Below are 57671 nucleotides of genomic sequence, written 5' to 3'. Positions count from 1 at the left end.
ATGACAAGAAACTCTACGACTTCTTTGCCAGCCTCGCCGCCAGTCATCCGGCCTACTCCTACGTGTCCTACGGTCTGAGCGATGGCGGTTACGCGTTCTGGCCGGGCGATGCGAAAATGGCCAACTACGACCCGCGCCAGCGCCCCTGGTACCAGGCGGCCATGGCCACCCCGGGCAAGACCCTGCGCACCGACGCCTATTACTGGGCCGGCGATGACGCCGTGCTGGTGAGCACCGTGCGCGCCGTGGCCAACCAGCTCGGCAACCCCGGCGGCGTGGTCAATATCGACGTCTCGCTCAAGCAGCTGACCGAGATCGTCAAGCAGATCAAGCTCGGTGAAAGCGGCTACCTGATGCTGCTCGAAGACAACGGCAACGTGCTGGTCGACCCACGCGATCCGGGGCACAACTTCAAGCAGCTGGGCAGCCTCGGCGAGGGTTACGCGCAACTGGCCAAGGCCGGCAAGGGCCTGGTCGAAGTCGAGCTGGACGGCGAACGCTACATGGCCAACGTCTGGCCTTCGGAGCAACTGGGCTGGAATTTCATCGGCCTGATCCGCCATGACGAAGTGATGCACACCGCCACCCAGCTGACCTGGCTGGTCGCCGCTATCGCCATCGTGCTGACGGCGGTGTTCGCCCTGGTCGGTGCGACTTTTGCCAAGCTCATCGTGCGCCCGATCCACAGCGTCACCAGCGGCCTGGAAGGCATCGCCCAGGGTGAAGGCGACCTGACCCGCAGCCTGGAGGTGCGCGGGCGCGACGAAACCGCGCAACTGGCCAACTGGTTCAACCAGTTCCTGGCCGCGATCCGCAACCTGATCCAGAGCATCGGCCAGGCGGCGAACAAAATCCTCGCCACCTCCAGCAGCTCGACCCAGGTTTCCCATGACATGGCCGAAGCCGCCGGGCGCCAGCGCGAAGCGGTGGACATGGTCTCGACCGCCTTCCACGAAATGGTCGCCACCGCCAACGAAGTCGCCCGCTCCTGCAGCCAGGCCGCCGATTCCGCCGACAGCGGCCAGCAGCAGGCCCGCGAAGGCCAACAGCAGATCGACGCGGCAGTGCAAAGCGTTGATCGCCTGAGTCAGGAGATCGAACAGTCGGCGCAGTCGATGCAGCAACTGGAGCGCGACAGCAATGCCATTCAGTCGATCCTCGGCACCATCCGCTCGATTGCCGAGCAAACCAACCTGCTGGCCCTTAACGCCGCCATCGAAGCTGCGCGCGCCGGTGAACAGGGCCGCGGCTTTGCCGTGGTCGCCGACGAAGTGCGGGCGCTGGCCAAGCGCACCGCCGACTCCACGGCCGAGATCGACCACCTGCTCGGCAACCTGGCCAACCGCACCAGTGAAGTGGCCCAGCAGATGCACGCCAGCCTGGAAGTGTCGCAACAGTCGGTCAGCCGTATCGGCCAGGCGCGCAACAGCTTCGGGCAGATCCGCGAGTCGGTGGACATCATCCGCGACATGAACACGCAGATCGCCACCGCCGCCGAAGAGCAGCACCAGGTGGCTGAGGACATCAACCGCCATATCAGCCAGATCCATGGTGATGCACAGCTGGTGGCGGAGCTGGCCAATTCGGCGCGCCAGGACTCGCAGAGCCTGGCCGGCTTGTCCAACGAACTGGATGCGCTGGTACGGCGCTTTCGCACCTGAGGGCTACAGGCGCAGCTCGCCCGGGGTAAAGCCGAACAGGCCCTTGAAGGCGGCGATGTAGGCCGAAGTGGAGTCGTAACCGCAGCCCAGCGCGGCCTCGGTGACGCTCTGCCCGGCCTCCAGCGCAGTCAGCGATGACAACAGGCGCATGCGCTGGCGCCAGCCGCGAAAGCTCAGGCCGGTTTCGCGCTGGAACAGGCGCGTCAGGGTTTTTTCCGAGGTGTTCAGGCGCTGCGCCCACTGCGCGAGCGTCTGGCCCTGCTCGGGCTGTTCGAGCAGTTCGTTACACAGCTCGAGCAAGCGCGGGTGCTGCGGCAATGGCAGCGAAAAGCCCACCTCCGGCAGCGCCCGCAACTGGTCGAGCAACACCGCGACCAGCCGCGCCTCGGCGCTGTCGCCCTCGGCATAGTCCACCGGCAACAGGCAGAACTGCTTGATCAGCTCGCGGGCCAGCGGTGTCACCTCCAGCACCCGGCACTGCCCCGGGGCCCAGCTGGCTTCTTCGCGGCGAACATACAGGCTGCGCATCTCGGCCTGCATCGAGGTCAGCACCTCATGCTCGACTCCGGCCGGAATCCATACCCCCCACTGCGGTGGAGCAAAGTAGCTGCCATCGGCGGTATAGACCCCGAGCACGCCGCTGATCGCATACGAGAACTGCACCCAGTCATGCCGGTGGCGTGGCGTCCACGAGCCGGCACCGAGGCTTTCAGCGCGGGCGTACAGGGGCCGGGGCAAGCACTGCAGTTGGGGAATCGCCCGAGCGTTGAGTTTTTGTCCGTTACTCGGCATCAGTTGGCCTTATGTCGCAAGACGGTAAGCACTGCCGAGCGTAGCCTCTGGGCTCAATGAATACAAAATGATTCGCAGGCCCGCCTATGCAAGCGCTCAAACACCTCAAACGCGTAGTAACCGACTGGTTCCTCTGCGGCATGTTCCTCGCCACCTTCCTCGCCTGGCTGTTCCCGCAGTTCGGCCGTAGCGGCGGAGCGCTGCATGCCGAGGTGGTGATCAATGTCGGCGTGTTCCTGGTGTTCTTCCTGCACGGCATCAACCTGTCCAGTGAACAGATCCGCCACGGCCTGAAGAACTGGCGCCTGCACCTGATGGTCCAGGGCTTTACCTTCCTGGTCTTCCCGCTGCTGTGGTGGCTGGGCAATAAAGTGCTCGGCAGCCAGTTGCCGGCGCTGCTGATGCTGGGTTTCTTCTATCTGTGTGCCCTGCCCTCAACCATTTCCTCGTCGGTGGCACTGACCGGCAGTGCCGGCGGCAACGTGCCGGCGGCGATCCTCAATGCCAGCCTGTCTAGCGTGCTAGGCATCTTCCTCACCCCCTGGCTGGTGAGCCTGGTGCTCGGCAGCGGCAGCGACGGCATTGATCTGGGCGCAACCCTGCTCGACCTGTGCGCACTCCTGTTGCTGCCGCTGCTGCTCGGCCAGTTGCTGCGGCCCTGGTTCGGGCGCTTTTTCGCCCGGCACAAGCGCTACACCAATGTCATGGACAAGCTGGTGATCCTGCTGCTGGTGTATGCGGCGTTCTGCAACTCGATGGTTTCGGGCATGTGGCAGCAGCAAGGCGCCTCGGTAATCGCCATGGCCCTGGTGGGCAGCGCCGTGCTGCTGGGGTTGATTCTGCTGCTGACCACCCGCACCGCGCGGGCCCTGAACTTCAGCCCGGCGGACGAGATTGCGGCGGTATTCTGTGCCAGCAAAAAATCCCTCGCTGCTGGCGCACCGATGGCCGCGCTGATTTTCGCCGGGCACCCGGGGCTGGGGCTGATCCTGTTGCCGATCATGATCTACCACCCGTTGCAGTTGATCGTCTGCTCGATCATGGCCGAGCACTACGCCAGTCGCCCGGCCCGGCAAGCCAGCCCGGCGGCGCTGGTCAACGCTCGATGATCGCCGTTACCCCCTGACCGCCGGCGGCGCAGATCGAGATCAGGCCACGGCCCTTGCCGGCATTGGCCAGCAGCTTGGCCATGTTGGCCAGAATGCGCCCGCCGGTGGCGGCGAAGGGATGCCCGGCAGCCAGCGAACTGCCCTTGACGTTGAGCTTGCTGCGGTCGATTGAGCCCAGTGCGGCATCCAGGCCCAGACGGGTCTTGCAGTACTCGGGGTCTTCCCAGGCCTTGAGGGTGCACAGCACCTGCGCGGCAAAGGCTTCGTGGATTTCGTAGTAGTCGAAATCCTGCAGGCTCAGGCCGTTGCGCGCCAGCAAGCGGGGCACGGCATAGGCCGGGGCCATCAGCAGCCCTTCATGGCCTTTGACGAAATCCACTGCGGCGGTTTCGCCATCGACCAGATAGGCCAGCACCGGCAAGCCGCGCTCGCGGGCCCAGTCTTCACTGCCCAGCAGCACCACCGAGGCGCCGTCGGTCAGCGGTGTGGCGTTGCCGGGTGTCAGCGTGCCCTTGTCGCTGCGCTCGAACACCGGCTTGAGGCTGGCGAGTTTCTCCAGGGTCAGGTCCGGGCGCAGGTTGTTGTCGCGGGTCAGGCCCAGGAACGGGGTCAGCAGGTCGTCGTGCCAGCCTTCGGCAAACGACGCGGCCAGGTTGTGGTGGCTGCGCAGGGCCAGTTCGTCCTGATCCTGGCGGGGGATGTGCCAGGTCTGCGCCATCAGCTCGCAGTGCTGGCCCATGGACAGGCCGGTGCGCGCTTCGCCATTGCGCGGTAACTCGGGCTTCAGATGCCCGGGGCGCAGGTGCAAGAAGGCCTTGAGCTTGTCGGCGGTGCTGCGCGCGCGGTTGGCTTGCAGCAGTATCTGGCGCAGCCCTTCATTGACCGCGATCGGTGCATCGGAGGTGGTGTCGACGCCACCGGCAATGGCGCTGTCGATCTGCCCCAGGGCAATCTTGTTGGCCACCAGCAGCGCCGTTTCCAGCCCCGTGCCACAGGCCAGTTGCACGTCGTAGGCCGGGGTCTGCGGCGATAGCCGCGAGCCGAGCACGCTTTCGCGGCTGATGTTCATGTCACGCGAATGCTTGAGCACCGCGCCGCCCACCACCTCGCCCAAACGCAGGCCATGCAGGCTGTAGCGCTCGATCAGCCCTTCGAGGGCAGCGGTGAACATTGCCTGGTTGCTGGCCTTGGCATAAGGGCCGTTGGAGCGGGAGAACGGAATTCGATTGCCGCCAATGATCGCGACCCGGCGCAATGAGCGCATACGTAACATCCTCTTTTACGAAACGGTCCGCTACAGCGTAGGTGTTTTTTGCCCAGTCGAACGACCAATGGCCAATCATGGTCCACACTTTGAAGCTATTTCAGGGAGAACCGCACATGAGCGACCGCTATATCGACTTCGCCAACTCCGACCTTGGCCGCCGTCTGGTAGGTGCCGTCGGCCTGCCCAGCCCGGCGCGCCTGGAACGTTGGCAAGCCGGCCGCCTGCGGCCGATCGAGGGCGCCCTGCTGCTCGGTGGCGGGTCGCTGGCGAAGACCGTCGAAACCTTCGCCAAGCGCCTGACCGATGAGTTGTACAGCTTTGCCAGCCCCGACCTTGAGGCCAGCGAATGGGTGGCGGGCTTGGGGCCCAAGCTCAAGGCGGTGGTGTTCGATGCCAGCGAACTGGACGATATCGACCAGCTCAAGCAATTGCGCGAATTCTTCCAGCCGCTGCTGCGCAGCCTGGCGCCCAGCGCCCATATCGTCATTCTCGGCCGCGCCCCGGAACAACTCGATGACCCGCTGGCGCAGGTTGCCCAGCGTGCCCTCGAAGGCTTCAGCCGCTCGCTGGCCAAGGAACTGCGCGCCGGCGGCATCCTGCAACTGTTGTATGTGAACGAAGCGGCCGAAGATCAACTCGAAGGCGCCCTGCGATTCTTTCTTTCGCCCAAAAGCGCGTTCATCTCTGGCCAGGTCCTGCGCCTGGAGGCCTGCGGCACAGCGGTCCAGGACTGGAGCCGGCCGCTGGCCGGGCGCAAGGCGCTGATCACCGGCGCCGCCCGTGGCATCGGTGCGGCGATTGCCGAAACCCTGGCCCGCGATGGCGCCGAAGTGATCCTGCTCGATGTACCGCCGGCCAAGGCCGATCTCGAGGCCCTGGCCGCGCGCCTGGGCGGGCGTAGCCTGGCCCTGGACATCTGCGCGACGGACGCCCCGGCACAATTGCTTGAAGGACTGCCCGACGGCATCGACATCGTCGTGCACAACGCCGGCATTACCCGCGACAAGACCCTGGCCAACATGACCCCGGAATTCTGGGACTCAGTGCTGGCGGTCAACCTCAAGGCCCCGCAACTGCTGACCCAGGCGCTGTTCGACAGCGGCGCCCTGCACGACAACGCACGTATCGTGCTGCTCGCTTCAATCAGCGGCATCGCCGGCAACCGTGGCCAGGCCAATTACGCCGCCAGCAAAGCCGGGCTGATCGGCCTGGCCCAGGCCTGGGCACCGAAGCTGGCCGAGCGCGGCGCAAGCATCAACGCCGTGGCCCCCGGGTTTATCGAAACACGCATGACCGCGGCAATTCCCTTCGCCCTGCGCGAAGCGGGGCGACGCATGAGTTCGCTGGGCCAGGGCGGCCTGCCCGAGGATGTCGCCGAAGCGGTGGCGTGGCTGGCGCAACCGGGCAGCGGCGCGGTCAATGGCCAGGTGCTGCGGGTTTGCGGCCAAGCCGTGATGGGGGCCTGAACATGAGCCGCACATGGATCGAGTTGGGCAGCACGGCGGCGCTTTCCGGGCTGTACCTGCGCGCCGCGCGCAAGCGCAAGATCAGCGGCGACCGCCTGCCCGGCACTGGCTTGCGCTGCCACTTGAGCGTCGACCCGCAGCAGCTTGAGGCTTACCGCAAACTCTGCCATTTCAGCGACGACGGGCGCCTGCCGCCGACCTTCCCGCATGTCATGGCCTTCGCCCTGCAGATGCAGTTGCTGAGCGCAAAGGACTTTCCCTTGCCGCTGCTGGGGCTGGTGCACCTGCACAACAGCATTCGTGTGCTGCGCCCGCTGGGCGGCATCAGTCGCCTGCGTTTTAGCGTGCATGTAGAGAACCTGCAGCCCCATGAAAAAGGCGCCACCTGCGACCTGATCACCGAAGCCGAAGACGGCCTCGGCCTGATCTGGTCCGAAACCAGCCGCATGCTCTGCCGAGGGCTGAAACTGAGCGGCGACGCGCCTGCGGTAGACGAGCCCGAAACCCTGCCCTTGAGCGAACTGACCCGCTGGTACGCCGACAGCGATATCGGCCGGCGTTACGCCAGGGTCTGCGGCGACTACAACCCGATCCACCTCAGTGCCGCCAGCGCCAGGCTGTTCGGCTTTCCTACCGCCATTGCCCATGGCATGTGGAGCAAGGCCATGGCCCTGGCCGCCTTGCGCGGGCACCTGCCGGTCAGTGGCTATGAGATAGGGGTGGGCTTCGTTAAACCGGTGCGCCTGCCCAGCGAGGTGATCCTCAATGCCAGCCCGGCCGCGGCCGAGGGCCAGTTGCAGCTCGACGGCCATGGCGAGCTGGTGCACATGCGCGGCGCCTGGCAGCCACTGAGCTGACAGCGCCCTCTTGCGTTGCGACGGCGCCCGCCTGAAGCTATGCCGCTTGAGGAGAGCCCCGATGAATTTGCAAGAACTGACCGAACGCCTGCACCGCATCCGCGACAACAACGACTGGCGCGGCTTTCACAGCCCGAAGAACCTGGCCATGGCCGCCAGCGTCGAGATGGCCGAGCTGGTGGAAGTTTTCCAGTGGCTGACTGAAGACCAGTCGCGCCAGTTACCGCCCGAGCAGCTGGAACACGCCGGCCAGGAAGTCGGCGATATCGTCCTCTACCTGTTGCTGCTGTGCAGCGAGCTGGGCCTGGACATGGAGCAGGTGGTCAGAAGCAAACTGGCCGACAGCGAAAGGCGTTTTGCCAAATGAACGACCGTCACTTCGATGAGCTGGCGACCCGTTTTGCCGAAAAAATCTATGGCGGTGCCAAAGGCGCGATCCGCCTGGCAGTACTCCAGGCGGACCTCGCCGAAGCGCTCCCTGATCGCCCGCTGCGGGTACTGGATATCGGCGCGGGCCTGGGTCATATGTCGCTGTGGCTGGCCCAGCGCGGGCACCAGGTGACTCTGGCCGAACCCGCCGCGCCGATGCTCGACGGCGCCCGAGAGCGCTTTGCCGAAGCCGGCCAGCAAGCCACCTTCATCCAGGCACCGTGGCAGGACCTGCTCGGCCAGTTGACCGAGCCCTATGACCTGGTGCTGTGCCACGCGGTACTGGAATGGCTGGCCGAACCTGAGGCCATCCTGCCGGTGCTGCATCAATTGACCCGCACCGATGGCCTGCTGTCGTTGGCGTTCTACAACCGCGACGCGCTGGTGTACCGCAACCTGCTCAAGGGCCATTTCCGCAAGTTGCGCAGCAACGAGCTGGCCGGTGAAAAGCAGAGCCTGACCCCGCAAAAACCACTTGATCCACGCACGCTCAAGGCGCAACTTGAAGACTTGTGGCAGGTCGAAATTGAAAGTGGCGTGCGGGTTTTCCACGACTACATGCCCCGCGATTTCCAGGCCAAAGCCGAGCTGCTCGACCTGCTGGAAATGGAACTGGCGCATCGTCGTCACCCGGCCTTCGCCGGCCTGGGCCGCTACCTGCACTGGATCTGCCGACCGCGCTGAAGCGCACCCACCGGGAGGGTGACATGCCGTACCGTTTGACCCTGGGCCTGCTGTGCCTGGCCCTGGCCGCCTGCCAGGGCAGCAACCCGTATGTGGCCAGCTCCCGCCCGTTGCCCCCGGCCCCCGCACAGGCCGCCACGACCTTCGATGCCAGCGCCTACCCGGCCGCGCCGCGCGACTACGCCCGCTACCGCAGCTGGGCATGGCTCAACGGCCAGTTGCCGGCGGGCAGCACCTATGCAGAGCCTGCACAGCTGGCCGATGCGGTCAGCAACGCCCTCGACCAGCGCGGCCTGCGCCCGGCGCGCAATGGCCAGGCAGGCGACCTGCTGGTGAGCGCCGACCTGCGCCTGGAACGGCGCCTGCGCCAGGTGCGCGAAGACTACTACCCCTACGACAACTACCCCTATGGTGGTTACGGCGGCTACGGCAGTTTTGGCCGCTATCACAATGGCTACGGGGCCTACGCCAGCGTGCCGCTGGTGCGCACATACGAGGTCGAAGTGATGGTGGTGCACGTCGAGCTGTATGACGCCCGCGACGGCCAGCCAGTCTGGAGCGCCAGTGCCGAAACCGCCAGCCAGGACTCCCAGGGCAAGCGCGCGGACGCGGTGCGCGAATCGGTGCAAAAGGCCCTGGCCAGCTATCCTCCCAGTTAAAGGTAATCGGAGAACCATCATGTTGCGCCGTCTCGCTTTACTCTCGCTCGCGCTGCTGCTCGGCGCCTGCCAGAGCAACAATGTCACCCAGGATTTCGACGCCAGCCGCGACTTCGCCGCTTACCGCAGCTGGGCCTGGCAGGAGCCGGGGCTGCAATACCGCCCGGATGACCCGCGGATCAAGAGCGACCTCACCGAACAACGCATCCGCCAGGCGGTGGCCGGCCAGCTTGACCAGCGTGGCCTGCGCCCGGCCCAGGGCAACAGCCGCCCGGACCTCAAGGTGCAGTCTTACCTGATCGTCGAGAACCGCCAGCAACAAGTCACGACCAATTATGGCGGCGCCTGGGGTGGCTACTGGGGCGGCTACTGGGGTGGGCCGATGTACAACGAAACCCGCAGCGTCGACTACAAGGTGGCAACCATCCAGGTCGACCTGTTCGACGCCCGCGACGGCAAGCTGGTGTGGCGCGGCAGTGCCGAGCAGATCATGAACAACTACCCGCCAAGCCCGCAAGAGCGCAACTCGGCCATCCAGAACACCGTCGCCAAGCTGATGGGCAACTACCCGCCACGCTGAACCCCACCCGCCAGTCGCCATGCAGGCGACTGGCCATTATCTTGTCTACACTCCTTTGCACTGCTGCTGCCCCGCGCGGCCTTGGGCCGGCAAAGGAGTGCTCGTGTCTACTCGCTTTCCAGCACGGCAACGTGGTGCCATCGGCTTGATCGCCGCCCTGACCCTGGGCATGGCCTTATTGTTCGGGCTGTTGGTGGTCGACAGCGGGCGGCTCTACCTGGAGCAGCGCAAGTTGCAGCGGGTGGTCGATATGGCGGCACTGGAGGCAGCCGGGCAAAGCGCCGTGTGCAGCGGCCCCGGGCCCCAGGCCGCGGCCCTGGCCCAAACCAGCGCCAGCCGCAATGGTTTTACCCTGGCCGAAGGGCGAACCCTGGCCACCGCTTGCGGCACCCTGCAGACCGGCGTCGACAGCCTGCGCCGTTTTACCGTCAACCCCGCACGCAACGATGCGATCAGGGTCATCGCCCAGAACAGCGTGCCCACCAGCATCGCCGCCGGGGTGCAGGCGCTGGTTCGCGGCAATACCCTGCCTACCACCACCAACCTCACGGCCCAGGCCGTGGCGGCGACGCCGAAGCCACCCTTGGCCGTATTGCGCATCCGTACAACCCTGGCCGACATCGACTCACGCAAGTCGGCATTGCTCAATGCCCTGCTCGATCCGTTGGGTGGGCGGGTGCAACTGGATGCCCTGGGCTGGCAAGGCCTGGCCAACACGGATATCAACCTGCTCAAGTACCTGGACCAACTGGCAATTAACGTCAGTGTACAAGCCGGCAACTACGACGAGCTGCTGGGTAAGCAGCTGTCGGCCACGCAACTGATCCAGGCGGCAATCGACGTATTCAAACAAGGCAGCAACACTGCCATCGACGTCGCCACCAACCTGGGCAAGCTCACCGTCGCCACCGATGACAACCGCGTGCTCAAGCTCAACGAAATCCTCGATATCCAGGCCGGCACCGCCAAGGCCGGGCTGGACACCAGCCTGCAATTGCTGCAACTGGTGCAAGGGGTGATCCTGCTGGCCGACAAGTACAATGCCGCTTCGGTCGAGTTGCCCTTCAATGCCCTGGGGCTGGTCAGCGGCAAGGTGCAGATCAAGGTCATCGAGCCGCCGCGAATTTCCGCCATCGGCAATCCGCAGACCGACGACATCAGCGTGCAGACTGCACAGATCCGCACCCTGGTGTCGCTGAATACGCCGGTAGTCGATACCCTCGGCGGCATCGTCACGGAAGTGCTGAAGCTGGCCACACCGCTGACCAATATCCTTAACAACCTGCTGCACCTGAACCTGCTGGGCACCGTACAGTCCCTGACCTGCGCACTCGGCGTGCCGTGCAAGGTCAGTGACATCGAAGCCCTGAGCAAAGCTGCACGCATTGATATCAGCATCGACACGGTCAAGGCGACCAGCCGTGTCAGCGCCTACCGCTGCAGCCCCGACAAGCAATTGACTGCGTCAACCGACAGCGCGGCAGCCACGGTCACCATCGGCAAGATCGACAACCCGGCGACCTTCTTCAGCACCGGTAGCGGCACGGTCACCCCGATCCCGCTGATCGATATCGGTACCAACATCTGCACCAGTGTGCTCGGGCTGTTTCCCAAATGCGCAACCCGGGTGCCCTGGGTAGGCGGGGGCGTGGGCATCAAGCCGGATCCGCTGCAGGTACTGTCACGCCACGAGAACCTGCTGTTCAGTGGCGCCAACCTGCCGGAGATCGGCAAGCCTGCGCCTTACCTGAGCATGCAACCGATCAACGTGGTGCAAAGCCTGAGCACCACCATCGATACCCTTCCTTTGCAGGTCTACAAACCACAGAACGGTGATGTGCTGGGCGAGATCCTCAGTGTTGCCAGCAGCGTGCTGACCGGGGTGACGAATATCCTCAAACCGATGATCAAGAACCTGCTCAGCCCGCTGGTCGATCCCCTGCTCAACGCCTTGCTCAAGGTTCTCGGCATCGACCTGAACACGGTCGAGGTCAGTGCCAACCTGACCTGCTCCAGCTCCCGCGCTCAACTGGTGCTGTAGACCGGCAACTCGATACAGAACCGCGCCCCCAACTCGGCGTTCTCGACACTCAGGCTGCCGCCCATGGTGTCGATGATGCCGTAGCTCACCGACAGCCCCAGGCCAGTGCCAACGCCCACCGGCTTGGTGGTGAAGAACGGCTCGAAGATGCGTTCGAGCAAACGCGGCTCGATGCCGCCGCCGTTGTCCTCGACCAGCAACCGCACCTGCCGGGCATCCTGCTCCAGCCTCACGGCAATCCACGGCTGCAGCTCGCGGTGCTGCTCGCGTCGGGCCAACAGGGCATCGCGGGCGTTGACCAGCAGGTTGATCAGCACCTGTTCCAGCTGATCCTGATGACCACTGACCTGCACCTGCTGCCCAGGTGCCTGCACATGCAATTCCACGCCCTTGCCGCGCAAGCCGTCGGCCAGCAACGACAGGGCGCCCTCCACAGCCTGCCAGGGCACGAACGGTTGCTGCTCAAGCTCCGAACGCCGACCGAACACGCGCATGTGGTCGACTACTTTGGAGGCGCGCAGCACCTGGGCATCGATACGTTTTAGTTTGTCTTGCAGGTAGTCGACCTCGGCATTGCCGTTTTCCAGACGCTTGAGCGCGTTGACCACGGCCATGCGCATGACGTTGAGCGGCTGGTTGATCTCATGGGCAAGGCCGGTGGCCATTTCGCCGAGGGTGGCCATTTTCGCGCTTTGCAGCAGTTGCTGCTGGGTGCGCCGCACTTGCGTGTTGTCGCGGCCCACCGCCTGGATTTCTTGCAACTGGCCGTGCTCGTCGAATAACCCACGATCAGACCACAACCACCAGGCATGCTCGCGCCCTGGCAGTTGCAGGCAGATCTCGGCGCTGCTCACCGGCTGCTCCGGGGTCAAGCCCGCCAGGCGTTCGACAAAGGCCTGGCGCTGGGTCGCGGACAGCCACTGGCCGAGGTTCACGCCGGCCAGTTGCGCGGGCGGGCATTCCAGGTAATCAGCCAAAGGCTGATTGCCGAATACCAGGCTCAGGTCCGGCCGGTAGCGGCAGATCATCGCCGGTGAATCCTCGACCAGCACCCGATAGCGCTCCTCGCTCTGGCGCATTTTTTCCGTAGCCTCGGTGGCCTCGCTGACGTCCAGCCAGATGCCCACCACCTCCACCGGCAAACCGAGGTCATCGCGCAGCAGGCGCGCTTCATCCAGTACCCAGTGATAACCGCCATGCTGATCACGCAGGCGATAGCGGCTGCGGCTCTGGCCGTGCTGCAAGAGCATCCGCGTGCGCTCCAGCCACAGCAGCTGATCATCGGCGTGCAGCCACTGCCCCGGTTGCAGGGGCTCGCCGGCCAGCGGCTGCCAGCCGAGCATCGGCGTCAGGCTGGCGCTGCAGAACTCGGTGAGCAATGCGCCCTCGGCGTAGCGCTGGATGTAGATCACCGCTGGCGAGCTGGCGATCAGGTTTTCCAGGCGCGCCTGGGCAGCGCTGGCCTGCATCTGTTGCGCCTTGATGTCGCTGATGTCGAGCATAAAACCCTGCACCCGGCGATTGCCGCCGCTGCCGTGCACCTGGCCGCACAAGCGATACCAGCGCGGCTGCGCCTGGGTGCTGTGGTCGAGCAGGCGCAGGCTCAGTTGCAAGGCGCAACCCTGGCGCTGCAGCTCGGCAAACGCCAGCTGGACCGCCTCGCGGTCTGCCGGGTGCACGCGGCTCAGCCATTGGTTAAGGGTAAGCGCCGCCGGTACGCCCAGGCTCTGGGCCAGTGCCGGGTCCAGATGCAACTGCGGCTCGTCCAGACGCCATTGCCACCAGCCGGCCCCCAACTGCAGCTGCAGGCTGTCCAGGCGCTCGCTCTGCTGGTGCAACTGGTGCGCAGCCAGGCGAGCGAGCAGCGGTTCGACAAAGGCGGCGGCGACCAGCAGGGCATCCTCGGCCTGCAGCACCTCTTGCGGCTCGATGCAGATCAGCCAGGCCTGATTGACCTGGCCCTGGGCAAACGCCAACAGGTAAGTCGCCAGCCCTGGAAACAGGGCCTGTAGCGCGGGCTCACTGGCACTGCTGAGCATGCTCGCCGGCAACTGCCGATCGAGCAACGGCGCAAGCTGTTCGTCACGCAGCCAGTGCAGCGCATCGCCACTGCAGGCGTAGATCTGCCAGCCCTGCTCGGTTTGCACCAGCACTCCCGCGCCACGGGCCCGCCAGTGGCGTACCAGCCAGTTGAGCTGTTCTTCGGCCACCGCTTGCAGGCGTTCGATGCTGCAGGCGCGCAAGGCGCAGGCCAGGTGCGCAGACAGGTGTTGCTGGCGCTCGGCAGCCAGGGCTTGCTGGCGGTGCAGCAACAGGTCGCCGATATCGAATAGTTGCAACAACCAGCCATCGCCCTGGGCTTGCAACCAGCCGCGGGTGTGCAAGGTGTGGCCACCGGCCGCCTTGAAGTCCAGTTCCAGAAGCTGCCCCTGCCAGTCTGCCGGCTCGCCTTCGAGCACCAGCAGGCTGTAGGGCTGCACGTAGTCGTGCAGACGTACCCCGGCCTGGGTCGGCAGCGCCAGCGCCGCGCGCAGCGGGCCGGCCTGGCGCAACACCCTGGCCGCGCCATCGAGCCACAGTTGCAGGCCCACCGCCGGCACCTCGGGGGCTTGCGCCACGGGCTCTTCGACCGGCGCCGCGCGCCCGCGCCAGCGCTCGAACAGGCTTTGCCCGCCACTCACAGTTGCAGGCTCGCTTCGGCCTTGAGGCTGTCGGGCAGGCGCGGCACCTCACCGATGCCCGGCAGTTTCAGTACCGGCAATACCGCGGTCAGTTTGCTCTTGGCGTAGTTGATCTTCACCGTCAGCAGCTTGCCCGGGGTAAGGACAACCTTGGCATCGCTGCTGAACTGGAAAGCCAACGGCGCTGGCATCCACGCCAGTTGCTCGCCGAGCACGCGCTTGGCCAGCGCCTCGACATCAGCGCCGTAAGTGGCGCTGGCAGGATCCAGCGCCACACAGCGGCGTACCGCTTCACTGCTGGCCTGGTTGAACGATTGCAGCATCAGCATCGGCAGACCGTAGCTGACCACCCCGTAGAAGACCGCGAAGAAGATCACGAATACCGCGACAAACTCGAGGGCTGCCGCGCCTTTTTGCCGCTTGCACAGGCTTGCTTGCATGATCGCGTCTACCCTGACAGTGACACCTGAAAGACAGCATAGAATCATTCACCACAAAGGGATGGCCTTTCGCCAATGCAAAGCATTGTTCTGCTGCTGTGGCTTGCCTTGTGCTCTGAACAAGATCTGCGCGAACGCCAGATCGCCAATACCCTGACCCTCGGCGCCGCCGCCTGCGCCCTGGGCTATCTGTTCGTTACCGGACACACCTGGATTGGCGCCGACGCCAGTGAAGGCGGCCTGGCGCTGGCCATCGTCATGCTGCTGACCCTGCCCGGCTACATGCTTGGCCGCCTCGGCGCCGGCGATGTGAAATTGCTCGGTGCCCTGGCCCTGGCCACTGATCGCATGCACCTGTTGGGCACCTTTATCGGCGCCGGCGTCGCGGTGCTGGCCTGGCTGCTCAGCCGCCGTTGGCTGTGGTCCCTTTTAAGTCAGAAGGTTAAGAACCGTCTGAAGCAATTGAGCGAAGAATCGTCAAAAAAACAGCCGTTCGCGCCATTCCTGCTGGTCGGTTTTCTACTGGCGGCGGTCTGGATCAATTAGCCGAATACCGCACGCAAAAGGATGTACAAACCTTGTACATAGTCAAAAAGTGCGACTACTTTCTAGTGTGTGCCAGGAATGGATCCAGGCTCGACCTGGCCGCGGGAACACCAAGGCGAATAGCGCAGGGAGTTGCATGTGAGCAAGCCAGTCAGTGAGTTGAAGGTGCTGGTCGTGGACGACCAGCCACTGATAGTCGAAGAGTTGTGCGAATTTCTCCAGGGCAGCGGCTACCGTTGCCTGCCCTGTCATTCCAGTACCCAGGCCATCGAGCAGTTCAGTGTCGATCAGGAGATTGCCCTGGTGGTGTGCGACCTGCACATGCCCGACTGCGATGGCCTCGAACTGATGCGCGCGCTCAAGGCCATTGCCGGGCCGCAGCGTCAGTTCGAAGCGATCATGCTCACCGGGCGCGCGGCCAAGCAGGACGTGATCAAGGCGCTGCGCGAAGGCTTTGCCGACTACTATCAAAAACCGGTCGACCTCAACGAGCTGCTTGAAGGGGTACAACGCCAGGAGGCCGCCGTGCTGGAGCGGCGCCGCAGCTACCAGCACCTGGGTGACCTGAACCAGAAACTGCAGTTTCTCGCCGAGTCGATCGACGATCTCTACCAGGACCTGGACAAGGCCCGCGGGCTCGGTGCGCACCGGCGCGCCAGCGATATCGAGCCGGAAGCTGAAAGCGACAACCTGCCAGCGCTGTTCGACAAGTTGTCACCGCGCCAGCTGGACGTGGCCAAACTGGTCAGCAAGGGCAAGACCAACTACCAGATCGCCTGCGAACTGGGCATCACCGAGAACACCGTGAAACTCTACGTGTCGCAGGTGCTGCGCCTGACCCACATGCACAACCGCACCCAGCTGGCGCTGGCGTTGTCACCCGGCTCCTCGCCCCTGCATCAGCGAGTCACGGCGCACTGAGTGCGCTTTGGCGGCTGAGTCACTTGTCGGACGCACCGGTACTTTCCCAGCGGTAGAAGTCCGGGATCACATATTTGTAGCTGTCCAGCCAGCGCTGCATGCTCTGGTCGCGCTCCTTGGGCGTGGCCGTCTGCGGGATCTTCGAGGCTTCAAGGTTGCGTGCCTGTAGCTGCAGCCAGGCTTCGGTGGTTTGCTGGGCCTTGGACGAAGGCCCGCCCTCCAGCGCCAGGGCGGCCAGGGGCAGTACGCTGAGGGCAAGCAGGAGCAATGACCTGTTCATCACGACCTCACTGTTGGGTGACGCTTGAGGCTTCTGGGGTAACCACCGCGACCTGGTCGGTCCGCGCCGCGGGTTTCTTCAGTTGCTCGGCGCGCGCCCGGGCTTCACTGAATTGCGCCGGCGTCAGGTGCAGGCGACTGACCAGGTCGGCGGCCTGCTGGAACTTGTCCTGGTACAGCAGCAGGCTCACCAGGTTGACCGCCGCCAGGGCGTTGTTGTCCTTGAGCTCGATGGCGGTGAGAAACTCAAAACGCGCCTGCTCGACATTACCCAGGTTCAGGTAAACCACGCCGAGGTCGTTGCGCACCTTTTCGTCGGTCGGCGCCAGGCGCACCGCGCGCAACAGGTGGCGCTGGGCCTGGAGGTTGTCGCCACGGGCCGAGGCCAGTTGCCCCAGGCCATGCTCGCCTTCTGCTGCCAGGCAGCCACCGAGCAGGCTGCGGTACAACGGTTCGGCTTCGCTGCGCCCGAGCAGGCGCGACACCCGGGCCTTGCGCAATCGCACCTGGGCCATGTCCGCCGGCAACGCCTCCAGGTGCGCCAGGCTGGCATGCGGGCGGCCCTCGGCGAGCATCTCGTCGGCCATGCTCAAGGCCAGCTCCTGGGCCGAATCCGGCTTGCTGCAACTGACCGGCATACCCGGCAAGGCCAGCCACTGTGCGCCGTCCTGAGTGGTACAGCCAGCGAGCAGCGCCAGGCTCATGATCACCATGACTGCTTTCATGCACATCCCTCCGCTCATGAACCCAAGGCCTTGGCCAACGCCGTAAAACCGGGCCCGGCCAACACAATCAGCAAGGCCGGAAACAGGAACACCATCATCACTATCGACATCTTCCCGGACATCTTTGAAATTCGCTCCTGCATGCGCGTCAGGCGCCGGTCATCGAGCAGTTGCTTGAGTGCCAGCAACGACTTCATCGCCCCGCCGCCCTGGCTCAGCAGTTGCTGGAGGATCACGCAGCTGTCGCTGAACTCATCGACGCTGAGCAATTGCGCGGTTTTTTCCAGCTCCGGGGCCAGGGCCAGGCCGGAGTCGACCCGCAGCAGAATCACTCGCAGTTCCTCACTCAGCACCGGCAACAGTTGCCGTGATTCCTGGCTCAGCACGCGCAAGGCCTGCTCCACTGCCAGGCCCGACTCGAACAAGATCCGCAGCAGCGGAATAAAGGTCGACACCTCCCGGGCCACCTGCTGCTGACGGCGCGCCGCCGCCCAGGCCAGCAAGCGCTTGGGCAACAGGTAACCGGCGCCCATGGCGCACAGCGGCAGTACCAGCCACGGGGTCTGGCTGGTGTGGTACAGGGTTTCCTGCGCGATTACTCCCAGGCCCAGCGCCAGAAGCGGCGCCCCCACCTGGCAGGCAGCGAACAGCGCCCGTTGCCGGCTACGCCGCCAGCCGATGCGATCAAGCAGCAAACGTGTCTCGCCGTCCAGACTCAACGAACGCTGGCCCAGGCGGCTGGCGCCGAGCTGCTGCAGCCAGTTGCCCAAGCGGTTGTCCGCGCCCAGCTGGCCCTGCAAGCGCTGGGCGACCAGGCGCTGACGATGCCGCTGGCGCAGGAACTGAGCCAGCAGCAAGGCAAAGGCGGCAAACAGCATCAGGGCACTGAGCAACAGGGCCATTTCAGATACTCCGCAACATGCGCCACAGCGCCAGGCAGCCCAAGGCCTGCAGGAGGAAGGCCCCGAGCAAGAGGAACTGGCCGTTGCTGTCGCGCCACATGGTCAGCAGATAGTTGGGATTGCTGATCAGGAAGTAACCGGCCATGCCCACCGGCAACAGGCCCAGGACCATGGCTGTCATGCGCGTTTCGCCGGTCATGGCGCGCAACTGCCGCGCGCCCTGCTCGCGTTCGCGAATCAGTTTGATCAGGTTCTCCAGCAGCTCGCTGGCGTTGCCGCCATAGCGATGGTTGATACGCAGGCCCAGGGCAAACAGGCGCAGTTCGTCCTGGTCATACAACTCGGCCAGTTCAGCCATGGCATCGTCGAGGCTGACGCCCATCTGCACATTGCGCCGCACCCGTTGCAAGGCGCCGTGCAACGGCTCGCGGGAAGCATCGATGGCACCGAGCACGGCATCGCTGAGGGTGCGCCCGGCCTTGAGGCTGCGCACGCTGTGATCGAGCAGCACCGGCAGTTGCTCGATCATCCGTTGCAGCCGCTGCCGATAGCGCCAGCCCAGGTACAACCAGGCCAGCAGCGGGCCGATGAGCAACAGGCCAAGGCCTGCCACCCAGCCCACGACCCGCCCGGTCAACAGCGCGGCCAGCAGCCAGAGGGCCAGCCACAGCCACAACAGCTCGTTACGCCGCTCGATACCGGCACGCTGCAGCAGGCGGTCCAGCCAGTCGTGCCCGACCGGCGCCAGCGCAGCGGCTTGCTCGACCTGACCCAGACGCCGGAGGATGCGCTCCTGGGCAGACTTGCGCATGCCGCGGTAGAACAGGTGCACCGACAAGCCGAGCAAGGCCAGGCAAATCAGCCCGAGGAGCGCGGCGATCACGGCTGGAGCTCCGAGTAATCGCGGCGCAGCTTGTCGCCGGCCGGGTTCGGCGCTTCGCGCAAAAAGCCTTCGCCCGTGCGCCGATCGAGCCGGAACAGGGTATTGGTGACGTACACGTCATCACGCACCCCGACCACCTCCAGCACCTCGCTGACGCAGCGGCGGCCATCGGCCAGGCGGGTCAGCTGGATGACCACATCGAGCGCCGCGCAGATCATCTGCCGCAGGGTTTTCTCGGCCACCTGGCGACCGGTCAGGCCGACCAGGGTTTCCAGGCGCAGCAAGGCATCCTGGGCAGTGTTGGCATGCACGGTACTCATCGAACCATCGTGGCCGGTATTCATCGCCGTCAGCACATCGAGCACTTCGACGCCGCGAATCTCGCCAAGCAGAATACGGTCGGGGCGCATCCGCAGGGCGTTGCGAATCAGCTCGCTGGCCTTGATCTCGCCATGCCCTTCGGCATTCGGCGGACGGGTTTCCAGGCGCACCACGTGCGGATGATCAAGCTGCAGTTCGGCCACGTCCTCGATGGTCACCAGGCGTTCGTGGGGGCTGATCAACTGACTGAGGATATTGAGCAGGGTGGTCTTGCCGGTGCCGGTACCGCCGCTGACCAGGATGTTGCAGCGCCGCGCCACCGCCAGCTGGATGAAGTCGAGCATGCCCTGGTCGATGGTGCGGGTGGCCAGCAGGTCGGCGCTCTTGAGCATGTCCTTGCGAAACTTGCGGATCGACAGGCACGGGCCGTCGAGCGCCACCGGCGGGATGATGGCGTTGACCCGGCTGCCATCGGGCATGCGCGCGTCGACCATCGGCGAGGACTCGTCCAGGCGCCGCCCCAGGGGCGCAAGAATCCGCTGCATGACCCGCTCGACATGATGGGCATCGATAAAACGCAGGTCGGTTTGTTGCAGCACCCCGGCCCGCTCGATGAACACCCGGTGCGGGCCGTTGACCAAAATCTCGGTGACGCTGGCATCGCGCAGCAGCACTTCCAGCGGGCCGAAACCGGTCAGCTCGTCGACGATTTCCTCGGCCAGGCGTTCCATCTCGTAGCGCGACAACGCCAGGTGCAGGCGGGCAATGTAATCGCCGACCTGCTCCACCACGAACTGCGCCAGGGCCGGGCGCGAACCTTCGAGCAGGTTGCGGCCGCTGTCCTCGATGGCGTCGATGATGTAACGGTGCAGAGCGCGTTTGAGCGCCTGTGGGTCGGCCCCCAGGTTATGCCGTGGGCCACCGAACAGCTCGTCGCCGCTCACTTGTGCCCCCACAGCCGATTGAGCCAGGTGGCGACCACCGGCGGGTTGTTTTCCGAGCGCCGCGCCAGGCGTTCACCGAGGCTTTTCAGCTGTTGCGTAAGCGGCTCGCGCGGCGCCAGCTCGAACAGGGTCAGGCCCTGGTTCTTGGCATTCAGGCGCACCTCCGGGCTATAGGGCAAGACCCGCAGAACCGGCAGGCCGTAGCGCTTGCCCAAGGCTTCGGAATCCGGCGCGACACCGCGCAGGTAGCGGTCGACCAACAGGCTTGCGTGTTCGAGCTTCATGCCCTTCTCGCGCCACTGGGTCAGCACTTCGAGGTTGCGCCGGCAATCGAGGACGTTCTGGTCGGTGTACCAGATCAGCTTGTCGCAGTGGCTGACGAAGGTGCGCAGGGCTTCGCTGTCAGCCTGGCCGGTGAGGTTCACGACGATGTGCTGGAAGTGCTGGCGCAAGGCGCTGAGCAGCATGTACAGCTCTGCCGCGCTGGTGCGCTCCAGCGGCTCGTCGGTCTCGGCATAAGCCAGCAGGCGCAGGCCTGAGCTTTCGCGGGTAAAGGCACTGTCGATCAGGGTGTTGTCGAGCCGGCGCAGGTGGCGCAGGGCATCGCCGAAATGAAACGAGGCTTCCAGGCCGAGCAGCGCCAGGCTGTCACCCCGCGGCAGGCCAAGGTCGAGCAGCAGGGTCTGCTGGCCGCTGGTCTGCACCACCCGCGCCATGTGCGTGGTCAGCAAGGCGCCGTCGGCGGCGCACTGGGCCCCATAGAGCACGGTCAGCCCGCCCAGGCTGGGGTTGCTGGTCACCGGCGGCAGGCGTTTGCTCAAGCGCCGCACCAAGCCTGCGACTTCACTGGAACGCGAGCCATAGGCGACAAAATCCCGCGCCCCGGCACGCATGGCGTTGAGCACCAGTTGATTGTCCATGCCATCGCCGAGGGCGACGATCGCCAGCATCGGCTTGGCTTCCAGCACGCCCTCGATCAGCGCGCACTGGTTGACCACCTGATCGCGGTCGAGGCCGACGAACACCAGGCTGGCGAAAGTGACATCGACCAGCGCCAGCAACTCGTCAAGGCTGCCGCTGCCGGCACCGACCACCTGCCCCAGCGGCGCCAATGCGCCCTGCAACCACTGCAGGTCACCATCGTTGCGGGTGATGGCAAGGAAGGTCTGGCTCAGGCTTTCACTCATTGGGATAACCCGCTGCGACGTTCAAAGTCGCCGTTTTCCAGAAAGAACAGCCGGCCCCAGCTCGGGTCGTAATTACGCAGGCCCTCACCCGGCAGCGACGGCAACTGGGCATCGGCCGCCAGCGGCTGGACCAGGTGCGGGGTAACGATCATCAGCAGTTCGGTCTCGTCGCGCTGCACCGAGGACTGGCGAAACAGCGCGCCAATGATCGGCAGGTTGCCAAGGCCTGGAAACTTGTCGACGGTCGAGCGCGACTGGCTGCTGATCAAGCCACTGATGACGAAGCTCTCGCCATCGGCCAGGGAGATGCTGGTGTCGGTACGCCTGACGGTCAGGCCGGGCACCTGGGTACCGGCGATATTCACCGCCTTGTTGTAGTCCAGTTCGCTGACTTCCGGCGCGACTTTCAGCAGGATGCGATTGCGGCTGACCACGGTGGGCGACAGGGTCAGGCGGATACCGAACTCCTTGTATTCGATCGAGACACTGTCGCTGCCGCTGCTGGGCACCGGGATGGGGATCTCGCCGCCGGCGAGGAAACTTGCGGTCAGGCCGCTGAGCACTACCAGACTGGGGCGCGCCAGGGTGTAGGCGAAACCGCTGGTTTCCAGGGCATTGATCGCGGCCAGGAAGCGACTGCTGCCACCGCCCCAAATGATGTTGAACACGCCGTTGTCCAGGGGAATGTTCGGCGTGCCGGGCACGGTGGGCACCTGCCCCGGGCTTACGGTGGTGTTCGGCACGGTGCTCGGTGAGCCGATCAGGGTGTTGTTGGAGCCCTTGAAGAACAGCCGCGCGCCGGCCTCCTTGTACTTGGTGCGGTTGACTTCGACAAAGCGGATATCGGCCTGCACCTGGCTGGGCAGCAGCGGATCTTCGGACGGCGGCAGCGCACTGGCAGCCATCTCGCTGCTGGCAATGCCCTTGACGAACACCATGGCCTGGCGCGGTGTCTTGGCGCAGGCAGTCCACAGCATCAGGCTGGTGGCGCCGGGGCCGACCGCCGTCAGCAGCACCGCGTCAGTGCCACTGGCATGTACGTCGGCAATCTTCGGCTCGCCAATCGCCGCGCGGGTGATTGCCACCGGCAGGCGCACCTCCTGCTGCAGGCCCTGATCGATCTCGATGACGCCCGGCACCTGCTCCAGCGCCGCGCAGCCGGACGCCGCCATCGCCGTTGGGGCGAGCGGCACGGCGCACAACAGGGCGCAGAGCATCTGCTTGATTACCCGCTCGGAACGACTGCTCATTGAAGGGCATCCTTGCTTGGTCAGGGGGTTGGCGTGTTGGCTTGATTACCGCGGATGATTTCCATGCCGCGTGGCGGCGCTGCGCTGGCCACAGGTCGGGCGGCCGGTACCTGGGCGAGCTGGCTGAAGCGATAGAGTTCACGGTTGGCGTTGTCGACGGCCTTGGCGCTGGCATGCGGGTCAGTCCAGTACTGGGCCAGGCGCTTCTCCTCGGCGCTGCGTACCGCCAGGCGCAGGCTGCCGGCCTGAGCGGCCAGCAGCAGGCGGCTGGCCAATGCCTCGGGGACCGCCAGCACCACAGTGCGCACCGGGTTGCGCTGTTGTTCCTGACGGGCCTTGTCATCCATGGGCGCCTCGGCAGGCTGGCCATCGTTGGCCAGGCCCAGCTGCGCACCGACACTGAGCAGGCGCAAGGCCGGCAACACTACCTGGGCCGAGGCTTGCGGGTTGCTGTTGTCTTCACGCAGGAACACCAGCACATCGACATAGTCACCCGGGCGCAGTTGCCCGGCGGCGCCGACCACTTCGTCCACCGCCACCGCCAGCGCCCGCTCACTGGGGTGAATCATCCGTGCCAGCGGGCCACCGGCCTCGAAGCTGCCCTGCTCCAGCCAGGTGCCGGCGCTCAAGGCGCGCCAGCTGCTGCGCCCGAGCACTTGTTCAAGGGTCTGGAAACTACCCGGCGGCGCCACCTGCAGGCGTTCGATCAGCAGGTCTTCGGCCACCAGCGGGGTATAGGCACTGACATCGCGACGCAGCACGACAACCGGCTTGCGCAGTTCGTCTGTTGCTTCATTGACCACCCGGGTCACCGGAGCCTGCGCGGGTTCGACGGCGGCTGCCGGCGCCGGCTCGCTTGGCGGCTGGCTGAGCATCAGCCCCCAGTAGCCGGCCAGCAGCGCACCGATCAAAAAGAGGCCTGCAAGGATGATGGTAATGCGACTGCTCATGCTGGCCCTCCTTCTCCCCAAGCTGTCCTTCAGGCTCACTTTTGTGAAATGGCCCACAGCACTGCAGTCGGAAACAACTATTTCGCTATTTGACGGTAGCGCAGCTAGGACAAAATGCCATTACCCGTCAGATTTTTTTCCGTCGCAAAGCCGACATCCCCATAAAACAACAGCTTATTGGCGTCGGTATTTGGTTATAACTTTAGTATTAATACCTTCTTACATTTGCCGAGATTTGGCCCGTTGACGATGCTGTGGTGGCAAAGGGGAATCACTGAATACCCCTGCCATCTGCGCCTCCGGCGCAAGGAGAAATGCCATGCGTCTTTCCCGAGTCCTCAAGAGCTGCAAAGAATTCTTCTACCGCAAGGATGGTGCCTCGGGCATCGAGTACGCGATTGTCGCGGCCATGGTTGCTGTAGCGCTGACGGCGTTCATTACGCCCATTTCTACCAATGTGTCTGGGGTCATGACCAAGATTGAAAACGCGCTAAAAGCGCCGCCTGCTTCGGGCGGTGGCAGTGGTGGTAGCTGACGAGTGGATTCATCGGTTCACGCCAATGCACTGATCAACTCCCCCATCACAGGACCGCCCCATGCCGACCTCTTCCCCCCGTCAACAGCTACTCCTGGTGGATGACGAAGAGGACGCCTTGCTGGAACTTGCCGAATTGCTGGAGGGCGAGGGTTTTTGCTGCTACACCGCCACCTCGGTGAAACTCGCCCTGCAACAACTCACCCGCCACCCGGACGTGGCCCTGGTCATCACCGACCTGCGCATGCCGGAGGAGAGCGGCATATCACTGATCAGGCGCCTGCGCGAGCACACCTCGCGCCAGCACTTGCCGGTGATCGTCACCTCCGGGCATGCCGACATGGACGACATCAGCGACCTGCTGCGTCTGCAGGTGCTGGACCTGTTCCGCAAGCCGATCTACCACAACCGCCTGCTGGAAACCCTCGACAACCTGTTCCCCAAACCGCGGATGCAACTGGTGCAATGAACCTGCGGGGGCTACGGCCCCTGTAGGAGCCGGTTCACAGCTGCACGCTGAAACTCACACTCAGCCGTGGCTCGCGGTCAAAGCTGTCGAGGGCAACATCCGACAGCGGCTTGGCCAGCTCCAGCGCCAGGTTGTAGAAACGCCCGTCACCGATGCGCAGCCCCAAAGCCACTGAACTCAGGTGTGCATCGCGCAGGTCCACCTCGTTGAACCAGGTGCGCGCGGTGTCCAGTACGGCATAAGGTTGCAGCAACTTTACCCAGCGGCCATCGCCGTTGAAACTGTAATTGAGCTCATAGGCCAGGCCCCAGCCCTTGTCGCCCAGGGCCTGGTCGGCGGGGTAACCGCGGGCAAAGCTCTGCCCGCCGAACACCACCCGCTCGCTGTCGGGCAGGCTGTCGCGGCTCCAGTACAAGGCCGCCGACGCCACCCCCTGCCAATTGCCGAACAGGCGATCACTTTGCAAACCGGACAAACGCAGGCGGAGGAAATCCAGGTCGAAATCGCTGTTGCTTTTCGCCCCCAGGTAATCCAGGCCCTGATAGGCGCCACCACTGACAATCCGCAGTTGGTCGGCATCGGCCTTGCGCCACTCGCCTTCAAAGCCCAGGGCACGCACATCGGTGCGATTGCTCAGCCGCAAGGGCGCGTCGACCGCGCGATACTCAACATCGTCATTGACCATGTAGAAACGCGCAGCAACGTTGAGCGACTCACCGGGCGCGGCCAGCAGCACCTGGCTGAGGCCCGCCGAAAAGCGGTCGTTCTCGCGATGGGCCTTGAGCTGGGTGCCATCGCCGAGCAGCACCTGGGCACTGGGGTCGCTGTCGTAACGCGAGGCCGACAGGTGCAACTGGCTGCCCTGATCGTCCAGGTACTGGGAGTAGTCCAGGCGAAAATAGCTTTCGTGATCTTCCCCGCGCGGCGCCAGGGCGGTGACGCTGAACTGTTCGGCCAGCGCCGTCTGCGCGTTGCTGCTCACGCTGAGCAAGGCCTGGGGGTCATCGCGGGTGCCATCAGTGACGGTCAGGTTGCCGCTGAACGGCCGGCGCCTGGCCTCGACGATCAGCCGGCTGGTACCACTGACAGGGTTGGCAGGCGCTAGGCTTGCCTGCACGCTGAAGCCGGGCAGGCGGCTCATCAGCGCGACGTAGCGCTCGAAGGTGGCGCGGGTCAGCGGCCGTTCGGCCTTGAGCCGGCCCACCAGTTGCTCAACGTAGGCCGCCGCCGGGCCCACCTCGCCGTGCAGCTCGAGTTCATCGATGTAGCCTTCGACCAGCACCACCCGCACCCGGCCATCGGCGAAGTCCTGCTCGGGCAGGTAGGCATGCGACAACAGGTAGCCGTCCTGCTGGTAGCGCTGGGTCAGGCGCTGGGTGGCGTCGATCAGCTCGCCGAGGCTGACCTCGCGGCCGGCCAGGCTCTGGTAGTTGTCGCGCAGGTCACTCAAGGGGTAGATGCTGCCGCCTTCGAAGCGCACTTTGCGCAGGAAGATCCGCGTGTCGCGCAGCAACGGCCGGGCCTGGGTTACCGGCACCGGCACCAGCACTCCCGGGTTGCTTGGCCGGTAGGCATCGGCCGGCAGATTGGGGGCCGGCAGGTTGCGTTCGATTTCGTGGCTGTCGAGAAAACGCGGCAGGGGTTCGCTGCTGGCAACGCTCACCCAGGACAACCCCACTATCGCGACGGCCAACGCACGCATCGGACACTCCATGATCCCGAACAGTACAAGGCCGCCAGGGCGGCGGCCTCGTCAATCCAAGCGTAGGTGCTGGCCCTGTCATCGTCTAATAGAGAGCGTCAGTCATTGACCTGGAATTCGACCCGGGCGGTTTCGCCGCTTTCATCCAGGGCGCTCAGCTCGAAGCGCCCGGCCTGCTCAAAGCTTGCCGTGAGGTTCTCCTGACCGCTGGTTTCGCCCAGCGGCGCACCGTTGAGGAACCACCAGTGGCGTCCGTTACCGCCAAGGGCCGAGACCTTGAAACGCAATGGTTCGCTGCTGGTGGCCGGGCGGCGTAGCTGATCGCCCTGGCGCACACCGACAATCGACAGCGGCGGCGCACTGGCCGGCACCTGCGGCGGGCATTGCGGGTCGACCTTGGGCAAGCGCGCCTCGCGGCGTTCCACCCTTGGCAGCCACGGTTCAAGTGGCGACGGCCAGAGGGCGATTTCCCGGGCCTGGGCGCCGGCGCAGGTAGCGTCGACACGCAAGCCCTGATCGTTGACCCAGACCGTCTCGCGCAAGCCGACACTCAAGGGCTGGTCCTGGGCCAGCAGGGTTGGCGGCGTGGTACCGTCCAGGGTCCAGGCAAAACGCTGGCGCCGGCAATTGGGGTCCTGGCGGGCCATGGGTTGGCCGAGCGGCCAGCAGATCGCCGCAACCCCGACGTTGGCCGGCACCGCCGCCACGGGTGTGGCAATCCCGCGCTGGCTGTCGCGGTTGCTCAGCACATCATGCACCTGCAGCATCAACGGCGCCGCCGAGGCCAGGCCGAACTGGCCGGGCACCGGCGTGCCATCCGGGCGGCCGATCCAGATCCCGATCAGGTAACGCGGGCCGACGCCAATCGACCAGGCATCGCGAAAGCCATAGCTGGTGCCGGTCTTCCACGCCAGTTGCGGGCGCTGCACTAGCTCTGCGTGAGGGTCGCGGTCCGGGCGCGCCTGGCCGCTGAGAATCCGCCGGATAATCCAGGCACTGCCGGGCGACAGCAGGCGTCGCTCAAGCAGCGGGTCATTGGGTTGCAAGCGGATCGGCGCACTCAGGCCATCGCGGGCAAACGCGGCGTAGCCGCCCACCAGGTCTTCCAGCCGGCTACCGGCGCCGCCAAGAATCAGCGACAGGTTAGGCTCGGCCAGCGGCGGCAAGATCAACGGCACGCCGCCACTGCGCATCTGCGCGGCAAAGCGTTTCGGCCCGTAGGCTTCAAGCAGTTGCACCGCCGGCAGGTTCAACGACAGGGCCAGGGCGGAACTGGCGGCAACCGGCCCGCTGAAGCCCATGGAGAAATTGCCCGGGCGATAGTCGCCGTAGCGGCGCGGCACGTCCTGCAGCAAGGACTCGGAATGGATCAGGCCATCGTCCATGGCCATGCCATAGAGGAACGGCTTGAGGGTCGAGCCGGGGGAACGCAGGGCGCTGATCATGTCGACGTGGCCAAAGCGGCGCTCGTCATTCAGGTCCACCGACCCCAGGTAGGCGCGCACCGCCATGTTCTGCGCCTCGACCACCAGAATCGCCGCCGAGGTCCGCTCGGGCAGGCGCGCACGCCAGCCCAGCAGCAGGTCTTCCAGGCGCCGTTGCAACGAGGCATCGAGGGTGGTGCGAATCAACGGCGGGCTGTGCGGGCGGTTCAGCCGTCGCGCCAATAATGGCGCCAGCGCCGGCTCCTGACGTGGTGCCAGCAACAGCGGTTCCTCTTCAGCTTCGGCGACCCGTTGCTGCGGCCACACCTGGTACTCGGCCAGGCGCTGCAAGACCTTGTCCCGCGCCGCCTGGGCGCGCTCCGGGTGCCGATCCGGGCGCAGGCGGCTGGGCGCCTGGGGCAACACCGCGAGCAAGGCCGCCTCTGAAGGCGTCAGGTGCATCGGCGACTTGCCAAGATAGGCCCAGCTGGCCGCGGCGACACCCTGCAAGGTGCCGCCGAACGGCGCACGGTTGAGGTAGATCTCGAGGATCTGCGCCTTCGACAGGTGCCATTCCAGTTGCGCGGTACGCCACAGCTGGCGCAGCTTGCCAGGCAGCGTACGCGAGTGCGGGTCGAGCAGGCGCGCGACCTGCATCGACAGGGTGCTACCACCAGACAGCACCCGGCCACCGCGCAGGTTCTGCCAAGCCGCGCGGCCCAGGGCCAGCGGGTTGACCCCGGGGTGATGGTAGAACCAGCGGTCCTCGTAGGTCAGCAACGCCTCCAGGTAATAAGGCGAAACCTGCTCGGCAGTGACCGGGTAGCGCCACACCCCGTCGGCATCGGCAAAGCGCCACAGCGGCGTGCCGTCTTCGGCCAGGACTACCCGGGCGAGGTCATCGGCCGGCATCGGCAACGGCCAGATGCGGTCGGCAAGCCATAGCAAGGCAATCAACAGCAAGGGGATGGCGAGCAGCAAACCCAGGGGTTTGCCGATGACGCCACGCAGGCGAGCTAAGATGTGCATCAGGCCCTCCTGGCGTAGCAGCTACGCAGGGAACCGACCCGGCCCTGGCATGGCCAAAGGCTTGGCAACGGCGCATTCGCCGAATTGATCATCAGGAAGCAACTATGCATGTAGAAGGTTTTTTCGAGTGGCTCGGCCAGGCGCTGGGGGCGGTGATCCGGTTTATCGTCGACGGCCTGAGCGGGTTGTTCAACCTGCTGGCCAACGCCGGTGGCAATTTCATCGAGGGCCTGTCACGCACCCTGGGCATGGACACTTCGCTGGTCAGCATCCTCGCCCTGATCATCGGCCTGATGTTGCTGTACTCGGCGATCCGCGCCTTCATGCGCGCCTCGATCATACTCGGCATCATCTGGCTGGTGCTGGGTTTGTGGGTGCTGAGCTGGATCATTCACTGACTAAATAGAAGGTGTGGGAGCGGATGAGCCCGCTCCCACAACGCCCTGTGTCAGCGGCCTTTAACCACCAACTCGGCAGGCGATTCGCCCACCGCGTTGTAGTTTGGCCGGTACATCGACTCGACCTGCGGCGGCGGTACCTTGTAGGTCCCCGGGGTTACCGCGCGGGCCAGATACAGCAGGTGGGTGGTGGAGTACTGGTCGATACTCAGCGCCGCCACGTAGCGGTCATCACGAAACTCCTGATGCACGACCGCGGCGTTCTGCATCGACTCGCGCCATTGCTTCACTGCACTGCTGGCGTTCTCAAGGCTTGCCGCGCTTTGCGCCAGGTTCTGGTTTTCCAGCTCCAGGCCCGCCGGTAGCAGGTCGACCACCAGGGCATCCGGCACCTGGGTATTGGCCGTCACCGCCAGGTGCACCAGCACCAGGTCACCGCTCTTGAGCGCCTTGATGTCCAGGGCCTGGCCATTCATGCCGAGGAACTCGCGGCGGATGGTCATGCCGCTGCCGCGGGCAACCGGGGCCTGGCGCGGATAACCGGACAGGGTCAGTTGCTGGAACAGCGTCTCGCTGCCTTCGTTCTGGATGGTCAGCGGCGAGGCCAGCAGCGGGCCTTCGAGTTTCATCCCCGATTGCTCGTTGTTGAATTCGCGCACTTCACCGGCGCTGTCCAGGCGTGCCGACCAGTTACCTTCAGGCTTGCGCAGCAGGCCACGACCGGCAAGGTACAGCGCGTTGCGCTCCTGGGTCGACAACCAGCGGTTACCCGCCATCTGGTCGGAAAGCTCGAACAGCCGTGCATCGAGCTTGTCGCTGGCCAGGTTGTTCTCGGTCAGCAACGACAGGATCAGCGCCTGGTCACGCACCGGGCTGCCGTAGTCGGCCAGCCAGGAGTTTTCGCTGCGGGTGACCGCCAGGCCGGCCTGCAGCGCCTGTTGCGCACGTGGCTTGTCACCCATCTTGTCGAGGGCGATGGCCAGTTGTACCAGCGGCAAGCCGGAACGCGCATCGCTGCGCCGCTCGAACAGGCTGCGCAGGGCACCCAGCGGCGCTTGCTGGGTACGCGCCAGCACCAGAGCAGCATACGACTGCACGGCAAAGCGGCTGTGCTCGGCGTTCTGGCTGTAGCTGATCTCGATCAGGTTGCGCTCCTGCAGGTAGCGCAGCAGGCGCTCGCTGGCTTTTTTCAGGGCCTCGGGCGGCACGGCATAACCTTGCTCGCGTGCACGCAGGAGGAAGTCGGTGACATAGGCGGTCAGCCAGTATTCTTCCTCGTCGTCAGCGCTCCACAGGCCAAAGCTGCCGTTGTAGCGCTGCATACCCAACAAGTGCTCGATGCCCATCTCGATCTTGCGCTTGCGCACGTCCGCCGGCTCACCCGCGATGCCCAGGCGCTTGAGCGTTGCGGCATCGGCGTACAGCGACGGGTACAGGCCACTGGTGGTCTGCTCCAGGCAACCGTACGGATAGGCTTCGAGCGCACGGATCTGCTCGGCCAGGTTCAGCGGCGGGCGGCTCGACAGCGCCAGCGAGGCCTCGAGGCCCGCCGGTTCGAACAGCGCCAGGTCAGCTTCCGGCAGGGTCCAGGGTTGGTCTTTGAGGGCGACACGATAATGCTGCAGCATCGCCGGGTAGGCCGGGCGAATGCCCAGGGTCCAGTCGCGGCTGAAGGCCGTGGCCGACTCGCCTGGCAGTTGCAGCCCTTGCACCTCGACCTTGACCTTGCCTTGGCCCAGGCCACCGTTGGCCTGTACCGGTACCAGCAGGGTGACGCGCTTGCCTTCGGTGAGGCTCAGGGTTTGTTCGGCGGCGCCGAGCAGATTCAGCTGGCCTTCGGTGCTCAGGCGCACGGTCAGGTTCTGTGCCTTGCCCGACAGGTTGGAGAGGTCCAGGGCCAGGGTCGTGCGGTCCCCGCCGGCGAGGAAGCGCGGCGCCGAAAGCTCGGCAATCAACGGCGCGGCGACCACGGTCTTGCCTTCGGCCATGCCGTAGCGCTCGTCGGTCCAGGCCTGGGCCATCAGCCGCAGCTCACCGTTGAAGTCAGGGATATCGACCGTCGCTTCGCCTTCGCCCTTGTCATTGAGGGTTACCGGGGCGCTTTGCTTGGCAACAATGGTCACCGTGGTGTTCGGGCGCTTGCCGCCCTTGGCCATGGCCGCGTCACCACCGAAGGCCAGGCTGGCCAGACGGCCCTGCCCGGCTTCGATCAACTGGCCATAGATATCCAGTTGGTCAGCACCATAGGCCTTGCGGCCGAACATGCCGGTAAACGGGTCGGGGGTTTCGAACTCGGTGATGTTGAGGATGCCCACGTCCACCGCTGCCAGCAGTACATGCACCTGTTTGGGCACGCTGCCGTCGGCGTTGCGCGCTTGCACCTTGACGGTCAGCGGCTGCTTGGGACGCATTTTTTCCGGGGCATTGAGGGTTACCGCCAGCTTGCGCTCGTGGCGATCCAGCGGCAGGTGCAGCACACCCACGGCACGTTTCGGCGTGGCATTGACCTTGCGCTCGCCCGGGCGAATCACCAGGGCGCTGACATACAGGTCATGGCGCGCCCACTTCGGATCGAGCTTGACGGCAAAGCTCTTGCCTTCGGCCGGTACATCGATTTCTTCCCACCACAGCGGGCCTTCGCTGGACTCGACCATCAAGTAGCCGGTGCCTGCGGCAGGCGGAGTGACGGTGATATTGGCGGTAGCGCCATCGGCATACGACGGTTTGTCCAGGGCCAGTTTGACCTGGTCCGGACGTACGGCGCCGCCGTCGGCGTTGTCCTGGGCACGGTAGCCGGCCCAGAAACGCCCGCTCGACACCAGGCCAGTCTGCGGGTCTTCGACCTCGACGCGGTACGGGCCCCAATCAACCAGGAAGTTGACCCGGGCGGTGGAGCCGGCCTTGACGTTGACCGTCTCTTCGCTCTGGATGAGGAATTTCTCGTTGTAGTTGTAGCTCCAGCCGTCGCTCTGCGAGTAGTTCCAGTAGTAGTCGCGACGCTCGCGGACCAGGCGCACCTTGAGGTTGTTGACCGCCAGCTTGTTGCCTTGCGGATCGGCCACCAGCACTTCGAACTCCACCGGGCCTTCGCCATCGGTTTCTTCACCCTCGAACAGACCGCGCAAGCCAGGCAGGCGCCCGGCCGGCCAGATCGGTTGCTCAAGGCGGCGGGTGATCGGCCGGCCACCGGACTCCTGCAGGCTGGCCTGCACGGTCAGTTGCAGCGGCGAACGGGCTTCGGACCATTTGCTTTCGATGTTCAGGGTGGTCTTGCCGTTGCTGTCCAGGTTGACTTCGTCCAGCTCCAGGTCCTGGCTCAGTTCCTCTTCAGTGATCGAACCGAACTGATAGCCCGGCAGTGCCGGCACCGCTTCACGCAGCGGGCGCACATAGGCCTGGCCGCTCAGGCGATTGCCCGAAGCCGGGGCGCCGTACAGGTAGCGACCGTTGACCTTGATCTGTGCAGTCTGGTCCGGGCTCAGCGGCTTTTCGCTGCCCTTGAGCTCCAGGGCCAGACGCTCGGGCAGGAAATCTTCGACAAGGAACTCGAACACCTGCTTCTTGCCGCCGCCGAGGTCGAACAGCAACTGCCAGCGCCCGGTCGGCGCTTCATCGGCCAGTTGCAGCTGATACTGATAGAAGCCATTGGCATCGGCTTCCCAGACGAACTTGCGGCTGATCTGCTCATCCGGACGGCGCACTTCCACGGTCACCGGTTGCGGCTTGAGCGGGCGGCCATCCTGGTCACGCAACAGGCCGTTGAGCAGCACGGTTTCACCCGGGCGATAAAGGTCGCGCGGGCCGAACACGAAGAACTGCAGCGGGTTGGCCTGGGGGCCGGTGATGTCGAATTCGGCCAGGTCCAGGGCAGCGCTATTGAGGCGCAGCATGGTGGTGTGCACGCCCTGGTGGGCCAGCAGGGTTTCGGCTTTCGGTGGCGTCGGCAACTGGGCATGGCCGTCGCTGTCGGTCTTGGCCTGGGCCAGCACGCGGCCTTCGCCGTCGAGCAGTTCCAGCTCGACACCGCTCAGCGCCTTGCCGCCTTCCAGGCCTTGGGTGAAGACATCCAGGCGGTTCTGGTAACGGTGCGCCGAGACGCCGATGTCACTGAGGGTGAACAGCGTCGCCGGTTGCGTGTAGTCGTAGGTTCCGGAGGCACGCATTACCGCCAGGTACACGCCTGGCTCTTGCAGCGGCTTGATGCCGGCAATCGGCAGCAGCACGGTTTCGCGGGTGTTCTTCGCCGGGTTGAGGTCGAAGCGGCCGCTGTAAACCAGCTCGGTCATGTCCAGGATTTCTTTGGACGTGTAGTAGTACAGGCTGCTGTTGCGGCCCCAGGTGGCGAGGAACGGCGACAGTTTGTCCGACTTGATGCGGAAGAACTCGACATCGACCTTGTTGACGTTCAAGGCGATCACCGGCAGGCCTTCGGCCAGTCGCGTCGGCAGCAGCGAGCCACGGCTGGCGAAGCCGATGGTCGATTGCATGTCGCGGGTTTCCAGGCGGCTGATCGACTCGGCGGGCAGGCGCTTGCCATTGACCGCGAGCAGCCCGGCGTCGATGGTCAGCACCAGCTTGCGCTGGGGCTCCAGGTGGCGCAGGCGCAGCTCCATCTTGTTGGCAGAAAGCTCCCAGGCGCCGTCGACCTTGCCTTTGACGGTATCGACCAGGTGCACCTTGTCAGCGAAGTTCTGCTGGTCATCCAGCGGCACCGAGAAGGTCAGGGCCAGGGCGCTGGCGCCATCGACCTGCACTTCCGAGACATCCACCACGCTCAGCTCGCGACCGGCATAACGCTTGGCCAGAGTCGCGGCATCGTCCTTGGCCGCAGCGGGCTTGGTCGCGTCTGCGGGTGCAGCCGGAGCGGCCGGGGCCGGGGCTGCGGGTTGGTCCTGGGTCTGCGCAGGCGGGGCCGCGGGGGCCGGTTTGTCCGGGGCAGACGAATCGCAGGCACTGAGCAAGGCCAGCGCGCAGGCCAGCAACAATCCTTTGTTGAGCATGGGAGTAGTAACTCTCGGGCAGCGGAATCTTAGGGGTGCACTATATATCAACCGCGCCGCAACAGTGATGCGGCGAGCGGATGTGAGACCGCCTTCGCACGATTTGGTGCCCGCAGCGGCTACAATGCCGGCTTGCCAGGAGCTTTCATGTCCCGTTTGCTGACCGACTGGCGCGACCGCCCGACCCATATCAAGGTCTGGGCGCTGGCCGCGCCGATGATACTTTCGAACATTTCCGTACCGCTGGTGGCCCTGGTCGACAGCGCCGTGATTGGCCACCTGCCCCATGCTCATCAGCTCGGTGCGGTGGCGGTGGGCGCCAGCCTGTACACCTTCCTGGCCTGGGTGATGGGCTTTCTGCGCATGGGCTCGACCGGTTTCGCCGCCCAGGCGGCGGGTCGTGCCGACGGCGCAGCACTGCGTCAGGTGTTGCTCCAGGGCCTGTTGCTGGCGCTGTTTTTCGCCCTGCTGCTGGGTGTTCTGGCCCTGCCGTTCAGCCACCTGGCGCTGCAACTTATGCAGCCCTCGGCAGCGCTGGAGCAGTCGACCCACGACTTCTTCCAGACCCGCCTGCTCGGCCTGCCGGCGGCGCTGGCCAGCTTCGCCCTGGTCGGCTGGTTCCTCGGCACCCAGAACGCCAGGGCGCCGCTGGCGATCCTGCTGACCACCAACCTGCTCAACATCGCCCTCAACCTGTGGTTCGTGCTCGGCCTGGACTGGGGCGTGATCGGTTCGGCGCGGGCCTCGGTGATTGCCGAATGGAGCGCCGCCCTGCTCGGCCTGGCCCTGACCCGCCCGGCCCTGCGCGCTTACCCCGGGCAGATCGCCTGGGCACTGCTGGCACGCTGGCAGAGCTGGCGGCCGCTGCTGAGCGTCAACCGCGACATCTTCATCCGCAGCCTGGCGCTGCAAGCGGTGTTCTTCCTGATTACCGTGCAAGGCGCACGCCTGGGTGAAGCGACCGTGGCAGCCAATGCCTTGCTGCTCAATGGCCTGCTGCTCACCGCCTACGCCCTTGATGGCCTGGCCCATGCGGTCGAAGCGCTGTGCGGGCACGCCATCGGCGCTGGCGATCGCCAGGCGCTGCGCCGCTCACTGACCGTCGCCTGCGGCTGGTCGCTGCTGGCCAGCAGCGGCTTTGCCGTGTTGTTTTTGCTCGGTGGGCATCTGTTCATCAGCATGCAGACCGACATCGCCAACGTGCGCGAAACCGCCTACCAGTACTTGCCGTACCTGGCCTTGCTGCCGTTGATCGCGGTGTGGAGCTATCTGCTCGATGGCTTGTTCATCGGCGCCACGCGGGCGCGGGAGATGCGCAACGGCATGCTGCTCAGCGTGCTCATCGCCCTGCCGGTTGCCTATCTGGCTCGCGATCTGGGCAACCACGGCCTGTGGCTGGGCTTTCTGCTGTTCATGGCCTTGCGCGGGGTAACGCTGGGGGTGATGGGCTGGCGGTTGCAGCGGCGGGATGGGTGGTTTGTGCGTCGGTAGTTGAAAGCATCGCGGGTCAAGTCGGGTCGACGCGCAGCCAGCGACTGCACGCGACCCGCACCACTGATCAGCTCGACAGGTACGACGAACGGGTCAGGCCCAGACGCAGGGCGTCGAGGAACTGGGTCTTCTCACGGGCGGTGATCTTGGCGCTGGCGCACTTGTCGCGGTAGTGAGTCATCAACTCCTCCGGCGACAGGTGCACGTAGCGCAGCATGTCTTCGATGGTGTCATGGGTCTCGATACCGGCGTGGTACACGCTGCCGTTCGGGTTCTGGTAGATGTTCACCGAGTCGGTATCACCGAACAGGTTGTGCATGTCACCGAGGATTTCCTGATAGGCACCGACCAGGAAGATACCCAGCAGGTAGTCTTCACCTTCGTTGATCGCGTGCACCGGCAGGCTGGTCTCGATGCTCTGCTCGTCGACGTACTGGTTGATCTTGCCGTCCGAGTCGCAGGTCAGGTCTTGCAGCACGGCGCGGCGCAGCGGCTCTTCGTCGAGGCGATGCAGCGGCAGGATCGGCAGGACCTGGCCAATGGCCCAGGTGTCCGGCAGGCTCTGGAACACCGAGAAGTTGCAGATGTACTTGTCGGCCAGCTTGTCGTTGAGTTCGTCGAGCACCTGGCGGTGCGAGCGTTGGCGGGCCTTGAGCGAGTTGTGCAGGCGCCGGCAGACCGCAAAGTAGCACTGCTCGGCCAGGGCTTTCTCGGCCAGGGTGATCTTGCCGTCGGCATACTGGGCGGCCACATCGCTCATGTAGTGAGTGGCGCGCCAGTAGGTTTCGGTGACCATCTCGATATCGGTCGGGCCGAGCAGGTCGGCCAGCCACTGCACGGTCTCGGGCAGGCTTTCCTTGTTCTCGATCAGCGGCACTTCGTCGTTGTGCTTCTCGACGTCGGTCACCTGCACCACCAGCACGGCGTGGTGCGCGGTCAGCGAGCGGCCGCTCTCCGAGAAGATATGCGGATGTGGCAAGCCCTGGGCATCGCAGAACTCCTTGAGCATGCCGACCACGACACCGGCGTAGTCATCCATGTCGTAGTTGATCGAACTGGCGTTGCGCGAGTGGGTGCCGTCGTAGTCCACACCCAGGCCGCCGCCGACGTCGATGTGATCGACCGGCAGGCCCAGCGCGCGCAGCTCGCCGTAGTAACGGATGGCTTCCTTGAAACCGTGCTGGTAGTCGGCCAGGTTGGCGATCTGCGAGCCCATGTGAAAGTGCAGCAGGCGGATGCCCTGGTCCAGGCCGGCATCGCGAAAACGCTGCACCACCGAGATCAGTTGCGCCGCCGACAGGCCGAACTTGGACTTCTCGCCACCGGTATCGGCCCACTTGCTCGAGGCCAGCGACGACAGGCGCACGCGCAGGCCAACTTGCGGCTTGACCTTGAGCTCGGCGGCTTCTTCGATCACCAGGGCCACTTCCGACTCTTTCTCGATGACGATAAAGACGTTGTGGCCGAGTTTCTGGCCCATCAGTGCCAGGCGGATGAACTCGCGGTCCTTGTAACCGTTGCAGACGATGGTGCCGCCTTTCGGTGCCAGCGCCAGCACGGCCAGCAGCTCAGGCTTGGAGCCGGCTTCAAGGCCAATGGAAACGTTCTGGGTGGCGATGATGTTTTCCACCACCGCTTCTTGCTGGTTGACCTTGATCGGGTACAGCGCGGTGTACTGGCTCTGGTATTCCAGGCGCGCGATGTTGGCGTCAAAAGCGCCGGTCAGCTGGCGCACGCGGTCCTGGAGGATATCCGGGAAACGTACCAGCAGCGGCAGCGACAGGCCGCTCTTGCGCAGTTCGTCGACCTGTTCGAACAGGTCGATCGGCGCGCTGCCAGGCCCGTTCGGGCGGACTTCGACGCGCCCGGCCTCGTTGATTGCGAAGTAGCCGGCCCCCCAATGGCGAATGCCGTAAACACTGCGGCTGTCCGCAACTGTCCATTGGCTGCCATCGTCTTTGCGTGTGCGTCGTACGGACATTGAAGTCCCCTATATAGAAAGTCGAAAAACACCGGCCTGCATGGGGCGGGCGCAGTGTAAAACCTGAAAGTGACGATTATCCGTGTTCAGGGATAGACCCTTCCTACGGGAACGAGTTTAGAAAGCGAATTGCAAAAAATCGCGATGCAGTCTTCAGCCGCCGGACTTTTTCGCTTTGAAGCCCTGTTTGATCAGCTCGGCCAACAACAGCTCGACATGATCGCCCTGGATTTCGATGACCCCGTCTTTCAACGCGCCGCCGGTTCCGCAGCGGCGCTTGAGCGTGCTGGCCAGATCCTTGAGCTGTTCCAGGGGCAGCGGCACGCCGCTGATGGTCGTCACCGTCTTGCCGCCACGGCCCTTGCTTTCGCGACGCACGCGAGCAATGCCATCGCCTTCGGGGATGAGCGTCTGTTTGCAGATGCAGGCATCTATGGGTTTGCTGCAGTCCGGGCAATGCCGGCCTGCATCAGTGGAGAACACCAGGCCACCGAGGGCGGCGAATGATGCGGCTTTCTTGGCCACTTTTGATCCTCTACGGTGAGGATAAAAACTGGTCGACGCCCCTGGCGGGGTACCGACCGCGAAGCCCCACTCTGGCAGGGGCAGCGCAACTGCCGCATGAAGCGTGCGGCAGCCTTTAAAGGCCGCGCAGTGTAACGATAAAAGTCGCGAATGCTAAGTACAAAACTGCGCCATTTTGCATGTGTTTAGCGACGTCAGGCTCGACGGTCGAGGTAGCGCCGCAAGGCAGCCAGTGAATCGGGGCAATATGGCTGTTGCTGGCTGTCGGCCAGGGCCTGCTCGACGGCGATGAAGCGTGCCTCGCTGACCTCTTCGGGCTGCAGGCGCAAAGGCCCGTCCCAGACCGCCGAGAACACCGCGCACCAGAGCCGGTTGCCGGTCTGGTCGAAGAAAAAACATTCATGCGCGGTGAGTTCGACCCCACCGACCCCCAGCTCTTCTTCCAGTTCGCGGGCCGCCGATTCGGCATAGCCCTCACCGGCCTGGACCATGCCACCAGCGGCGACATCCCAGTAACCGGGGTAAATCGCCTTGCTCTCGGTGCGCCGGTGCACGCACAGCTGGCCAGCGGAATTAAACAAGAGGATGTAGGTGCCGCGGCCAATCAGCCCGCGCTCGCGCAGCTCGGCGCGGGCCACGGCGCCGAGCAGGCGGTCGCTTTCGTCGACCCAGGCAATCAGTTCGCGGTCGGAGGCGGCGCGGTGCGCTGCCTCCTGCTCGGAGATCGACACCGATCAGCCCTGGGTCAGCAGTTGACGCAGGTCGATGACGGCAGCGTTGGCCCGCGAGATGTAGTTGGCCATGACCAGCGAGTGGTTGGCCCACATGCCAAAGCCGCTGCCATTGAGCACCATCGGGCTCCACAGCGGCTCCTGCGAGGCTTCCAGCTCACGGATGATCTGCCGTACGCTGACCGTGGCGTTCTTCTTCGCCAGCACATCGGCGAAGTCGACCTCGATGGCGCGCAGCAGGTGCGACAGCGCCCAGGCCTGGCCGCGGGCTTCGTAGAACACGTTGTCGATCTGCAGCCACGGGGTTTCGACCACTTCTTCGTCAAGCTGCGGCACCTGGCCCGGCAGCACCGACTCGGTCTTCAGGGTGCTGTTGAGCTTGACCCGGCCGACACTTGCCGACAGACGCTGCGACAGCGAACCCAGGCGGGTGGCGACGTCGCCCAGCCAGTTGTTGAGGTTGTCGGCGCGGGTGTAGAACAGCGCGCCCTGCTGATCCGGCGAGGCCAGGCGGTTCTGGTAACGGGTCAGCGAGTTGATGCCTTCCTGGAACTCCGATTCGCTCGACGGCAGGATCCAGCTCTTGTTGTCGAAGTTGAAGCGCGGCTCGGCCTTGGCCAGGTCAGCGTCTTCGGTGGACTGCGACTGCGAGCGGGCAAAGTCCTTGCGCAGGGCGCGGCTCAGGTCACGCACCTGGACCAGCACGCCGTACTCCCAGCTGGGCATGTTGTCCATCCACAGGCCAGGCGGGAAGCGGTCGTTGGAAATATAGCCGCCGGGCTTGTTGAGCAGGGTGCCGGCCACGGTCTTGAGGGTTTCGATGGTGGTATAGCCGACGACCATCTGCTTGCCGGTTTTCTCGGCGGCCGCCTGGGCGTTCTGCTGCACCGGGAACAGGTCGGGCTCGGCGCTCCAGTACCAGCCCAGGCCCACGCACACCAGCAGGTACAGGCCGATCAGCGAGCCCAGGGCGCGGCTGAAGAACAACCCGCCAAAATAACTGCGGGTGGCAGCGGTGCGCGGTTCGACCCGCTCACGCGCCTCGGCTTTGCCTGTACGGTTTTTCCAGTCCAGCATGGCGTTGTCCTTTCAGTCACGTCGGTTCAAGGGGTTCGACCGCAACCCCCGGGCTTCGTGCCAGCGCGATGGGCTTTTAATGCCGCGCGCCACCTGCCGGGGTCGGCAAGTATCGCTGCACTATAAATCAAGCACGGCGCTTCGCATAAGCGACTATTGGGTCAGCAAATGAATAAACGGACTTGTACAGTTAATTGATACAAGGCACTCGATTGCCGGGAAAGTGGTGCTAGCATAGAGCCATCACTCGAACTCAGCCTCACCCCTTATAAGTAGTCAGGACATGACCGAGCCAGAAGACCCCAATCGTGAGCGCCTCAAGCAACACTTTGCCCAGCGGGTCATTCATCAGGCCCGGCAAATCCTCGAGATCTGGCAGCGCCTGCAGCGCAGCGAGTGGTCGACTGGCGACCTGGGTGAGCTGTGCGAAGCCAACCTGCGCCTGCAACGCTATGCCGAGCGCTTCGAGCAGCCCGAGCACAGCCAGCTGGCCGAGGCCATCGGCCATGCCCTGGAGGCGGTCGAAGCCAACAGCGCGCGCCTGAGCAGCCAGCTGATCAGCGACCTCAACCGGCTGATGCAACGTTTGTCGCGCACCGGCCTGCGCCAGGGCGACCAACTTGAGCAAGTGCCGCTGCCGCCGCTGCGCAAGCCGGTGTACATCATGCTCCAGGACCACGACCGCGCCGAGCGTCTGGCCCAGCAACTGGAATTCTTCGGCCTCGGTGTACAGGCCTTGTACAGCGCCGCCGCGTTCCAGGCGACCATGAGCGAACGGCTGCCCTCGGCAATCGTCATGGACGTCGACTTCACCGGCCCCGGTGTCGGCCTGCAACTGGCCGCCCAGGCCCAGCAGGGCCTGGAGCAGCGGGTGCCGTTGCTGTTCTTCAGCTTGCACGAAACCGACACGCCGACGCGCCTGGCCGCCGTGCGCGCCGGTGGCCAGGAGTTCCTTACCGGCACCCTGGAAGCCTCGAGCCTGCTGGAAAAGGTCGAGCTGCTGACCAGCGTCACCCAGTACGAACCGTTCAAGGTGCTGATCATCGACGACTCGCGGGCCCAGGCCCTGCACACCGAGCGCCTGCTCAACAGCGCCGGGATCGTCACCCGCACCCTGATCGACCCGATCCAGACCATGGCCGAGCTTGCCGACTTCCAGCCCGACCTGATCATCCTCGACATGTACATGCCGGCCTGCACCGGCACCGAGCTTGCCAAGGTGATCCGCCACAACGACCGTTATGTCAGCGTGCCGATCATCTACCTGTCGGCCGAGGACGATCTGGACAAACAGCTCGACGCCATGAGCGAGGGCGGTGATGACTTTTTGACCAAGCCGATCCGCTCGCGGCACCTGATCACCACCGTGCGCAACCGCGCGGCCCGGGCGCGCAACCTCAAGGCGCGGATGGTGCGCGACAGCCTCACCGGGCTGTACAACCACACCCATATCCTGCAATTGCTCGAAGACTGCAGCTTCCGTGCGCGCCGCGAAGCGCAGCCACTGAGCTTCGCCATGCTCGACATCGACCACTTCAAGAAGGTCAACGACAGCCACGGCCACCCCATGGGCGACCGGGTGATCAAGAGCCTGGCGCTGTTCCTCAAGCAGCGCCTGCGCAAGACCGACTTCATTGGCCGCTACGGCGGTGAAGAATTTGCCATCGTCATGCCCAACACCGACCTGGGCTCGGCGCACAAGGTGCTCGACGAAATTCGCCGGCGCTTTGCCGAGATCCATTACCCGGCCCAGCCGCGCGACTTGTCCTGCACCTTCAGTGCCGGCGTGGTGCAACTGAGCGAAGGCCTGGACGCCCTGAGCATGGCCACCGCCGCCGACGAGGCGCTGTACCGCGCCAAGGGTGCCGGGCGCAACTGCGTGCAACGGGTCGAAGCATAAAGGCAAAGTGCCAGTTTTTTTTCACCGAACCGCCCGCTCCGTCATAACCCGGTCATAAAAACGCAATAACTTCAGGCGCTTACCATTCGGCCGTTGGTAGACACCGGACATGCGCCTGAAGCTGCTCACCAATTTCAATACCCTGTTGCTGGTTACCGTGTGCATCGCCCTGGGCGCGACCCTGTGGTGGTCGCAGCGCGCCCTGGAGCGCCCCTATTTATTAATGGAGCGCTATCTGTCGCTGTCGCAGCAATTCCAGAACCAGGCGGCGCGCAATATCCAGGACTACCTGAGCAGCGGCGACGCCCTGCGCCATGCCACGGCGCTGCAGACCACCGCCGCCCTGCAGGGTGAACTGGAGCAACTGCCGGCAGAGCTTGCCGAGCGCCTGCGCCCGAGCCTGGACAACCTGCAGCGCTTCACCGCCAACGAGTTGCTGGGCGCCGGCAAGCTGGCCGGCGACCCGCAGGCCCTGTTGCTGCAGGCCGAACGCGAACTGGGTGCGAGCCTCGAGCAACTGGCCAACTATGCCCAGAGCAGCACCAGCAGCGATGCCGGGCGCTATTCGCCGCTGCTGTTCAACGCCTCCCTGCACCTGTCGCGGCTATCCCTGGCGCGGGACAAAATGGTCAGCAGCGGCCGCAGCGAACTGGCCGATGAAGTCGAGCGCGAACTTGCGCAGATCGCCGCCCAGGCGCAGTTACTCGAACAATTGCCGCTGCTGGGGGTGACCGCCAGCAGCGCTTCGAGCGCCGACGATTTTGCCGCGCTGATGGGCCTGGAGCCCCAGGCCAGCACAGCAACCGAAGACACCGGGGTGGCGCTCAAACGCGAACTCAACAGCCTGATCAAGCGCTACCCCTTCGAGCTGCAGCGCACCCGCGAGCAGATCCAGCAACGCAGCGCCCTGGCCAGCAGCACCTTCGAGCGCATCGGCGCCGTGCAGCAGGCCATCGCCGAGCTCGAACCCAGTGTGCGTAGCCAGCATGCCGCCATCCAGGGCGAAGTGCGGGTGATCCAGGGCCTGATGATCGGTTTGATCCTGCTGATCGCCCTGCTCATCGACACCCTGCAGCGGCGCCTGGCGCGGGTGCTGACCAACCTCGCGCCGGCACTCTCGCGCTGGGCCGAGGGCGACTTCAGCCAGGCCATTGCCCTGGGCCGCAGCAACCGTGAAATGCATGATATCCAGGACTCGCTGAACCGCCTGCGGGTCTACCTGGTCGAGCTGGTCGGCACCATCCGCCACAACGCCGAGCAGGTCGCTGGCAGCAGCCACGCCCTGGCCGGCATGAGCAGCGCCCTACACGACGGCGCCGAACGCCAGGCCGGCGACACCGCGCAAATCCGTGATGCCCTCGGCGAGCTGGAGGCGACCATCCTCCAGGTCGCCGGCGACGCCAGCCAGGCGGCCGACGCCAGCCACGACGCCGGGCGTGCGGTCGAGCAAGGCCAGGCAGTGATAGGCCAGAGCCTGACCGGGCTGCGGGCGCTGGTCGACGAAGTACAGGGCAACGCGCAGATGATCGAACAACTGGCCGAGGAATCGGCGACCATCGGCGGCGTGCTGACGGTGATCCGCTCGATTGCCGAGCAGACCAACCTGCTGGCCCTCAATGCCGCGATCGAAGCGGCGCGGGCCGGGGAAATGGGCCGTGGCTTTGCCGTGGTTGCCGAAGAGGTACGCTCCCTGGCCCTGCGCACTACCGGCGCTACCGGTGAGATCCAGACCTTGATCGGGCGCCTGCAGCAGGCGGCCCGCGAATCGGTTGAAGGCATGCGCGCGCAGCTCGAACATGCCGAGGCCACCGCTGACCAGGCCCAGGCGGCGGATGGCGCGCTGGATGAAATTGTCGCGGCAATCCAGACCATCTCGGCCACAGCGGTACGGATTGCCGATGTCACCGCCCAGCAGAGCGGCGCGGTGAGCGAGATTCGTGACCACAGCGAGCGGATTCATGGCTTGGGTGAAGACAACTTGCAACGTATTGGTGAAGGGCGTGAGCAGGGTGAGCAGTTGCTTCGCCTGGGTGGCGAGTTGAATACGGCGGTGCGGGCCTTTCGCCTGTGAGGATGTGTCGCGGCGATCCGACTTGACCCGCGATGAAGGCAACAGGGCTGCAAAGTCCGTTATCATGCAGGCACTTTTGTACTGCGAGACCGCCATGCGCCGCCTGCTTTGCCTCCTGTTTCTGCTCCTGGCCTTGCCCGCCGTCGGCGCCGGCCTGCTCGACAATCGCCCCAGCGCCACCCTGGGCGCCGCGTCGCTGAACAACAGCAGCGACTTTCTGCCAGTGCACGAAGCCTTCAAGCTGAGCCTGGTCGAGGATCAAGGGCAAAGCCTGAAACTGCGCTTCGTCGCCGCCGACGGTTACTACCTGTACCGCCACCGCTTCCAGTTTCGCAGCGAGCCTGCCGACATAGCCCTGGGCACGGCGCAGATCCCCCCGGGTGAAGCCAAGCACGATGAGTTCTTCGGCGACGTCGAGGTCTATCACGGCATCCTCGACATCGAAATCCCCCGCCCGGCCAACGAACAACGCCCCTTCACCTTGCTGGTGGGCTACCAGGGCTGCGCCGACAAGGGCCTGTGCTACCCGCCGGAAACCGCACGCCTGAGCATCGATGGCATCACCAGCAGTGCGCCGCCAGCTACCACCACGGTCGCCAAGGCCGGCTGGGACTGGCAAGGCCTGCTGCTGTTCTTCCTCGCCGGCGTCGGCCTGACCTTCACCCCGTGTGTGCTGCCGATGCTGCCGATCCTCTCTGGCGTGGTGTTGCGCGGCCAGGTCGGCGGCGTGCGCGGTTTTGCCCTGTCGCTGGCCTATGTGCTGCCGATGGCTGCCTGCTTTGCCCTGCTCGGCGCGCTGATGGGCCTGTTCGGTGCCGGCCTCAACCTGCAGGCACGCTTGCAGTCGGCCTGGGTGCTGGTGCCGTTTGCGCTGTTCTTCGTGCTGTTTGCCCTGGCCATGTTCGGCCTGTTCGAGCTCAAATTGCCGCATGCCATCAGTAGTCGCCTGGAACGTCTGGTCGGCCAGACCAAGGGCGGATCGCTGATCGGTGCGGCGATCCTCGGGGTGTTCTCCAGCCTGCTGGTATCGCCGTGCGTGTCGGCGCCACTGGCCGGCGCCCTGCTGTATATCAGCGCCAGCGGCGATGCCCTGGGGGGTGCATTGAAGCTGTTCGCCCTGGGCCTGGGCATGGGCGCGCCACTGCTGCTGATCGCTACCGGCGGTGCGGCCTGGCTGCCGAAAAGCGGGCCATGGCTGGTAACGGTGAAAAACGCCATCGGCGTGCTGTTGCTGGGCCTGGCCATAGGCCTGCTCAGCCGCGTGCTGCCGGGGCAGGTCACGCTGCTGCTGGTCGGCCTGCTGGCCGCCGGTACCGCGGTGTTCCTTGGCGCCCTGGAGTTCACGGTGAAAACCACCCGGCAGCGCCTGGCGCAGTTGCTCGGCCTGGCCCTGCTGTTCTATGGGTTGACCTGCTGGTACGGCGCCTTGAGCGGGCAGACCGACCCGCTGCGCCCGCTGCCTCAAGCCAGTAACGCCAGTACTGGTGCAAGCGCCCAGGCCAGGAGCGCCAGCGCCTGGCAGACCCTCACCACCCCGGCGGCGCTGGACAGCGCCCTGGCCGCCGCCAAGGCCGCCGGCCAGCCGGTGCTGCTGGACTGGTACGCCGACTGGTGCATCAGTTGCAAGGTGATCGAGCACGAGGTGCTCAATGCACCCGCAGTGCTAGCACAACTGCAGGACTACCAGTTGCTGCGCTTCGATATCACAGAAAGCAACGCTGAACAGCGCGCCCTGCTCGACCGCTACCAGCTGTTCGGCCCGCCAGCGCTGTTGTTCTTTGCCGCGAACGGCAGCGAAATCACCGCGGATCGTGTGGTTGGCGAGATAAACGCCGGCGAATTTGCCGAGCATCTGACGCGCATTCGCGCCGATCTGGGTCTATAACTTCTTCGGGCCGCTAAAAAGCCGCTTTCGATGACCGAAATTAATAAATTAGTCACATATTTAGCGTGAATATCGGTCATCGTGCTGGCTATTGCTGGTAACTGGACAGTGCCCGCCGGTTTACGGCATAGTCGCCGCGCAAAGTTTCCTAACGATAAAAAGGAACCACAGATGGCAACGCTACTGGTGCTGCACGGCCCCAACCTGAACCTGCTCGGCACCCGCGAACCGGGCGTCTATGGCGCCGTGACCCTGGCCCAGATCAACCAGGACCTGGAGCAGCGCGCCCGCGCCGCCGGCCATCATCTGCAATACCTGCAAAGCAACGCCGAGTACGAATTGATCGACCGCATTCATGCCGCGCGCAGCGAAGGTGTGGACTTCATCCTGATCAATCCGGCGGCTTTCACACATACAAGTGTCGCATTACGTGACGCGTTGCTGGCGGTGAGCATCCCATTCATCGAAGTGCATCTGTCCAACGTGCACAAACGCGAACCTTTTCGCCATCACTCCTACTTCTCTGATGTCGCCGTAGGAGTGATTTGCGGCCTGGGTGCCAGCGGTTATCGCCTGGCCCTGGAGTCTGCCCTGGAACACCTGGCTGCTAACGCAAAGCCCTGATGACGAGAACCTGGCCTATGGGCCGGGGCTCACAAGAAACGTTTGCTAACACGTTTTTATATTTACGCCCCTGACCGAACCTTGGGAGTTGATGATTAATGGATATCCGTAAAGTCAAGAAACTGATCGAACTGCTGGAAGAATCTGGCATCGACGAGCTGGAGATCAAGGAAGGCGAGGAATCCGTACGGATCAGCCGCCACAGCAAGACACCAGCCCAGCAGTACTACGCTCCGGCTCCAGTCGCCGCTCCTGTTGCCGCACCAGCCGCCGCCCCGGCCGCTGCCGCCGCTCCAGCCGAAGCTGGCGCACCAAAACTGAACGGCACCGTTGCCCGTTCGCCAATGGTCGGTACCTTCTACCGCAAAGCCTCGCCTGCCTCGCCAGCCTTCGTTGAAGTCGGCCAGACCGTGAAGAAAGGCGACACCCTGTGCATCGTCGAAGCCATGAAGATGATGAACCACATCGAAGCTGAAACCAGCGGTGTGATCGAATCCATCCTGGTAGAAGACGGTCAGCCGGTTGAGTTCGACCAGCCGCTGTTCACCATCGTTTGAACCGCGGAGAGCCAACGATGTCTGCGAAGCTGGAAAAAGTCCTGATTGCCAACCGCGGGGAAATTGCCCTGCGGATCCTGCGTGCCTGCAAAGAGCTGGGCATCAAGACCGTCGCCGTACACTCCACGGCTGACCGCGAACTGATGCACCTGGGCCTGGCAGACGAGTCGGTCTGCATCGGTCCTGCTTCGGCCAGCCAGTCCTACCTGCACATTCCGGCCATCATCGCCGCGGCTGAAGTGACCGGCGCTACCGCCATTCACCCAGGCTACGGTTTCCTCGCGGAAAACGCCGATTTCGCCGAGCAGGTCGAGAACTCCGGTTTTGCCTTCATTGGCCCCAAAGCCGACACCATTCGCCTGATGGGCGACAAGGTTTCGGCCAAGGACGCGATGATCAAGACTGGCGTTCCGACCGTGCCAGGTTCCGACGGCCCGCTGCCGGAAGACGAAGAAGAAGCCCTGCGCATCGGCCGTGAAGTCGGCTACCCGGTGATCATCAAGGCCGCCGGTGGCGGTGGTGGTCGCGGCATGCGCGTGGTGCACAAGGAAGAGGACCTGATCGCCTCGGCCAAGCTGACCCGCACCGAAGCTGGCGCAGCCTTCGGCAACCCGATGGTCTACCTCGAGAAGTTCCTGACCAACCCACGTCACGTGGAAGTCCAGGTCCTGTCCGACGGCCAGGGTAACGCCGTGCACCTGGGTGACCGCGACTGCTCGCTGCAGCGCCGCCACCAGAAGGTACTGGAAGAAGCGCCGGCACCGGGCATCGATGAAAAAGCCCGCCAGGAAGTCTACAAGCGCTGTGTCGATGCCTGCATCGAGATCGGCTACCGTGGCGCCGGCACCTTCGAGTTCCTCTACGAGAACGGTCGTTTCTACTTCATCGAAATGAACACCCGTGTTCAGGTGGAGCACCCGGTTTCGGAGATGGTCACCGGTATCGACATCGTCAAGGAGATGCTCAGCATCGCCGCTGGCAACAAGCTGTCGTTCACCCAGGATGACGTGGTGATTCGCGGTCACTCGCTGGAGTGCCGGATCAACGCCGAAGACCCGAAGAAGTTCATCCCGAGCCCAGGCACGGTCAAGCATTTCCACGCCCCGGGTGGCAACGGCGTTCGCGTCGATTCGCACCTGTACAGCGGTTACGCAGTTCCACCGAACTACGACTCGCTGATCGGCAAGCTGATCACCTACGGCAAGGACCGCGACGAAGCCATGGCACGCATGCGCAATGCCCTGGACGAGATCGTCGTCGACGGCATCAAGACCAACATCCCGCTGCACCGCGACCTGGTGCGTGATGAAGGTTTCTGCAAAGGCGGCGTCAACATTCACTACCTGGAACACAAACTGGCTAGCCAGGAGTGATTCGCCAGTGATGTAAAAAAGACCCCGGTCCCGTGACCGGGGTCTTTTTTTGGGGCTCCCACAGGGTTCCCACAAACCCCTCGCACTCAAGTAAACTGGCGGGCTTCTCGCAGCCTCGGGCTGCCCCTGTAGATTTTTCCAAAGGTGCCCGCCATGCCTTGGCTGCAAGTACGTCTGGCCATCAGCCCGGAACAAGCCGAAACCTATGAAGATGCCCTGCTCGAAGTAGGCGCCGTTTCGGTCACCTTCATGGATGCCGAAGATCAGCCGATCTTCGAACCGGACCTCAACACCACCCCGCTGTGGTCGCATACCCACCTGCTGGCACTGTTCGAAGCCGAGACCGACGCCAGCGCGGTGTTCGCCCACCTGCAGTTGCTGACCGGCGCCGAACTGCCGGAGCACCAGGCCGAAGTCATCGAAGACCAGGATTGGGAACGCAGCTGGATGGACAATTTCCAGCCGATGCGTTTCGGCCAGCGCCTGTGGATCGTGCCAAGCTGGCACGCGGCACCGGAGCCTGAGGCGGTCAACCTGCTGCTCGACCCGGGCCTGGCCTTCGGCACCGGCACCCACCCGACCACCGCACTGTGCCTGGAATGGCTCGACGGCCAGGACCTGAAAGACACCCAGGTGCTCGACTTCGGTTGCGGCTCGGGCATCCTCGCCATCGCCGCGCTGCTGCTCGGTGCCCGTGAAGCGGTCGGTACCGACATCGACGTGCAGGCCCTGGAAGCCTCGCGCGACAACGCCGGACGCAATGGCATCGCCGACGAGAAATTCGCCCTGTACCTGCCCGAGCACATGCCGGCCATGCAGGCCGACGTACTGGTCGCCAACATCCTCGCCGGCCCGCTGGTCTCGCTGGCCCCGCAACTGTCCGGGCTGGTACGTCCGGGTGGCCTGCTGGCGCTGTCGGGGATTCTCGCCGAGCAGGGTGATGAAGTTGCCGCGGCCTACGCCAAGGACTTCGACCTCGACCCGATCGCCGTACGCGATGGCTGGGTACGCATCAGTGGTCGCCGCCGCTAAGTGCGCCTAGAATAACCTTCTGCATAACCCGGACCGCCGCATGACCGACAGTTTCGTCACCCAGTGCCCGCATTGCCAGACCAGCTTTCGCGTCAGCCACAATCAGTTGAGCGTGGCCCGCGGCATGGTGCGTTGCGGCGCCTGCCTGCAAGTGTTCAACGCCGCCCGGCAACTACTGGAGCAAAGCGCGGCGCAGAACCCGCCTGCAGCGCCGGTGCCGGTCGAGCCAGTGGCGGAGCCCGCAAAAGCACCGAGCCAGCACGAGTGGAGCGCCGCCGAGCTGGACCTCGACCAGCTCGACCTCGATCAGGAGCTGGCGCGCCTGGAACAGCGCGAAATCCAGCCGACCACCGAGTTCAAGGCCGCTGCACCACGCGAAGAGAGCCTCAGCGCGCACCGCGACAGCCCCGAGCAAGACGACCAGCACTGGCCCGACAGCCTGTTCAGCAGCCCGGCCGCCGAGCGCGAGCAACTCAGTGCCGAGCTCGACGCGCCGCAACCGCCGCTGATCGAGCAGGAAGCCCTGGACCTCGCGCCGGCACCCGGCGAGCGTACCGAGCCGTCGCTGTCGCTGGATGCCATCGATGACGACCTCGACGCCCCGCTGGCACCTGCCGCTGCGCTACGCGCCGATGATGACGAACTGCCCGGCGAGCGTCTGTCGGCGCGCGAGCCTGAGGCCCCTCTGGACAGCCCCGAACCCGAGCTCGACGAGCGCCGCGAACCGGGCCTGGGCCCGGTCAGCAACCGCCCGGCGCGCAAGGAGCCGCTGCTCGACCTGGTCGACGATCCGATCCAGCTCGACTGGCAGAAGCCCAAGGTCAACTGGGCCCGGCGCCTGCTGTGGATCCTGTTGATTATGCTGGCCGCTGCGGCCCTGGCCGGCCAATACATCTGGTACCAGTTCGACGAACTGGCCCGCCAGGACCGCTACCGCCCGTGGTTCCAGGCGGTCTGTCCGACCGTCGGTTGCCAGGTGCCGTCGCGGGTCGATATCGCCCGGATCAAGAGCAGTAACCTGGTGGTGCGCAGCCACCCGGACTTCAACGGTGCCTTGATCGTCGATGCGATCATCTACAACCGGGCGCCCTTCGCCCAGCCGTTCCCGCTGCTGGAGCTGCGCTTTGCCGATCTCAATGGCCAGTTGATCGCCAGCCGCCGCTTCAAGCCCACCGAGTACCTCAGCGGTGAACTGGCCGGCAAGGGCGAAATGCCCAGCCAGACGCCGATCCACATCGCCCTGGACATCCTCGATCCGGGCCCCAAGGCGGTCAACTACAGCCTGTCGTTCCGGTCGCCGGAATAGTCGGCGAGCGGCAAGCCGCAAGCGTCAAGCCACAAGGAAAAGCAGCCCCATGCGCTGATCCGTTTTTGCTTGCGGCTTGAAGCTTGCAGCTTGAAGCTCAAAGCCAACTGTTCAGATTTTATCCAAATCGATCTTTATCCGGTCACCGAGAGCGGGTATCATGCCAACCCTTTTTCGAACTCTAAGATCGGCCCCCACAACAGGGAACTCCTATGTCGGCGGTACGCATCGGCCCATACACACTGCAGAACGCCCTGATCCTCGCGCCCATGGCCGGGGTCACGGACCAGCCCTTTCGTCAGTTGTGCCGACGAATGGGTGCAGGCCTGGTGGTGTCGGAGATGGTCAGCAGCGACATGAGCCTGTGGAACAGCCGCAAGTCGCGCCTGCGCATGATTCACGAAGGTGATCCCGAGCCGCGCTCGGTACAGATCGCCGGCGGTGACGCGCAGATGCTCGCAGCGGCGGCCCGGGCCAACGTCGAGGCCGGCGCGCAGATTATCGACATCAACATGGGCTGCCCGGCAAAAAAAGTCTGCAACAAGGCCGCAGGCTCTGCTTTATTGAAAGATGAAGCCCTGGTCAGCGAAATCCTCCACGCGGTGGTTGCCGCCGTGGACGTGCCGGTCACGCTGAAGATCCGCACTGGCTGGGACAGGGCCAACAAGAACGGCCTGACTGTGGCGAGGATCGCCGAGCAGGCCGGGATCCAGGCACTGGCGGTACATGGACGCACACGCGCCGACCTCTACACCGGTGAAGCCGAATACGACACCATCGCGGCGATCAAGCAGGCGGTGTCGATCCCGGTTTTTGCCAATGGCGATATCACTTCGCCAGAAAAAGCCCGGGCGGTGCTGGATGCCACCGGTGCCGACGGTCTGCTGATTGGCCGGGCTGCCCAAGGGCGGCCATGGATCTTTCGCGAGATCGAGCATTACCTGCGTACCGGCGAAAAACTGCCGGCACCGCAGCTGGACGAAGTGGAACGAATTCTGCTGGAGCACCTGACCGCGTTGCACGCCTTCTATGGCGATGTGATGGGCGTACGTATCGCCCGCAAGCACGTTGGTTGGTACCTGGCAACGCTACCGGGCGCCAAGGAGTTTCGCGCCCAGTTCAACCGTTTGGAAGACACGCAAGCGCAGTGCGCCAACGTTCGCGGCTTCTTCAGCGAGCGTGAACAGAGCCTTGAGACAGAGGACGGACAAGGGGTGGCCGCATGACGATGATGACCGAGACTTTAGTGAGTGGAACAACGCCCGTGAGCGACAACGTCAACCTGAAACAGCACCTGAATACGCCGAGCGAAGAGGGTCAGACCCTTCGCGGCAGTGTGGAAAAGGCGCTGCACAACTATTTCGCCCATCTGGAGGGCGCGGCCGTCACGGACGTGTACAACCTGGTGCTCTCGGAAGTCGAAGCGCCGTTGCTCGAAAGCGTAATGAACTACGTCAAGGGCAACCAGACCAAGGCCAGCGAGCTGCTCGGGCTCAACCGCGGCACCTTGCGCAAGAAACTCAAGCAGTACGATTTGTTGTAAGCAAGCATCCAAACCAGAAAAGGCGGCTCCCATTCGATGAGGTCGCCTTTTTTGCTGACTCCACCGCGTTATGGAATCTGAAATGACCGACCAGACTACCCGCCTGCCGATCCGCCGCGCCTTGATCAGCGTCTCCGACAAGACCGGGATCCTTGAATTCGCCCGTGAGCTGCAACAGCTCGGCGTCGAGATCCTGTCCACCGGCGGCACCTTCAAGTTGCTCCAGGACAATGGCGTTGCCGCGGTGGAAGTTGCCGATTACACCGGCTTCGCCGAAATGATGGACGGCCGGGTCAAGACCCTGCACCCGAAAATCCACGGCGGCATCCTCGGCCGTCGCGGTACCGACGACGCCATCATGGCCGAGCACGGGATCAAGCCGATCGATCTGGTCGCGGTCAACCTCTACCCGTTCGAAGCCACCATCTCCAAGCCGGGCTGTGACCTGCCGACCGCCATCGAGAACATCGACATCGGCGGCCCGACCATGGTCCGCTCGGCGGCCAAGAACCACAAGGACGTCGCCATCGTGGTCAACGCCAGCGACTACGGCCAGGTCCTGGAAAGCCTCAAGGCCGGTGGCCTGACCTACGCCCAGCGCTTCGACCTGATGCTCAAGGCATTCGAGCACACTGCAGCCTACGACGGCATGATTGCCAACTACATGGGCACCGTGAACCAGGCCGCTGAAACCCTCAGCACCGAAGGTCGCAGCGAATTCCCGCGGACCTTCAACAGCCAGTTCACCAAGGCCCAGGAAATGCGCTACGGCGAGAACCCGCACCAGAGCGCGGCGTTCTATGTCGAGGCCAAGCCTGCCGAAGCCGGCATCGCCACCGCGGTGCAGTTGCAGGGCAAGGAGCTGTCGTACAACAACGTGGCCGATACCGACGCCGCGCTGGAATGCGTGAAGAGCTTCGTCAAGCCGGCCTGCGTCATCGTCAAGCACGCCAACCCGTGCGGCGTGGCGGTCAGCCCCGACGCTGAAGGCGGTATCCGCCAGGCTTACGAGCTGGCGTACGCCACCGATACCGAATCGGCGTTCGGCGGCATCATCGCCTTCAACCGCGAACTGGACGCCGAAACCGCCAAAGCCATCGTCGAGCGTCAGTTCGTCGAAGTGATTATCGCCCCGAGCGTCAGCGACGAAGCCCGCGCCGTGGTGGCGGCCAAGGCCAACGTGCGCCTGCTGGCCTGCGGCGAGTGGTCGGCAGAACGTGCCGCTGCCTGGGACTTCAAGCGCGTCACCGGCGGCCTGCTGGTACAAAGCCGCGACATCGGCATGATCACCGAGGGCGACCTGAAAGTGGTCACCAAGCGTGCGCCGAGCGAGCAAGAAATCCACGACCTGATCTTCGCCTGGAAAGTGGCCAAGTACGTCAAGTCCAACGCCATCGTCTACGCCAAGAACCGCCAGACCATTGGTGTCGGCGCCGGCCAGATGAGCCGCGTCAACTCCGCCCGTATCGCTGCGATCAAGGCCGAGCACGCCGGCCTGCAGGTGCAGGGCGCGGTCATGGCATCGGACGCGTTCTTCCCGTTCCGTGATGGCATCGACAACGCTGCCAAGGTCGGCATCACCGCGGTGATCCAGCCAGGTGGCTCGATGCGCGATGCCGAAGTCATCGCCGCCGCTGACGAAGCCGGCATTGCCATGGTCTTCACCGGCATGCGTCACTTCCGTCACTGAGTGAAGCAGCGACAAGCTCCAAGCTGCAAGCTGCAAGAAAAAGCGCATCGCGTCGCATCCTCTTGCAGTTGCAGCCCCTTAAATTTCAGAGTTGCAAGCTACGCAAAAGGCAGCACTGGCTGCTTTTTCTTGTAGCTTGCAGCTTGCAGCTTCTCCGAAGGAGCCTTCATGAATATTCTGATTATCGGTAGCGGCGGTCGTGAACACGCCCTGGCCTGGAAAGTCGCTCAGGACCCACGGGTCGAAAAAGTCTTCGTTGCCCCGGGCAACGCTGGCACCGCCACTGAAGCCAAGTGCGAGAACGTCGACATCGACGTCAGCGCTTTGGAGCAACTGGCCGATTTCGCCGAAAAAAATGTCGCCCTGACCATCGTCGGCCCTGAGGGCCCGCTGGTTGCCGGTGTCGTCGACCTGTTCCGCAGCCGCGGCCTGGACTGCTTTGGTCCAACCAAGGGCGCGGCCCAGCTGGAAGGTTCCAAGGCCTTCACCAAGGACTTCCTGGCGCGCCACAAGATCCCGACTGCCGACTACCAGAACTTCACCGAGATCGAGCCGGCCCTGGCCTACCTGCGGGAAAAAGGCGCACCGATCGTGATCAAGGCCGACGGCCTGGCCGCCGGTAAAGGCGTGATCGTCGCCATGACCCTGGGCGAGGCCGAAGACGCCGTGCGCGACATGCTCGCCGGCAACGCCTTTGGTGACGCAGGTTCGCGCGTGGTGATCGAAGAGTTCCTCGACGGCGAGGAAGCCAGCTTCATCGTCATGGTCGACGGCCACAACGTGCTGCCAATGGCTACCAGCCAGGACCACAAGCGCGTCGGCGACGGCGACACCGGCCCCAACACCGGCGGCATGGGCGCCTACTCGCCAGCGCCAGTGGTCACCGCCGACGTGCACCAGCGCGTCATGGACCAGGTGATCTGGCCGACCGTGCGCGGCATGGCCGAGGAAGGCAACGTCTACACCGGCTTCCTCTATGCCGGCCTGATGATCGATAAAGCCGGTAACCCGAAAGTCATCGAGTTCAACTGCCGCTTCGGCGACCCGGAAACCCAGCCGGTCATGCTGCGCCTGGAGTCGAGCCTGGTGCTGCTGATCGAAGCCGCTTTCGCCAAGGCCCTGGACAAGGTCGAAGCGCAGTGGGATCCGCGTCCGAGCCTGGGCGTGGTGCTGGCTGCTGGCGGCTACCCTGGCGACTACAGCAAAGGCGCGGTCATCCACGGCCTGGATGCTGCAGCGCAGATTGAAGGCAAGGTGTTCCACGCCGGTACCGCGCTCAAGGACGGCCAGGTAGTTGCCACTGGCGGCCGCGTACTGTGCGCCACCGCCATGGGCAGCAGCGTCGAGTCGGCCCAGCAACAAGCCTACCGCCTGGCAGCCGAGATCAACTGGGATGGCAGCTTCTACCGCAAGGACATCGGCTACCGTGCCATTGCCCGCGAACGCGGTGAACACCAGGAGTAAACCGGTGCCTGGTGGCAGCGGCGCGACGAGCGCCCTGCCCCCGGCTCGTCGACAGGGCCCGCCATGGGCCTTGCCTTCGGCTTGGCGCGCCGCGCATAGTTACCATCCGGCATTTGGCTAAGAAAGGATTTCGTCTTGCGTTGGCTCAGGATTGCCATTGGTCTTACTGTCAGCTTGCTGACCCTGCTCTGCCTGTTCCCGGCCGTGGCCGAACAGGGCAGTGGTTGGGCGGTATTGCTTGACGACCAGGCCAGCCTGCAATTGAGCGATGTACGTTCCGAACGCTACCGCAACCAGTTCAGCCCCCTCGAACTCAACGAACTCAACGCTGCCACGCCCGACCAGGCGTTGTGGCTGCACTATCGGCTGGAACCCGGACAGCAGGAAAAACTGCTGCGGGTGTTCGCCCCCGACCTGTCACGGCTGGACCTCTACGCCCTGCAAGGCGACCGGCTGATCAAGCAGATCCACAACGGTCGCCAGAGCGACAGCGGCGACCCTTACCTGCGCAGCAGCGACCATGTCCTGGCCCTGCCCAACAGCACGCAACCGCTGGATGTGTACCTGCGCCTGGTGTCGGAACACCAGCTGCGTCCGGCCATCAGCCTCGAGCCTGCCGCCCAGGCCGCCGCCGACCAGCGCCAGCCGCTGTTCTTCGGCCTGTTGTTCGGCTGCCTGCTGATGCTGATGCTGCACAACCTGATCCGCTTCGCTTACTCACGCTCCAGTACCAGCCTGGCCCTGGCGGTCTACCACGCGCTGATGCTGCTCAGCGCACTGATTCTGCTCAACCTCAGCGGCCCCTGGTGGAGCCTCTGGCATTCGGCACAAACACCGGCGGCCTACCTTACTGCCCTGCTGGCATCGCTGGCCGGCCTGACCTTTACCCTGCGCTTCTTCACGCCTTGCGAGCAACCGCGCCTGAGCCGCCTGCTGCAGGGCGAGATGCTGCTGATCGCGCTGTGCGGCCTGTTGCTGTTGTTCGTCGATACCTTGCCGCTGAACCTGATGACCTATGCGCTGATGGCCGTCGGTAGCCTGAGCATGCTGCTGGTGGCCAGCTACCACTGGTACAAGGGGTATGCCCCGGCGCGGCTGTTCGCCCTGGCCATGCTGGCGTTCAACATCGGTTGCCTGGTGGTGTTGCCGGCCCTGCTCGGCCTGACCCGCACGCCGACCCAATGGCTGCTGTTCATTCTCCTCGGGCTCACCAGTTTCAGCGGCCTGCTGCTCAACCTGGCCGTCAGCGAGCGCTTGCGGCGCATCAGCGAAGAGCGCTTCAGCGCCAGCCGCGAACTGGCCGCCAGCAACGCCGAGATCAACGCCAAGGCCGAGTTCCTGGCCAAGATCAGTCACGAGATCCGCACGCCCATGAACGGCGTGCTGGGCATGACCGAGCTGCTGCTCGGCACCCCGCTGTCGGTCAAGCAACGCGACTACGTGCAGACCATCCACAGCGCCGGCAACGAGCTGCTGACCCTGATCAACGAGATTCTCGACATCTCCAAGCTCGAATCCGGGCAGATCGAGCTGGATGACGTGCAGTTCGACCTCAATGCCCTGATCGAGGATTGCCTGAGTATCTTCCGGGCCAAGGCCGAGCAGCAGAACATCGAACTGATCAGCTTCACCCAGCCGCAGGTACCGCGGGTCATCAGTGGCGACCCGACGCGTCTGCGCCAGGCCTTGCTGAGCCTTTTGGAAAACGCCCTGAAGAAAACCGACCAGGGCGAGATCCTGCTGGTGGTCGCCCTCGACCAGCGCGGCGACAGCCCGCGCCTGCGCATTGCCGTGCAGGACAGCGGCGAACCGATCCCGCCGGGCGAGCGCGAAGCGCTGCTGCAGGCAGAGCTGCACAGCAAGCACTTCCTCTCCAGCAACAAGCTCGGCGGCCACCTGGGGCTGGTGATCGCCAAGCAACTGATCACTCTGATGCAGGGCGAGTTCGGCATCAAGACCAGCCACAACATGGGCAACACCCTGTGGATGACCCTGCCGCTCGACCCGCACCGCCTCGAACAGCCACCCACCGACCTCGACGGCCCGCTGCGCGGCGCCCGGGTGCTGGTGGTGGACGACAACGACACCTGCCGCAAGGTCCTGGTCCAGCAGTGCAGCGCCTGGGGCATGAACGTCAGCGCCGTGCCGTCGGGCAAGGAAGCCCTGGCCCTGTTGCGCACCAAGGCGCACCTGCGCGATTACTTCGATGCGGTGCTGCTCGATCAGAACATGCCGGGCATGACCGGCATGCAACTGGCGGCGAAGATCAAGGAAGACCCGAGCCTGAACC

47 protein-coding genes and 1 pseudogene (2 of these 48 running past the window's edge) are annotated in these 57671 nt (G+C 64.6%); 29 read left to right on the top strand and 19 right to left on the bottom strand.

Annotation, left to right across the window (positions count from 1 at the left end):
- Positions 1 to 803 (top strand): annotated as a pseudogene (locus tag LOY34_RS27420) (cache domain-containing protein); its annotated part reaches 286 nt to the left of the window's first position; the annotation flags it as partial.
- Between the two features lie 90 nt (positions 804 to 893).
- Entirely contained in the window at positions 894 to 1661 is a 768-nt protein-coding gene (locus LOY34_RS27415) for a methyl-accepting chemotaxis protein (RefSeq protein WP_404944413.1), read from the top strand.
- A 3-nt stretch (positions 1662 to 1664) separates the two neighbouring features.
- On the opposite strand, the gene LOY34_RS03075 is transcribed toward LOY34_RS27415, so the two are convergent.
- Positions 1665 to 2453, bottom strand: coding sequence for a helix-turn-helix transcriptional regulator (locus tag LOY34_RS03075; RefSeq protein ID WP_195885612.1), 789 nt, complete (start codon positions 2451 to 2453; stop codon positions 1665 to 1667).
- An 86-nt stretch (positions 2454 to 2539) separates the two neighbouring features.
- Here LOY34_RS03075 and LOY34_RS03070 point away from each other — a divergent pair, with 86 nt between their 5' ends.
- Complete coding sequence (locus LOY34_RS03070) at positions 2540 to 3562, top strand: bile acid:sodium symporter family protein (protein WP_093376432.1); 1023 nt, start codon at positions 2540 to 2542, stop codon at positions 3560 to 3562.
- Here LOY34_RS03070 and LOY34_RS03065 read toward each other — a convergent pair.
- A complete protein-coding gene (locus LOY34_RS03065) occupies positions 3549 to 4826 on the bottom strand; it encodes an acetyl-CoA C-acetyltransferase (RefSeq protein WP_093376436.1) in 1278 nt (425 codons plus the stop codon). The two genes, LOY34_RS03070 and LOY34_RS03065, sit on opposite strands and share 14 nt — an antisense overlap.
- 116 nt (positions 4827 to 4942) lie before the next feature.
- On the opposite strand from LOY34_RS03065, the gene LOY34_RS03060 reads away from it, so the two are divergent.
- The 7 genes from LOY34_RS03060 (at position 4943) to LOY34_RS03030 (ending at position 11545) form a co-directional block, all read left to right on the top strand.
- The gene (locus LOY34_RS03060; RefSeq protein WP_195885611.1) at positions 4943 to 6295 is read left to right on the top strand and encodes a 3-oxoacyl-ACP reductase; all 1353 of its coding nucleotides are present in this window, start codon (positions 4943 to 4945) and stop codon (positions 6293 to 6295) included.
- Positions 6296 to 6297: 2 nt separating this feature from the next.
- Positions 6298 to 7152, top strand: a complete 855-nt coding sequence (locus LOY34_RS03055; protein ID WP_195885610.1) for a MaoC/PaaZ C-terminal domain-containing protein — start codon at positions 6298 to 6300, stop codon at positions 7150 to 7152.
- Between the two features lie 61 nt (positions 7153 to 7213).
- On the top strand, positions 7214 to 7519 hold the full coding sequence (locus tag LOY34_RS03050; protein WP_258664269.1) for a MazG-like family protein: 306 nt from the start codon (positions 7214 to 7216) through the stop codon (positions 7517 to 7519).
- Positions 7516 to 8265, top strand: coding sequence for a methyltransferase domain-containing protein (locus LOY34_RS03045; protein ID WP_195885609.1), 750 nt, complete (start codon positions 7516 to 7518; stop codon positions 8263 to 8265). Before LOY34_RS03050 ends, LOY34_RS03045 begins: the two co-directional genes overlap by 4 nt.
- Positions 8266 to 8288: 23 nt before the next feature.
- On the top strand, positions 8289 to 8924 hold the full coding sequence (locus LOY34_RS03040) for a DUF4136 domain-containing protein (protein WP_045197059.1): 636 nt from the start codon (positions 8289 to 8291) through the stop codon (positions 8922 to 8924).
- 19 nt (positions 8925 to 8943) lie between these two features.
- Positions 8944 to 9504, top strand: a complete 561-nt coding sequence (locus LOY34_RS03035; protein WP_093376454.1) for a DUF4136 domain-containing protein — start codon at positions 8944 to 8946, stop codon at positions 9502 to 9504.
- 103 nt (positions 9505 to 9607) lie between these two features.
- Positions 9608 to 11545 (top strand): pilus assembly protein TadG-related protein, encoded by a 1938-nt coding sequence (locus LOY34_RS03030; protein ID WP_230090920.1) that lies wholly within the window; start codon positions 9608 to 9610, stop codon positions 11543 to 11545.
- Here the strand turns inward: LOY34_RS03030 and LOY34_RS03025 are convergent.
- Together LOY34_RS03025 and LOY34_RS03020 are read right to left on the bottom strand one after the other, a co-directional pair.
- Positions 11530 to 14226 carry an ATP-binding protein gene (locus LOY34_RS03025; protein WP_258664266.1) on the bottom strand — a complete coding sequence of 899 codons (2697 nt, stop codon included), beginning with the start codon at positions 14224 to 14226 and terminating at the stop codon, positions 11530 to 11532. The genes LOY34_RS03030 and LOY34_RS03025 overlap by 16 nt on opposite strands.
- Entirely contained in the window at positions 14223 to 14666 is a 444-nt protein-coding gene (locus LOY34_RS03020) for a TadE/TadG family type IV pilus assembly protein (protein WP_045197053.1), read from the bottom strand. Before LOY34_RS03020 ends, LOY34_RS03025 begins: the two co-directional genes overlap by 4 nt.
- A gap of 75 nt (positions 14667 to 14741) precedes the next feature.
- Between LOY34_RS03020 and LOY34_RS03015 the strand changes: the two genes are divergently transcribed.
- The gene (locus LOY34_RS03015; RefSeq protein ID WP_195885606.1) at positions 14742 to 15212 is read left to right on the top strand and encodes a prepilin peptidase; all 471 of its coding nucleotides are present in this window, start codon (positions 14742 to 14744) and stop codon (positions 15210 to 15212) included.
- 138 nt (positions 15213 to 15350) lie between these two features.
- Complete coding sequence (locus LOY34_RS03010; RefSeq protein ID WP_045197049.1) at positions 15351 to 16133, top strand: response regulator transcription factor; 783 nt, start codon at positions 15351 to 15353, stop codon at positions 16131 to 16133.
- Between the two features lie 19 nt (positions 16134 to 16152).
- Here the strand turns inward: LOY34_RS03010 and LOY34_RS03005 are convergent, their stop codons facing one another.
- The 8 genes from LOY34_RS03005 to cpaB are packed head-to-tail and all read right to left on the bottom strand — an operon-like array spanning position 16153 to position 23574.
- Positions 16153 to 16413 carry a DUF3613 domain-containing protein gene (locus LOY34_RS03005; protein WP_195885604.1) on the bottom strand — a complete coding sequence of 87 codons (261 nt, stop codon included), beginning with the start codon at positions 16411 to 16413 and terminating at the stop codon, positions 16153 to 16155.
- A 7-nt stretch (positions 16414 to 16420) separates the two neighbouring features.
- Positions 16421 to 17137, bottom strand: coding sequence for a tetratricopeptide repeat protein (locus LOY34_RS03000; RefSeq protein WP_195885603.1), 717 nt, complete (start codon positions 17135 to 17137; stop codon positions 16421 to 16423).
- 14 nt (positions 17138 to 17151) lie between these two features.
- Positions 17152 to 18039: a type II secretion system F family protein gene (locus LOY34_RS02995; protein ID WP_195885602.1), complete on the bottom strand. Its 888-nt coding sequence runs from the start codon at positions 18037 to 18039 to the stop codon at positions 17152 to 17154.
- Between the two features lies 1 nt (position 18040).
- Positions 18041 to 18922 (bottom strand): type II secretion system F family protein, encoded by an 882-nt coding sequence (locus tag LOY34_RS02990; RefSeq protein WP_195885601.1) that lies wholly within the window; start codon positions 18920 to 18922, stop codon positions 18041 to 18043.
- The gene (locus LOY34_RS02985) at positions 18919 to 20187 is read right to left on the bottom strand and encodes a CpaF family protein (RefSeq protein WP_045197040.1); all 1269 of its coding nucleotides are present in this window, start codon (positions 20185 to 20187) and stop codon (positions 18919 to 18921) included. Before LOY34_RS02985 ends, LOY34_RS02990 begins: the two co-directional genes overlap by 4 nt.
- Positions 20184 to 21374, bottom strand: a complete 1191-nt coding sequence (locus tag LOY34_RS02980) for a pilus assembly protein (RefSeq protein WP_195885600.1) — start codon at positions 21372 to 21374, stop codon at positions 20184 to 20186. The genes LOY34_RS02985 and LOY34_RS02980 overlap by 4 nt, the downstream gene beginning before the upstream one ends.
- The gene (locus tag LOY34_RS02975; protein WP_093376485.1) at positions 21371 to 22624 is read right to left on the bottom strand and encodes a type II and III secretion system protein family protein; all 1254 of its coding nucleotides are present in this window, start codon (positions 22622 to 22624) and stop codon (positions 21371 to 21373) included. The genes LOY34_RS02980 and LOY34_RS02975 overlap by 4 nt, the downstream gene beginning before the upstream one ends.
- A 20-nt stretch (positions 22625 to 22644) precedes the next feature.
- The gene (gene cpaB, locus LOY34_RS02970) at positions 22645 to 23574 is read right to left on the bottom strand and encodes a Flp pilus assembly protein CpaB (RefSeq protein WP_195885598.1); all 930 of its coding nucleotides are present in this window, start codon (positions 23572 to 23574) and stop codon (positions 22645 to 22647) included.
- A 319-nt stretch (positions 23575 to 23893) separates the two neighbouring features.
- Here cpaB and LOY34_RS02965 point away from each other — a divergent pair, with 319 nt between their 5' ends.
- Positions 23894 to 24109 carry a Flp family type IVb pilin gene (locus tag LOY34_RS02965; RefSeq protein ID WP_045197032.1) on the top strand — a complete coding sequence of 72 codons (216 nt, stop codon included), beginning with the start codon at positions 23894 to 23896 and terminating at the stop codon, positions 24107 to 24109.
- Positions 24110 to 24170: 61 nt separating this feature from the next.
- Entirely contained in the window at positions 24171 to 24578 is a 408-nt protein-coding gene (locus tag LOY34_RS02960) for a response regulator (protein WP_045197030.1), read from the top strand.
- Positions 24579 to 24612: 34 nt separating this feature from the next.
- Here the strand turns inward: LOY34_RS02960 and LOY34_RS02955 are convergent, their stop codons facing one another.
- Together LOY34_RS02955 and pbpC are read right to left on the bottom strand one after the other, a co-directional pair.
- A complete protein-coding gene (locus LOY34_RS02955; RefSeq protein WP_093376498.1) occupies positions 24613 to 26280 on the bottom strand; it encodes a ShlB/FhaC/HecB family hemolysin secretion/activation protein in 1668 nt (555 codons plus the stop codon).
- 98 nt (positions 26281 to 26378) lie between these two features.
- Positions 26379 to 28733 carry a peptidoglycan glycosyltransferase PbpC gene (gene pbpC / locus LOY34_RS02950; protein WP_230090919.1) on the bottom strand — a complete coding sequence of 785 codons (2355 nt, stop codon included), beginning with the start codon at positions 28731 to 28733 and terminating at the stop codon, positions 26379 to 26381.
- A gap of 104 nt (positions 28734 to 28837) precedes the next feature.
- On the opposite strand from pbpC, the gene LOY34_RS02945 reads away from it, so the two are divergent.
- Complete coding sequence (locus LOY34_RS02945; protein ID WP_038997361.1) at positions 28838 to 29131, top strand: hypothetical protein; 294 nt, start codon at positions 28838 to 28840, stop codon at positions 29129 to 29131.
- 50 nt (positions 29132 to 29181) lie between these two features.
- Here LOY34_RS02945 and LOY34_RS02940 read toward each other — a convergent pair whose 3' ends face one another.
- Positions 29182 to 34131, bottom strand: a complete 4950-nt coding sequence (locus LOY34_RS02940; RefSeq protein ID WP_195885597.1) for an alpha-2-macroglobulin — start codon at positions 34129 to 34131, stop codon at positions 29182 to 29184.
- A 147-nt stretch (positions 34132 to 34278) separates the two neighbouring features.
- On the opposite strand from LOY34_RS02940, the gene LOY34_RS02935 reads away from it, so the two are divergent.
- Entirely contained in the window at positions 34279 to 35622 is a 1344-nt protein-coding gene (locus tag LOY34_RS02935) for an MATE family efflux transporter (RefSeq protein ID WP_258664264.1), read from the top strand.
- 67 nt (positions 35623 to 35689) lie between these two features.
- On the opposite strand, the gene speA is transcribed toward LOY34_RS02935, so the two are convergent.
- The 4 genes from speA to LOY34_RS02915 form a co-directional block, all read right to left on the bottom strand.
- Positions 35690 to 37603, bottom strand: coding sequence for an arginine decarboxylase (speA, locus tag LOY34_RS02930; RefSeq protein WP_045197019.1), 1914 nt, complete (start codon positions 37601 to 37603; stop codon positions 35690 to 35692).
- A 153-nt stretch (positions 37604 to 37756) separates the two neighbouring features.
- A complete protein-coding gene (locus LOY34_RS02925) occupies positions 37757 to 38128 on the bottom strand; it encodes a translation initiation factor Sui1 (protein WP_010221702.1) in 372 nt (123 codons plus the stop codon).
- A gap of 194 nt (positions 38129 to 38322) precedes the next feature.
- The gene (locus LOY34_RS02920; RefSeq protein WP_195885596.1) at positions 38323 to 38859 is read right to left on the bottom strand and encodes an NUDIX hydrolase; all 537 of its coding nucleotides are present in this window, start codon (positions 38857 to 38859) and stop codon (positions 38323 to 38325) included.
- A gap of 3 nt (positions 38860 to 38862) precedes the next feature.
- A complete protein-coding gene (locus LOY34_RS02915; protein ID WP_045197016.1) occupies positions 38863 to 39936 on the bottom strand; it encodes a DUF2333 family protein in 1074 nt (357 codons plus the stop codon).
- Positions 39937 to 40219: 283 nt separating this feature from the next.
- Here LOY34_RS02915 and LOY34_RS02910 point away from each other — a divergent pair, with 283 nt between their 5' ends.
- The 13 genes from LOY34_RS02910 to LOY34_RS02850 form a co-directional block, all read left to right on the top strand.
- The gene (locus tag LOY34_RS02910) at positions 40220 to 41836 is read left to right on the top strand and encodes a PleD family two-component system response regulator (protein WP_195885595.1); all 1617 of its coding nucleotides are present in this window, start codon (positions 40220 to 40222) and stop codon (positions 41834 to 41836) included.
- A 109-nt stretch (positions 41837 to 41945) separates the two neighbouring features.
- On the top strand, positions 41946 to 43907 hold the full coding sequence (locus LOY34_RS02905; protein WP_258664263.1) for a methyl-accepting chemotaxis protein: 1962 nt from the start codon (positions 41946 to 41948) through the stop codon (positions 43905 to 43907).
- Positions 43908 to 44001: 94 nt separating this feature from the next.
- Entirely contained in the window at positions 44002 to 45792 is a 1791-nt protein-coding gene (locus LOY34_RS02900; RefSeq protein ID WP_195885946.1) for a protein-disulfide reductase DsbD, read from the top strand.
- A gap of 171 nt (positions 45793 to 45963) precedes the next feature.
- Entirely contained in the window at positions 45964 to 46416 is a 453-nt protein-coding gene (gene aroQ / locus LOY34_RS02895; RefSeq protein ID WP_028945755.1) for a type II 3-dehydroquinate dehydratase, read from the top strand.
- Positions 46417 to 46514: 98 nt separating this feature from the next.
- A complete protein-coding gene (gene accB, locus LOY34_RS02890) occupies positions 46515 to 46973 on the top strand; it encodes an acetyl-CoA carboxylase biotin carboxyl carrier protein (RefSeq protein WP_045197010.1) in 459 nt (152 codons plus the stop codon).
- Between the two features lie 17 nt (positions 46974 to 46990).
- On the top strand, positions 46991 to 48346 hold the full coding sequence (gene accC, locus LOY34_RS02885) for an acetyl-CoA carboxylase biotin carboxylase subunit (protein WP_045197008.1): 1356 nt from the start codon (positions 46991 to 46993) through the stop codon (positions 48344 to 48346).
- Positions 48347 to 48499: 153 nt separating this feature from the next.
- Positions 48500 to 49378: a 50S ribosomal protein L11 methyltransferase gene (gene prmA, locus LOY34_RS02880; protein ID WP_195885593.1), complete on the top strand. Its 879-nt coding sequence runs from the start codon at positions 48500 to 48502 to the stop codon at positions 49376 to 49378.
- A gap of 40 nt (positions 49379 to 49418) precedes the next feature.
- A complete protein-coding gene (locus LOY34_RS02875; protein WP_258664262.1) occupies positions 49419 to 50684 on the top strand; it encodes a DUF3426 domain-containing protein in 1266 nt (421 codons plus the stop codon).
- Between the two features lie 212 nt (positions 50685 to 50896).
- Positions 50897 to 51910 carry a tRNA dihydrouridine synthase DusB gene (gene dusB / locus LOY34_RS02870; protein ID WP_045197001.1) on the top strand — a complete coding sequence of 338 codons (1014 nt, stop codon included), beginning with the start codon at positions 50897 to 50899 and terminating at the stop codon, positions 51908 to 51910.
- Positions 51907 to 52227 carry a DNA-binding transcriptional regulator Fis gene (fis, locus tag LOY34_RS02865; RefSeq protein ID WP_003186237.1) on the top strand — a complete coding sequence of 107 codons (321 nt, stop codon included), beginning with the start codon at positions 51907 to 51909 and terminating at the stop codon, positions 52225 to 52227. The genes dusB and fis overlap by 4 nt, the downstream gene beginning before the upstream one ends.
- 82 nt (positions 52228 to 52309) lie before the next feature.
- Positions 52310 to 53917 (top strand): bifunctional phosphoribosylaminoimidazolecarboxamide formyltransferase/IMP cyclohydrolase, encoded by a 1608-nt coding sequence (gene purH / locus LOY34_RS02860; RefSeq protein ID WP_045196998.1) that lies wholly within the window; start codon positions 52310 to 52312, stop codon positions 53915 to 53917.
- Positions 53918 to 54085: 168 nt separating this feature from the next.
- Entirely contained in the window at positions 54086 to 55381 is a 1296-nt protein-coding gene (purD, locus tag LOY34_RS02855; RefSeq protein WP_045196997.1) for a phosphoribosylamine--glycine ligase, read from the top strand.
- Between the two features lie 135 nt (positions 55382 to 55516).
- Positions 55517 to 57671, top strand: partial view of a hybrid sensor histidine kinase/response regulator gene (locus LOY34_RS02850; protein ID WP_045196995.1) — the 5' portion only. Its footprint extends 617 nt past the window's final position; only the first 2155 of its 2772 coding nucleotides appear in the window; the start codon lies at positions 55517 to 55519; its stop codon lies off the right edge, out of view.

Source organism: Pseudomonas sp. B21-009 (assembly GCF_024749345.1).
Classification (GTDB): domain Bacteria; phylum Pseudomonadota; class Gammaproteobacteria; order Pseudomonadales; family Pseudomonadaceae; genus Aquipseudomonas.
This window is presented reverse-complemented; position numbering and strand designations above follow the sequence as displayed.

Excerpts from the sequence above, each read along its gene's own strand:
- LOY34_RS02900 (WP_195885946.1), top strand. The coding sequence starts at position 44,002 with ATGCGCCGCCTGCTTTGCCTCCTGTTTCTGCTCCTGGCCTTGCCCGCC.
- LOY34_RS02995 (WP_195885602.1), bottom strand. The coding sequence starts at position 18,039 with ATGGCCCTGTTGCTCAGTGCCCTGATGCTGTTTGCCGCCTTTGCCTTG.
- LOY34_RS02875 (WP_258664262.1), top strand. The coding sequence starts at position 49,419 with ATGACCGACAGTTTCGTCACCCAGTGCCCGCATTGCCAGACCAGCTTT.
- LOY34_RS03020 (WP_045197053.1), bottom strand. The coding sequence starts at position 14,666 with ATGCAAGCAAGCCTGTGCAAGCGGCAAAAAGGCGCGGCAGCCCTCGAG.
- pbpC (WP_230090919.1), bottom strand. The coding sequence starts at position 28,733 with ATGCACATCTTAGCTCGCCTGCGTGGCGTCATCGGCAAACCCCTGGGT.
- LOY34_RS02940 (WP_195885597.1), bottom strand. The coding sequence starts at position 34,131 with ATGCTCAACAAAGGATTGTTGCTGGCCTGCGCGCTGGCCTTGCTCAGT.
- LOY34_RS02935 (WP_258664264.1), top strand. The coding sequence starts at position 34,279 with ATGTCCCGTTTGCTGACCGACTGGCGCGACCGCCCGACCCATATCAAG.
- purD (WP_045196997.1), top strand. The coding sequence starts at position 54,086 with ATGAATATTCTGATTATCGGTAGCGGCGGTCGTGAACACGCCCTGGCC.
- LOY34_RS02905 (WP_258664263.1), top strand. The coding sequence starts at position 41,946 with ATGCGCCTGAAGCTGCTCACCAATTTCAATACCCTGTTGCTGGTTACC.
- LOY34_RS03000 (WP_195885603.1), bottom strand. The coding sequence starts at position 17,137 with ATGAAAGCAGTCATGGTGATCATGAGCCTGGCGCTGCTCGCTGGCTGT.
- LOY34_RS02945 (WP_038997361.1), top strand. The coding sequence starts at position 28,838 with ATGCATGTAGAAGGTTTTTTCGAGTGGCTCGGCCAGGCGCTGGGGGCG.
- LOY34_RS03040 (WP_045197059.1), top strand. The coding sequence starts at position 8,289 with ATGCCGTACCGTTTGACCCTGGGCCTGCTGTGCCTGGCCCTGGCCGCC.
- aroQ (WP_028945755.1), top strand. The coding sequence starts at position 45,964 with ATGGCAACGCTACTGGTGCTGCACGGCCCCAACCTGAACCTGCTCGGC.
- LOY34_RS02910 (WP_195885595.1), top strand. The coding sequence starts at position 40,220 with ATGACCGAGCCAGAAGACCCCAATCGTGAGCGCCTCAAGCAACACTTT.
- accC (WP_045197008.1), top strand. The coding sequence starts at position 46,991 with ATGTCTGCGAAGCTGGAAAAAGTCCTGATTGCCAACCGCGGGGAAATT.
- LOY34_RS03045 (WP_195885609.1), top strand. The coding sequence starts at position 7,516 with ATGAACGACCGTCACTTCGATGAGCTGGCGACCCGTTTTGCCGAAAAA.
- LOY34_RS02915 (WP_045197016.1), bottom strand. The coding sequence starts at position 39,936 with ATGCTGGACTGGAAAAACCGTACAGGCAAAGCCGAGGCGCGTGAGCGG.
- LOY34_RS03075 (WP_195885612.1), bottom strand. The coding sequence starts at position 2,453 with ATGCCGAGTAACGGACAAAAACTCAACGCTCGGGCGATTCCCCAACTG.
- LOY34_RS03035 (WP_093376454.1), top strand. The coding sequence starts at position 8,944 with ATGTTGCGCCGTCTCGCTTTACTCTCGCTCGCGCTGCTGCTCGGCGCC.
- LOY34_RS02965 (WP_045197032.1), top strand. The coding sequence starts at position 23,894 with ATGCGTCTTTCCCGAGTCCTCAAGAGCTGCAAAGAATTCTTCTACCGC.
- LOY34_RS03065 (WP_093376436.1), bottom strand. The coding sequence starts at position 4,826 with ATGCGCTCATTGCGCCGGGTCGCGATCATTGGCGGCAATCGAATTCCG.
- LOY34_RS02975 (WP_093376485.1), bottom strand. The coding sequence starts at position 22,624 with ATGAGCAGTCGTTCCGAGCGGGTAATCAAGCAGATGCTCTGCGCCCTG.
- LOY34_RS02955 (WP_093376498.1), bottom strand. The coding sequence starts at position 26,280 with ATGCGTGCGTTGGCCGTCGCGATAGTGGGGTTGTCCTGGGTGAGCGTT.
- LOY34_RS03015 (WP_195885606.1), top strand. The coding sequence starts at position 14,742 with ATGCAAAGCATTGTTCTGCTGCTGTGGCTTGCCTTGTGCTCTGAACAA.
- fis (WP_003186237.1), top strand. The coding sequence starts at position 51,907 with ATGACGATGATGACCGAGACTTTAGTGAGTGGAACAACGCCCGTGAGC.
- LOY34_RS03070 (WP_093376432.1), top strand. The coding sequence starts at position 2,540 with ATGCAAGCGCTCAAACACCTCAAACGCGTAGTAACCGACTGGTTCCTC.
- LOY34_RS03050 (WP_258664269.1), top strand. The coding sequence starts at position 7,214 with ATGAATTTGCAAGAACTGACCGAACGCCTGCACCGCATCCGCGACAAC.
- accB (WP_045197010.1), top strand. The coding sequence starts at position 46,515 with ATGGATATCCGTAAAGTCAAGAAACTGATCGAACTGCTGGAAGAATCT.
- LOY34_RS02980 (WP_195885600.1), bottom strand. The coding sequence starts at position 21,374 with ATGAGTGAAAGCCTGAGCCAGACCTTCCTTGCCATCACCCGCAACGAT.
- purH (WP_045196998.1), top strand. The coding sequence starts at position 52,310 with ATGACCGACCAGACTACCCGCCTGCCGATCCGCCGCGCCTTGATCAGC.
- speA (WP_045197019.1), bottom strand. The coding sequence starts at position 37,603 with ATGTCCGTACGACGCACACGCAAAGACGATGGCAGCCAATGGACAGTT.
- prmA (WP_195885593.1), top strand. The coding sequence starts at position 48,500 with ATGCCTTGGCTGCAAGTACGTCTGGCCATCAGCCCGGAACAAGCCGAA.
- LOY34_RS03060 (WP_195885611.1), top strand. The coding sequence starts at position 4,943 with ATGAGCGACCGCTATATCGACTTCGCCAACTCCGACCTTGGCCGCCGT.
- LOY34_RS02960 (WP_045197030.1), top strand. The coding sequence starts at position 24,171 with ATGCCGACCTCTTCCCCCCGTCAACAGCTACTCCTGGTGGATGACGAA.
- LOY34_RS03005 (WP_195885604.1), bottom strand. The coding sequence starts at position 16,413 with ATGAACAGGTCATTGCTCCTGCTTGCCCTCAGCGTACTGCCCCTGGCC.
- LOY34_RS03055 (WP_195885610.1), top strand. The coding sequence starts at position 6,298 with ATGAGCCGCACATGGATCGAGTTGGGCAGCACGGCGGCGCTTTCCGGG.
- dusB (WP_045197001.1), top strand. The coding sequence starts at position 50,897 with ATGTCGGCGGTACGCATCGGCCCATACACACTGCAGAACGCCCTGATC.
- cpaB (WP_195885598.1), bottom strand. The coding sequence starts at position 23,574 with ATGAGCAGTCGCATTACCATCATCCTTGCAGGCCTCTTTTTGATCGGT.
- LOY34_RS27415 (WP_404944413.1), top strand. The coding sequence starts at position 894 with ATGGCCGAAGCCGCCGGGCGCCAGCGCGAAGCGGTGGACATGGTCTCG.